Annotated in this window: 57 protein-coding genes and 1 riboswitch (2 of these 58 running past the window's edge); of the genes, 47 read left to right on the top strand and 10 right to left on the bottom strand. The window is 30.6% G+C overall.

The genetic code is table 11. From position 1 onward, the window contains the following. The 4 genes from mutS to hfq form a co-directional block, all read left to right on the top strand. Positions 1 to 386 carry the final stretch of a DNA mismatch repair protein MutS gene (gene mutS, locus LGK97_RS00820; protein WP_226257835.1) on the top strand. Its footprint begins 2,320 nt before the window's first position, so only the last 386 of its 2,706 coding nucleotides appear in the window; its start codon lies off the left edge, out of view; the stop codon is at positions 384 to 386. Positions 387 to 410: 24 nt separating this feature from the next. Next, positions 411 to 2,339, top strand: a complete 1,929-nt coding sequence (mutL, locus tag LGK97_RS00815; protein ID WP_226257834.1) for a DNA mismatch repair endonuclease MutL — start codon at positions 411 to 413, stop codon at positions 2,337 to 2,339. Between the two features lie 14 nt (positions 2,340 to 2,353). Further along, complete coding sequence (gene miaA / locus LGK97_RS00810; protein ID WP_226257833.1) at positions 2,354 to 3,310, top strand: tRNA (adenosine(37)-N6)-dimethylallyltransferase MiaA; 957 nt, start codon at positions 2,354 to 2,356, stop codon at positions 3,308 to 3,310. A gap of 201 nt (positions 3,311 to 3,511) precedes the next feature. Beyond that, positions 3,512 to 3,745, top strand: a complete 234-nt coding sequence (hfq, locus tag LGK97_RS00805; RefSeq protein WP_226257832.1) for an RNA chaperone Hfq — start codon at positions 3,512 to 3,514, stop codon at positions 3,743 to 3,745. A gap of 75 nt (positions 3,746 to 3,820) precedes the next feature. On the opposite strand, the gene LGK97_RS00800 is transcribed toward hfq, so the two are convergent. After that, positions 3,821 to 4,510, bottom strand: coding sequence for a YjjG family noncanonical pyrimidine nucleotidase (locus LGK97_RS00800; RefSeq protein ID WP_226257831.1), 690 nt, complete (start codon positions 4,508 to 4,510; stop codon positions 3,821 to 3,823). A gap of 136 nt (positions 4,511 to 4,646) precedes the next feature. On the opposite strand from LGK97_RS00800, the gene LGK97_RS00795 reads away from it, so the two are divergent. From LGK97_RS00795 to LGK97_RS00730, 14 genes are all read left to right on the top strand, one after another. Beyond that, complete coding sequence (locus tag LGK97_RS00795) at positions 4,647 to 5,336, top strand: cyclic nucleotide-binding domain-containing protein (protein WP_226257830.1); 690 nt, start codon at positions 4,647 to 4,649, stop codon at positions 5,334 to 5,336. Positions 5,337 to 5,440: 104 nt separating this feature from the next. Further along, entirely contained in the window at positions 5,441 to 5,863 is a 423-nt protein-coding gene (locus LGK97_RS00790) for a GNAT family N-acetyltransferase (protein WP_226257829.1), read from the top strand. A 423-nt stretch (positions 5,864 to 6,286) separates the two neighbouring features. Next, positions 6,287 to 7,762: a protein adenylyltransferase SelO gene (locus tag LGK97_RS00785; RefSeq protein ID WP_226257997.1), complete on the top strand. Its 1,476-nt coding sequence runs from the start codon at positions 6,287 to 6,289 to the stop codon at positions 7,760 to 7,762. A gap of 522 nt (positions 7,763 to 8,284) precedes the next feature. Further along, the gene (locus LGK97_RS00780) at positions 8,285 to 8,446 is read left to right on the top strand and encodes a hypothetical protein (protein ID WP_226257828.1); all 162 of its coding nucleotides are present in this window, start codon (positions 8,285 to 8,287) and stop codon (positions 8,444 to 8,446) included. A gap of 278 nt (positions 8,447 to 8,724) precedes the next feature. Further along, entirely contained in the window at positions 8,725 to 9,288 is a 564-nt protein-coding gene (locus LGK97_RS00775; RefSeq protein WP_226257827.1) for an HD domain-containing protein, read from the top strand. Positions 9,289 to 9,529: 241 nt separating this feature from the next. Then, positions 9,530 to 10,033 (top strand): kinase, encoded by a 504-nt coding sequence (locus tag LGK97_RS00770; RefSeq protein WP_226257826.1) that lies wholly within the window; start codon positions 9,530 to 9,532, stop codon positions 10,031 to 10,033. A 33-nt stretch (positions 10,034 to 10,066) separates the two neighbouring features. Further along, positions 10,067 to 10,546: an NUDIX hydrolase gene (locus LGK97_RS00765; protein ID WP_226257825.1), complete on the top strand. Its 480-nt coding sequence runs from the start codon at positions 10,067 to 10,069 to the stop codon at positions 10,544 to 10,546. 411 nt (positions 10,547 to 10,957) lie between these two features. Beyond that, positions 10,958 to 11,227: a hypothetical protein gene (locus LGK97_RS00760; protein WP_226257824.1), complete on the top strand. Its 270-nt coding sequence runs from the start codon at positions 10,958 to 10,960 to the stop codon at positions 11,225 to 11,227. Between the two features lie 293 nt (positions 11,228 to 11,520). After that, the gene (locus LGK97_RS00755; protein ID WP_413228407.1) at positions 11,521 to 11,979 is read left to right on the top strand and encodes a GIY-YIG nuclease family protein; all 459 of its coding nucleotides are present in this window, start codon (positions 11,521 to 11,523) and stop codon (positions 11,977 to 11,979) included. A gap of 269 nt (positions 11,980 to 12,248) precedes the next feature. Next, complete coding sequence (locus LGK97_RS00750) at positions 12,249 to 12,419, top strand: hypothetical protein (RefSeq protein ID WP_226257822.1); 171 nt, start codon at positions 12,249 to 12,251, stop codon at positions 12,417 to 12,419. 107 nt (positions 12,420 to 12,526) lie between these two features. After that, positions 12,527 to 13,060 (top strand): CHAP domain-containing protein, encoded by a 534-nt coding sequence (locus tag LGK97_RS00745; RefSeq protein ID WP_226257821.1) that lies wholly within the window; start codon positions 12,527 to 12,529, stop codon positions 13,058 to 13,060. Positions 13,061 to 13,228: 168 nt separating this feature from the next. Then, the gene (locus LGK97_RS00740; protein ID WP_226257820.1) at positions 13,229 to 13,753 is read left to right on the top strand and encodes a GNAT family N-acetyltransferase; all 525 of its coding nucleotides are present in this window, start codon (positions 13,229 to 13,231) and stop codon (positions 13,751 to 13,753) included. Then, positions 13,738 to 14,550, top strand: coding sequence for an anti sigma factor C-terminal domain-containing protein (locus LGK97_RS00735; protein ID WP_226257819.1), 813 nt, complete (start codon positions 13,738 to 13,740; stop codon positions 14,548 to 14,550). The genes LGK97_RS00740 and LGK97_RS00735 overlap by 16 nt, the downstream gene beginning before the upstream one ends. A 349-nt stretch (positions 14,551 to 14,899) precedes the next feature. Beyond that, positions 14,900 to 15,712, top strand: a complete 813-nt coding sequence (locus tag LGK97_RS00730) for an alpha/beta fold hydrolase (RefSeq protein ID WP_226257818.1) — start codon at positions 14,900 to 14,902, stop codon at positions 15,710 to 15,712. A gap of 195 nt (positions 15,713 to 15,907) precedes the next feature. Here LGK97_RS00730 and LGK97_RS00725 read toward each other — a convergent pair whose 3' ends face one another. Then, positions 15,908 to 16,369 (bottom strand): HepT-like ribonuclease domain-containing protein, encoded by a 462-nt coding sequence (locus LGK97_RS00725; RefSeq protein ID WP_226257817.1) that lies wholly within the window; start codon positions 16,367 to 16,369, stop codon positions 15,908 to 15,910. Then, the gene (locus LGK97_RS00720) at positions 16,356 to 16,781 is read right to left on the bottom strand and encodes a nucleotidyltransferase domain-containing protein (protein WP_226257816.1); all 426 of its coding nucleotides are present in this window, start codon (positions 16,779 to 16,781) and stop codon (positions 16,356 to 16,358) included. The genes LGK97_RS00725 and LGK97_RS00720 overlap by 14 nt, the downstream gene beginning before the upstream one ends. A 278-nt stretch (positions 16,782 to 17,059) precedes the next feature. Here LGK97_RS00720 and LGK97_RS00715 point away from each other — a divergent pair, with 278 nt between their 5' ends. The 4 genes from LGK97_RS00715 (at position 17,060) to LGK97_RS00700 (ending at position 24,957) form a co-directional block, all read left to right on the top strand. Beyond that, on the top strand, positions 17,060 to 18,067 hold the full coding sequence (locus tag LGK97_RS00715) for a Wadjet anti-phage system protein JetD domain-containing protein (protein WP_226257815.1): 1,008 nt from the start codon (positions 17,060 to 17,062) through the stop codon (positions 18,065 to 18,067). A gap of 94 nt (positions 18,068 to 18,161) precedes the next feature. Next, positions 18,162 to 19,781: a hypothetical protein gene (locus LGK97_RS00710; RefSeq protein WP_226257814.1), complete on the top strand. Its 1,620-nt coding sequence runs from the start codon at positions 18,162 to 18,164 to the stop codon at positions 19,779 to 19,781. A 69-nt stretch (positions 19,782 to 19,850) separates the two neighbouring features. Further along, the gene (locus tag LGK97_RS00705) at positions 19,851 to 20,567 is read left to right on the top strand and encodes a DUF6063 family protein (RefSeq protein WP_226257813.1); all 717 of its coding nucleotides are present in this window, start codon (positions 19,851 to 19,853) and stop codon (positions 20,565 to 20,567) included. Next, positions 20,560 to 24,957 carry a hypothetical protein gene (locus LGK97_RS00700; protein WP_226257812.1) on the top strand — a complete coding sequence of 1,466 codons (4,398 nt, stop codon included), beginning with the start codon at positions 20,560 to 20,562 and terminating at the stop codon, positions 24,955 to 24,957. The genes LGK97_RS00705 and LGK97_RS00700 overlap by 8 nt, the downstream gene beginning before the upstream one ends. A gap of 93 nt (positions 24,958 to 25,050) precedes the next feature. On the opposite strand, the gene thiT is transcribed toward LGK97_RS00700, so the two are convergent. After that, positions 25,051 to 25,686: an energy-coupled thiamine transporter ThiT gene (gene thiT / locus LGK97_RS00695; protein WP_226257811.1), complete on the bottom strand. Its 636-nt coding sequence runs from the start codon at positions 25,684 to 25,686 to the stop codon at positions 25,051 to 25,053. Positions 25,687 to 25,770: 84 nt separating this feature from the next. Further along, positions 25,771 to 25,875, bottom strand: a riboswitch (TPP riboswitch). Between the two features lie 292 nt (positions 25,876 to 26,167). Here thiT and sigY point away from each other — a divergent pair. The 10 genes from sigY to LGK97_RS00645 all read left to right on the top strand — a co-directional run bounded on the left by sigY (position 26,168) and on the right by LGK97_RS00645 (position 33,482). Further along, the gene (gene sigY / locus LGK97_RS00690; RefSeq protein WP_226257810.1) at positions 26,168 to 26,698 is read left to right on the top strand and encodes an RNA polymerase sigma factor SigY; all 531 of its coding nucleotides are present in this window, start codon (positions 26,168 to 26,170) and stop codon (positions 26,696 to 26,698) included. Beyond that, positions 26,699 to 27,100: a DUF5345 family protein gene (locus LGK97_RS00685; protein WP_226257809.1), complete on the top strand. Its 402-nt coding sequence runs from the start codon at positions 26,699 to 26,701 to the stop codon at positions 27,098 to 27,100. Then, positions 27,100 to 27,318 (top strand): hypothetical protein, encoded by a 219-nt coding sequence (locus tag LGK97_RS00680; RefSeq protein ID WP_226257808.1) that lies wholly within the window; start codon positions 27,100 to 27,102, stop codon positions 27,316 to 27,318. The genes LGK97_RS00685 and LGK97_RS00680 overlap by 1 nt, the downstream gene beginning before the upstream one ends. A 201-nt stretch (positions 27,319 to 27,519) precedes the next feature. Then, a complete protein-coding gene (locus LGK97_RS00675) occupies positions 27,520 to 27,726 on the top strand; it encodes a PLDc N-terminal domain-containing protein (RefSeq protein ID WP_226257807.1) in 207 nt (68 codons plus the stop codon). Between the two features lies 1 nt (position 27,727). Further along, the gene (locus tag LGK97_RS00670; RefSeq protein ID WP_226257996.1) at positions 27,728 to 28,654 is read left to right on the top strand and encodes an ATP-binding cassette domain-containing protein; all 927 of its coding nucleotides are present in this window, start codon (positions 27,728 to 27,730) and stop codon (positions 28,652 to 28,654) included. Continuing rightward, positions 28,641 to 29,396, top strand: coding sequence for a hypothetical protein (locus LGK97_RS00665; protein WP_226257806.1), 756 nt, complete (start codon positions 28,641 to 28,643; stop codon positions 29,394 to 29,396). Before LGK97_RS00670 ends, LGK97_RS00665 begins: the two co-directional genes overlap by 14 nt. Positions 29,397 to 29,721: 325 nt before the next feature. Beyond that, a complete protein-coding gene (locus LGK97_RS00660; RefSeq protein WP_226257805.1) occupies positions 29,722 to 30,453 on the top strand; it encodes a TraX family protein in 732 nt (243 codons plus the stop codon). Positions 30,454 to 30,625: 172 nt separating this feature from the next. Beyond that, complete coding sequence (locus tag LGK97_RS00655; protein ID WP_226257804.1) at positions 30,626 to 31,072, top strand: GNAT family N-acetyltransferase; 447 nt, start codon at positions 30,626 to 30,628, stop codon at positions 31,070 to 31,072. 32 nt (positions 31,073 to 31,104) lie between these two features. Continuing rightward, a complete protein-coding gene (locus LGK97_RS00650; RefSeq protein WP_226257803.1) occupies positions 31,105 to 32,466 on the top strand; it encodes an MATE family efflux transporter in 1,362 nt (453 codons plus the stop codon). A gap of 17 nt (positions 32,467 to 32,483) precedes the next feature. Then, complete coding sequence (locus tag LGK97_RS00645) at positions 32,484 to 33,482, top strand: DUF4003 family protein (RefSeq protein ID WP_226257802.1); 999 nt, start codon at positions 32,484 to 32,486, stop codon at positions 33,480 to 33,482. A 59-nt stretch (positions 33,483 to 33,541) separates the two neighbouring features. Here the strand turns inward: LGK97_RS00645 and pdaA are convergent, their stop codons facing one another. Then, complete coding sequence (gene pdaA, locus LGK97_RS00640) at positions 33,542 to 34,318, bottom strand: delta-lactam-biosynthetic de-N-acetylase (protein ID WP_226257995.1); 777 nt, start codon at positions 34,316 to 34,318, stop codon at positions 33,542 to 33,544. A gap of 237 nt (positions 34,319 to 34,555) precedes the next feature. On the opposite strand from pdaA, the gene LGK97_RS00635 reads away from it, so the two are divergent. Next, the gene (locus LGK97_RS00635) at positions 34,556 to 36,058 is read left to right on the top strand and encodes a LexA family protein (protein ID WP_226257801.1); all 1,503 of its coding nucleotides are present in this window, start codon (positions 34,556 to 34,558) and stop codon (positions 36,056 to 36,058) included. 25 nt (positions 36,059 to 36,083) lie between these two features. Continuing rightward, the gene (yfcE, locus tag LGK97_RS00630) at positions 36,084 to 36,626 is read left to right on the top strand and encodes a phosphodiesterase (RefSeq protein ID WP_226257800.1); all 543 of its coding nucleotides are present in this window, start codon (positions 36,084 to 36,086) and stop codon (positions 36,624 to 36,626) included. A 45-nt stretch (positions 36,627 to 36,671) separates the two neighbouring features. Here the strand turns inward: yfcE and LGK97_RS00625 are convergent, their stop codons facing one another. Further along, positions 36,672 to 37,907 (bottom strand): MDR family MFS transporter, encoded by a 1,236-nt coding sequence (locus LGK97_RS00625; RefSeq protein ID WP_226257799.1) that lies wholly within the window; start codon positions 37,905 to 37,907, stop codon positions 36,672 to 36,674. A gap of 186 nt (positions 37,908 to 38,093) precedes the next feature. After that, complete coding sequence (locus LGK97_RS00620; protein WP_226257798.1) at positions 38,094 to 38,963, bottom strand: hypothetical protein; 870 nt, start codon at positions 38,961 to 38,963, stop codon at positions 38,094 to 38,096. Between the two features lie 316 nt (positions 38,964 to 39,279). Here LGK97_RS00620 and LGK97_RS00615 point away from each other — a divergent pair, with 316 nt between their 5' ends. Beyond that, a complete protein-coding gene (locus LGK97_RS00615) occupies positions 39,280 to 40,137 on the top strand; it encodes a DegV family protein (RefSeq protein WP_226257797.1) in 858 nt (285 codons plus the stop codon). Between the two features lie 27 nt (positions 40,138 to 40,164). Here LGK97_RS00615 and LGK97_RS00610 read toward each other — a convergent pair whose 3' ends face one another. Next, on the bottom strand, positions 40,165 to 41,058 hold the full coding sequence (locus tag LGK97_RS00610; protein WP_226257796.1) for an FUSC family protein: 894 nt from the start codon (positions 41,056 to 41,058) through the stop codon (positions 40,165 to 40,167). A gap of 436 nt (positions 41,059 to 41,494) precedes the next feature. Between LGK97_RS00610 and LGK97_RS00605 the strand changes: the two genes are divergently transcribed. From LGK97_RS00605 to LGK97_RS00570, 8 genes are all read left to right on the top strand, one after another. Further along, the gene (locus tag LGK97_RS00605; protein WP_226257795.1) at positions 41,495 to 42,544 is read left to right on the top strand and encodes a carbamoyl phosphate synthase small subunit; all 1,050 of its coding nucleotides are present in this window, start codon (positions 41,495 to 41,497) and stop codon (positions 42,542 to 42,544) included. A gap of 47 nt (positions 42,545 to 42,591) precedes the next feature. Further along, positions 42,592 to 45,798: a carbamoyl-phosphate synthase large subunit gene (gene carB, locus LGK97_RS00600; RefSeq protein WP_226257794.1), complete on the top strand. Its 3,207-nt coding sequence runs from the start codon at positions 42,592 to 42,594 to the stop codon at positions 45,796 to 45,798. A gap of 326 nt (positions 45,799 to 46,124) precedes the next feature. After that, positions 46,125 to 47,531, top strand: a complete 1,407-nt coding sequence (gene trkA, locus LGK97_RS00595; protein ID WP_226257793.1) for a Trk system potassium transporter TrkA — start codon at positions 46,125 to 46,127, stop codon at positions 47,529 to 47,531. Beyond that, complete coding sequence (locus LGK97_RS00590; RefSeq protein WP_226257792.1) at positions 47,482 to 48,924, top strand: TrkH family potassium uptake protein; 1,443 nt, start codon at positions 47,482 to 47,484, stop codon at positions 48,922 to 48,924. Before trkA ends, LGK97_RS00590 begins: the two co-directional genes overlap by 50 nt. Positions 48,925 to 49,011: 87 nt before the next feature. Then, on the top strand, positions 49,012 to 49,413 hold the full coding sequence (locus LGK97_RS00585; protein ID WP_226257791.1) for a hypothetical protein: 402 nt from the start codon (positions 49,012 to 49,014) through the stop codon (positions 49,411 to 49,413). A 296-nt stretch (positions 49,414 to 49,709) separates the two neighbouring features. After that, positions 49,710 to 50,771 (top strand): GerMN domain-containing protein, encoded by a 1,062-nt coding sequence (locus LGK97_RS00580; RefSeq protein ID WP_226257790.1) that lies wholly within the window; start codon positions 49,710 to 49,712, stop codon positions 50,769 to 50,771. A 122-nt stretch (positions 50,772 to 50,893) separates the two neighbouring features. Further along, complete coding sequence (locus tag LGK97_RS00575) at positions 50,894 to 51,658, top strand: histidinol phosphate phosphatase (protein WP_226257789.1); 765 nt, start codon at positions 50,894 to 50,896, stop codon at positions 51,656 to 51,658. 78 nt (positions 51,659 to 51,736) lie between these two features. Further along, complete coding sequence (locus LGK97_RS00570; RefSeq protein WP_226257788.1) at positions 51,737 to 52,645, top strand: AEC family transporter; 909 nt, start codon at positions 51,737 to 51,739, stop codon at positions 52,643 to 52,645. A gap of 165 nt (positions 52,646 to 52,810) precedes the next feature. Here LGK97_RS00570 and LGK97_RS00565 read toward each other — a convergent pair whose 3' ends face one another. Both LGK97_RS00565 and LGK97_RS00560 read right to left on the bottom strand, forming a co-directional pair. Then, a complete protein-coding gene (locus LGK97_RS00565; protein WP_226257787.1) occupies positions 52,811 to 54,160 on the bottom strand; it encodes an aminotransferase class V-fold PLP-dependent enzyme in 1,350 nt (449 codons plus the stop codon). A gap of 106 nt (positions 54,161 to 54,266) precedes the next feature. After that, positions 54,267 to 55,448 carry a S41 family peptidase gene (locus LGK97_RS00560; RefSeq protein ID WP_226257786.1) on the bottom strand — a complete coding sequence of 394 codons (1,182 nt, stop codon included), beginning with the start codon at positions 55,446 to 55,448 and terminating at the stop codon, positions 54,267 to 54,269. Positions 55,449 to 55,616: 168 nt separating this feature from the next. Between LGK97_RS00560 and LGK97_RS00555 the strand changes: the two genes are divergently transcribed. The 4 genes in view from LGK97_RS00555 to mnmA are tightly spaced (at most 9 nt apart) and all read left to right on the top strand, a layout consistent with a single transcriptional unit that may run on beyond the window. Further along, positions 55,617 to 56,057: an RrF2 family transcriptional regulator gene (locus LGK97_RS00555; protein ID WP_226257785.1), complete on the top strand. Its 441-nt coding sequence runs from the start codon at positions 55,617 to 55,619 to the stop codon at positions 56,055 to 56,057. Then, positions 56,050 to 57,231, top strand: coding sequence for a cysteine desulfurase NifS (gene nifS, locus LGK97_RS00550; protein WP_226257784.1), 1,182 nt, complete (start codon positions 56,050 to 56,052; stop codon positions 57,229 to 57,231). Before LGK97_RS00555 ends, nifS begins: the two co-directional genes overlap by 8 nt. Before the next feature lies 1 nt (position 57,232). Then, on the top strand, positions 57,233 to 57,658 hold the full coding sequence (gene nifU, locus LGK97_RS00545) for a Fe-S cluster assembly scaffold protein NifU (protein WP_226257783.1): 426 nt from the start codon (positions 57,233 to 57,235) through the stop codon (positions 57,656 to 57,658). Between the two features lie 9 nt (positions 57,659 to 57,667). Next, positions 57,668 to 57,671: the beginning of a tRNA 2-thiouridine(34) synthase MnmA gene (gene mnmA, locus LGK97_RS00540; RefSeq protein ID WP_226257782.1), read on the top strand. It continues 1,073 nt past the right edge of the window; only the first 4 of its 1,077 coding nucleotides appear in the window; its start codon is at positions 57,668 to 57,670; the stop codon falls past the right edge of the window.

Here is a 57,671-nt window from a genome sequence, read left to right as displayed (position 1 = left end):
CCTATGGAATCGAGGTTGCAAAGCTTGCAGGCCTACCTAAAGATGTAATAGAAAGAGCTAATGAAATCCTAGAGACACTAGAGAATTTTAATAATACTACAGAGCTGGATTTAGTTTATAATAAAGTTCCAAATAATAACATTACCAATAAAGAAAGCGTTAAAAATGATAAAAAGTCTATTGATTTTGTTCATGAAAAAGAAGTTGCTATAACTTGTACTTCTCAAACTAATATTGTAAAAGACGAAGTTATACAAATTAACTTTACAGACATAGAAAAGGATAATATGTTAAAGGAAATTAAAAATATAGATATTCTAAATCTTACGCCTATAGATGGGTTTAATAAACTATATGATTTAATTAAAAGAGCTAAATTGCTATAAAGGTAGCAAAGGATGTGAGTTATCATGAGAATCAATATGTTAGAAGTTGAAACTTCCAATAAGATTGCTGCAGGGGAGGTGGTAGAACGCCCTTCCTCAGTTGTAAAGGAGTTAGTGGAAAATAGCATAGATGCTGGTGCTAAAAATATTATTGTAGAGATTATTGATGGTGGTCAAAGTAGTATAAAGGTAATTGACGATGGCTATGGAATACATGAAGATGATATAGAAAAGGCATTTTTGCCTCATGCTACAAGCAAAATAAAATATGTTGAAGATATTTATAATATACATACTTTGGGCTTTAGGGGAGAAGCATTACCTAGTATTGCTTCAGTATCCCGCAGTACATTAAGTAGCAGAACTAAAGAATCACCTGTTGGCAAAGAGATATCTAAGTCTTCAGGAGATATACTGCATATTAAAGACGTAGGGTGCAATGTTGGCACAACAATAGAGGTTAAAGATCTGTTTTTTAATGTGCCTGCAAGACAAAAGTTCCTTAAAACACCTCAAAGGGAAGCCGCTTTAATATCAGATATTGTAGGTAGACTTGCTCTTGCTAACAATGAAATCTCTTTTAAACTATTAAGTAACGATAAGAAGGTTATATCTACATATAGCTCAACAAATCTTAGTGACACCATTAGATATATATATGGCAAAGAGGTTGTAGAGAATATTATAAACTTTGAGCGCTACAACGATGTAATGTCTGTTCATGGATATATTGGTAATGCACAGATAAGTAGGGGAAGTCGAAATAGGCAAAGCATCTTCGTTAATAAAAGGTATATTAAAAGTAGCTTAATTACCGCAGCAGTAGAAAATGCATTTAAATCTTTTCTTACTGTTAATAAGTTTCCCTTTTTTGTTATATTCTTAGATATTTTTCCGGAGTATATAGATATAAATGTTCATCCTCAAAAAACTGAAATTAAGTTTCAACAGGATAAAGCAGTATTTAAACTTGTGTTTGATGCCGTTCATACTGCAATCGGTGACAGTTTAAGAGGTAACTTTAATGTAACAGATGAAAATAACATGGATAAAGAAATTGAAAAGAATACTATAAAAAAAGAAATTTATGATTTTAATAGGATAGTAATAGATGAAAAAGATAAAGAAGAGTTAGAAAAAAGTATTCAGATTCCAATAGATTTTAACTATAAAACATTGAATAATGATAGGAAAGGTTTTACAAAGGAACAATATGCACCTGTGAATTACCATAAGTATACTAGCATTTCTAATAATGAAGATAATAATGAATTATCAGATGAAAGTGTGCCAATGCAGCTTAAAGAGAGCTATGAAATTAATTATGACATTGATAATCCTACATCATCAAAGGGAATACCTGTAATTTCAAAGTTTCCGGAGCTTAGACTTATAGGGCAATTTAATAAGACATATATCTTAGGTGAAGTAAACAATGAGCTTTATTTAATTGACCAACATGCAGCACATGAGAAGATACTATTTGAGAAGTATAAAAAAGAAATAAAAAATGCACAAGTATTGTCTCAGATTTTAGTGACATCCGTTGTGATTGAGCTATGCCAGGAGGATTATGCTTACTACACTGAAAATGAAGCAGTGTTTAAGAAGGTTGGTTTTGAAATTATTGAATTTGGAGAAAATACAATAAGTATAAGGGAAGTTCCTATCATACTTGGAAAACCAGATGTTAAAAATCTCTTCAATGAGATATTGGATAACTTAAAGAACATGGGGTCAGGTGAAACAGTAGAAATTAAGTATAATCGTATAGCTACCCTTGCCTGTAAAGCAGCTATAAAAGCAAATAATCAACTCTCAGAACTTGAGATGACTAGTTTGATTAATGAGTTAAGGCATATTGAGGAGCCTTTTACGTGTCCTCATGGAAGACCTACCATAGTAAAGATGACACTTAATGAATTAGAAAAGAGATTTAAAAGAATACAGTAAAAAAAGGTGGAAATATGAAAGATTTATTTATTTTAGCAGGTCCTACAGCAGTAGGTAAAACAGGAATTTCTATAAAACTAGCACAAAGGCTAAATGGAGAGATTATATCAGCAGATTCAATGCAAATATATAAATCCATGGATGTTGGCTCAGCTAAGATTTCAAAGGAAGAGATGAAGGGTATTCCTCATCATATGGTTGATATAATAGAGCCTAGTGAAGATTTTAGTGTGGCAGAATTTAAAGAAAGAGCTGAAACTGCTATAGATGCCATTACTCATAGAAATAAACTTCCAATGCTAGTTGGGGGAACTGGGTTTTACATAAATTCTTTAATATATAACTATAACTTTGCAACCACAAATAAAGATGAAGAGTATAGAGATGACCTTACAAAACTTGCAGATACAAAAGGAAAAGAGTATGTCCATGAATTACTTAAGGATATAGACCCAGAATCTTATAACAAACTATATCCCAATGATTTAAAAAGAGTTATTAGGGCTTTAGAAGTATATAAGGTCAGTGGTAGACCCATGAGTGAATTTGCGGCAGAGCAAGATATTTTAGATGTACCTTATAATGTATACTATTTTGTACTAAATATGGATAGACAAAAACTATATAATCAAATAAATACTCGTGTAGATATAATGATAAAAAATAATTTGATTGAGGAAGTTATAAAATTAAAAGAAATGGGCTATAATTCAGATATGCAGTCAATGAAGGGGATAGGGTATAAAGAGATACTATATTATTTAAATAATGAAATATCCTTAAATGAAGCTGTAGAGATGATAAAACAAGGGAGTAGAAATTACGCTAAAAGGCAACTTACTTGGTTCAGAAAAGATTCAAGGATAAATTGGATTAATAAAGATGAGTTTAGCAGTGAGGATGAAATAGTAGAACATATTATAAGTAAAATATCTTCAATAAAATCATCACCTGCGGTGCTGCAATATTAACGACTTCAGAAGGAGATTTAGACTCTCACTTAAGTTTTACTCTTGATAGGTTAGTTGCCCCACACATATAGAAGGTGGAGACTTTCCTTCTGAAATGTCGTTAAAAGGATTATAAATTAGAATATTTCGTTAAATTAAAAGGATTTTATAAATCTTTATAGAATATTCTTAAAATGCTAATTGAATCATGGAGGTGCACTTATGAGCAAAGCAACTAATAACTTACAGGATATAATTTTAAACGGCGCAAGGAAGGGTAGAATTCCAGTTACCATACATTTAACCAATGGTTTTCAATTAAAGGGTAATGTAACAGGATTTGATAGTTTCACAGTAGTATTAAACTGTGATGGAAAACAAATGATGATATATAAGCATGCAATTTCTACCATAACTCCATTTACTCCAATATCATTTAATAACGAAGAAGCTTAAAGTCATAAAACATACCTTTCATGTTAAGGTATGTTTTTGTATTTTGTAGACTTATTATTATAGTGGGGATTATAGCTACTTTTCAAGTATATCCTTAAGTTCCATTAAATTAGAAATTTCATAAGTAGGATTTATTCCTGTTTTGTTTATAATTTTATTGGGATTAAACCAACAGGTATCTATACCAAAGTTTATTCCACCTTGTATATCTGACGTTAAGCTATCTCCTACTATAATTACCTTGCCCTTGTCAGTATGCTTTATATTGTTCAAAGCATGTTCAAATATTTTAGGATCTGGCTTTGATACCAAAACTTCTTCAGATACTACTATATCTTCAAAGTACTTTGCGATAATAGATTTTCTTATTCTATTATCTTGAACATCCTTAAGGCCATTAGTAATTATAGTAAGCCTATAATCTTTATGTAGGCCTTCTACAAGGCTTATACTATCATCATATAAAAAGGATGCATTAGCTAAATGCTTCATATATGATTTTGAAAATTGGATTTCATCAAAATTAGTATCTAATTTGTCTGATAATCTTTTAAATCTTTCTACCTTTAATTTTTCTTGAGTAATAAGTCCATCCTCGAACTCTTTCCATATAGCCGTATTTATATCCTGGTATATTTTTAAATGATGATTTTCATCATATTCTATATCAAATTCAAGCACAGCATTTTTAAAAGCGTCTCTTTCAGACCTTTTAAAATCAAACAAAGTCTCATCTGCATCAAATATTATAATCTCGTACTTCATAATATACCTCCATTTAGTTAGTTTTTTTAATTATAGCATAAAAACTTTTTTATAAGAAAGTTTACAATAATTTATAAATAGATTACAATATTCATATAAAATTATATATGACATATGTCATGCTAAGGAGAAAATTATGAGAAGAATTTTAAGCGGTAATCTTTTAAAGCATTATATCGTTAAGCATAATATAGAAAATATATTTGATAAAGATATATTAAAATATGCGCAACTTCACTTTTATGAAAAAGAGGAATATATATTAGAAGCAGAATCGAAGCTTGAATATTACTATTTACTTGTAGATGGAAAAATCAAAGTTTCTTACCCTTTTGAAAATGGTAAATCAATGCTTTTAAAGTTTTATAAAGAATTTAATTCAGTTGGAGATTTAGAGCTTTTAAAAAACATTCCTATACTATGCGACATTGATGCAATTGAAGACACTTATTTAATAGCAATACCCTCAGATATACTTAGAAAAAATTATTTGGACAATCTAAAGTTCTTGCATCATTTAATAGATTCCTTAAGCGAAAAACTTTACGCAAACATTAATAATGGTTCATACAACTTTGTATATCCCCTTATAAACAGGTTATCTAGCTATATAGTTGAGCATATAACAGATAAAAACTATATTACTTTAAATTCATCATTTATAGAAATTGCTCAATTCTTAGGAATAACTTATAGGCACTTAAATAGAACCTTTAAAGAACTTGAATCAAAATCAATTATAAAATGTGATAACAAAACAATATATATATTAGATGAGGGGAGACTTCGGGAGCTTTCTAAAAACTTGAATATAAAGCCAATTTAATGTTGCACAACGCGAATATGAAAGTAGTTGCACATTACCTAACGTAATCATCTATAATTTATTCATACATTGAAATTCTATCACTATTTCAAGGAGGAGATAAGATGGATTTGAAAATTCAATACAATTGTTTAAATGTAGATTGGAATGATGTACCTAAGATATTAAAAGAGGTTGGAATGAGCTACTTTGAAGGAAAAGTACATAAGCAGGCTTTTGAGAATAGCCATACCGTTATATTTGCTTTTGACCATGATAAACTAATCGGTTTTGGCCGGGCAATCTCAGATGGAATTTGCCAAGCTGCAATTTATGATATAGCAGTATTGCCCGAATATCAAGGTGAAAAGATAGGATCAACAATTGTTGATAGCATATTAAAACAAATTCCAGAATGCAATTTTATACTATATGCTTCACCTGGCAAAGAAATTTTTTATAAAAAGCTGAACTTCAGAAAAATGAAAACAGGTATGGCACTATTTGTTAATGGAGAAAAAATGAAGATAAAAGGTTTTACTGATTGAACTATATAATTTTTACACCAATAAGTATTATATTAACGTTTAATATTTTCATAATCATTCATCTCCTAAATTTTAAATTCTTATTTTAATCCACTGTTAAAGTTAATATTAAAGTGAATATATTTTCTTGGAGATTTATCCAAACAGTGAAATCACTGTTTGCGAAAGGAATGATAATGTATCTTTTCTTTCTTTTGACATATATTTAAGTGTAATAGGTATAGTTAATAAATAGAAAAATTGTTTTATAATAATGTGGTGATAATATTAAGGAAAGGTATAAAAGTTTGGCAGAAGTAGACACTAAAAGGGGCTGTCTTGTGTCGCTATAGAAAGTAGATAACTAAAAATATCATAAAATGCCGTGATTTTTGTTTTAGATAAAAGAAAAAACTAGGATGAGAAAGGAGAAAAGAAGATATGATGACAAAGGAAAAATCAATAATAGAACAAGGCTGGAACTTAGATAACAGTTATGCCCGTTTGCCGAAATTATTTTTTACAAGGCAGAGCCCAGTGTCTGTATATTTACCGAAATTAATCATTCTTAATTATTCATTAGTAACATCACTAGGGCTTAGTGCCCAGGAGCTACAAAGTAATGATGGGCTAGCGGTACTTTCAGGGAACCGAATTCCGGAAGGTGCTTTGCCTATTGCGCAGGCTTATGCAGGGCATCAATTCGGGCATTTTACTATGCTTGGGGACGGCAGGGCTGTGCTACTAGGTGAGCAGATCACTCCAAGTGGTAAGAGGCTTGATATTCAGCTCAAAGGTTCAGGTGAAACTCCATACTCTAGAGGCGGTGATGGTCGAGCGGCACTTGGTCCCATGTTACGTGAATATATTATCAGCGAAGCAATGTATACTCTTGGTATTCCTACTACTCGTAGTCTTGCAGTGGTGGCAACTGGTGAGGAAGTAATACGCGAAATTCATCAGCCCGGGGCAGTCCTAACTCGGGTGGCTGATAGTCATCTGCGTGTTGGAACTTTTCAATATGTTTCAAAATGGGGAACTACTGAGGATCTCATGGCCCTTGCAGATTATACATTGCAACGACATTTTCCAGAGATTGAAGCTTCTGAGAACCGATATTTTAATCTGCTCAAGGAGGTTATCAAGCGTCAGGCTATACTAATTGCCAAGTGGCAACTGGTTGGTTTTATTCACGGGGTAATGAACACCGACAACATGACCATCAGTGGAGAAACTATTGACTACGGTCCTTGCGCTTTTATGGATAAATATGACCCGGAAACAGTATTCAGTTCTATTGACACTCAAGGACGCTATTCCTATGGCAATCAGCCGCATGCTGCTCAGTGGAATCTATCGCGATTTGCCGAAACTCTGTTGCCACTGCTACACAGCAATCAGGAGCAATCTTTAAAAATGGCCCAAGATGCCATTTCAGATTTTACTAAGGTGTACCACTATAATTGGTTGTCGGGAATGAGAAGTAAACTTGGAATATTTAACGAAGAGATACAGGATAAAGCCCTTATTGAAGATCTTCTCAGTATAATGAATAAGTATGGTGTGGACTATACCAATACCTTCCGCTCACTAACTTTTGACACCATGTCAGGTACTGTTATGTTTGAGAGTACAGAATTCGCTCAGTGGCATGAGCTATGGAAGTTGAGGCTAAGCAGGCAACAAGAGTCCAACGATTCTTCTAAGCAGTTGATGAGAAATTCCAATCCCGCAATAATCCCTCGAAATCATAGGGTAGAAGCCGCACTAGATGCTGCAGTAAAACAAGAGGACTACAGTGTGATGAAGCAGCTTCTTGAAGTTCTTTCAAATCCATATGCACATTCCCCAGAGCAGGATGATTACGTAGCACTGCCTTCGATATCAGCTAAGCCTTACCGAACTTTTTGTGGTACCTAATATACAAGCATTATACATTTGTGGTAGTACAATAGTTATATATTACAAAAAAATAAATGGACTTAGCCAGATGGGATTTAGGGCTAAGTCCATTTAATTGCGTACCTTGAGACATATTGTCAAAGCTCATAGAATCTCCTTTTAATGAATATAATTAAAAGATACATTATAGGTATAATTATTATATAATGCTAAAATTTGTAGTATAATGAAGGTAGACGAGCTTATAATAAGAAAGAATACTGAAGTTTATGGTTTTGATGAGAAAATATGTAACTAGTGTTTTATTTTATTTGAGTGTTCTGATAATGTCTAAAATGAGCAGCCCGAAAGGTGTGAAAATTTTATAGGTATTCGGCATATCAAGGATATCTGAAGACATTTCTAAGTTAAAGAGTTGTGTCAAACTTGTAAAAAATTCCTTATCAATCATAGATTGACGATTGATAAGGAGTAGTAATTTAAGGCGAATAATGCCATCCTTTTTAGAATAATAATAGAGTATAAAAACAGGGGGTGTTTATGTTGATTATAATTTGGTTTTTAATTGGGTTAATTGCGAGTATATGGGCTCTATCAGATGCATCTGATAGAGGTAAATCTGGATGTTTGGTATTCATTTTAGTTTTTTTTGGTGGACCTATTGGATTAGTAATATGGTTATTAATTAGACCAGAAAAATAATTTTTAATATTTAAAAATGAACAATATTCTTAAAAGACCTACTAAGTTAATTCCTTGGTTAGTAGGCATTTGTAAAAAGAGGTGAACTAATGGATATGTAGGATTTTTGTTTTGCTGTTGAAATTAGTAACGTATTAGATATTGAACTATCTGATGAACATGAAGAATATAAATGGTGTTCATCCCTGCTACCTCGTAGTGATAACGGAATGTTTGTAATTAGGAGATTGTTTGTATAATCTGACTAAGCGATAATCGTGAATAGGAGGAAATTGAAAATGGAAGCAAGGAAATTATTAGATGCTTTATTGGTTGCCGAAAGGTTAAAAGATACAACTCGTCATTGCTATACAGCAAAAGGTAGGCATGAAAGCGTAGCAGAACATAGTTGGATGATGACCTTGATGGCTTTCTTTATGCGGGACGAGTTCCCAGAAGTAGATATGTATAAGGTTATTAGAATGTGTATCATACATGATTTAGGCGAATGTTTTACTGGCGACATTCCAACCTTTGATAAAAACCAAACCCATGAAGAAACAGAAGAAAACCTGTTGTATAACTGGGTTCGTTCTCTGCCAAAAAAATACGTAGTAGAAATGAGAGAACTTTACGAAGAAATGGAAGAACGCAAAACCACCGAAGCAAAAATCTATAAGTCCATTGACAGCCTTGAAGCATTAATTCAGCACAATATTTCCGATTTGTCTACATGGATTCCGAAAGAATTTGACCTTAATCTAACCTATGCTGACGATAAAGTTGCTTTCTCCCATTATCTCAAAACATTAAGACAGGCTGTTCGTGAAGATACCATCAAGAAGATTAAAGCAGGAAAATAAATCTCTCTGAAAACCATCTTCGCACTTACTCTTACAAATTGCTATTTGTTGTTGAGGTTATAAGCAATACTGTGTAAAAGCGCAGATTATTGCTATACCCATTGGGCTAGTAATAAGTAGTTTAAATCTATAAAGATTTTATTAAAAAAATGTCGTCAATGTAAACAATCCTAAAGTGAGGACTGTACATATAATCTTTAGAAAAATAGTAATTTGATGAATTCGGAAGGATATATAATCGATGGATAAAGTGATAAAATTAATAATACTAAGAGGTAATTCAGGAAGTGGTAAAACTACAACAGGTAGAGTATTACAAAGGAAATTTGGGCATGGTACAATGCTAATTTCACAAGATGTCGTTAGGAGAGAATTGCTATTTGTGAAAGATGGACCTAATCCAGAAGCCAGTCAATTATTAAATGAACTTATACTATATGGAAAGAAACACTGCGACATTGTAATTTTAGAAGGCATTTTAAATTCAAAGTGGTATAAGAAACTATTTGAAAATTTATTTGATGAATTTAACAATCAAATTTTTGCATATTATTTTGACATACCTTTTGAAGAAACCTTAAATCGTCATAAGCAAAAGCCTAATGCTCACGAATTTGGAGAAAAAGAAATGAAAAGATGGTGGAATGAAAAAGATTTATTAGATATTATTCCTGAGGTATGCCTACATAAAGAATTAAGTTTAAATGAAATAGTGGATATGATTTATCAAGATGTTTTAAAGTAAACAATAAATTTTAAATTTATGAGGTGGATAAAAATGAAGTATGATTGTGGATTTACTAAAGACGATGGATGGTTCAGATATAAAGCAGCAGCAATAATTATTGAAGATGGAAGTGTATTATTTGCTAAAAACGATAGGGACGATTATTACTATCCAGTTGGAGGAGGCGTTCATATTGGTGAAAAGGCTGAAGATGCTGTTGTGAGAGAGGTATATGAAGAAACAGGAATACACTATGAAATTGACAGGTTAGCATTTATTCATGAAAATTTTTTTGTTGGTAGTGGTAGTCTTGAAGGTTATAATTGCCACGAAATTGCTTTTTATTTTTTGATGAAGCCAAGAGGAATACAAAAACTTAATAGTAATAGTTATTCATGTGGTGTTAAAGAGTATATGCATTGGCTACCAATAGATGATTTAACAAAGTACAAGGCATTTCCTACTTTTTTTATTGATAAACTGTCAAATATACAGGGTTACGTAGAACATATTGTTACAGATGAAAGGTAGATAGATAAACTCCAATTTATCTTAATGAACATAATGATTGTTAGTTGTATTGATGGAAGTATGAATCCTCTTAAATTATAATATACGTAGCTTAAGTGTAAATTGAATTAATAACTTATAGTTTAAATATTCATTAGGCTAATAATGTGCAGTTAAATTGTTGCTATATTTGGTACAAGTTATAATGTATAATGGACAGTTCAAAAAAATAAAATATAATTGATTAATAAGGGCGTAGAGATATGTAAAACTCGTAAGATTATACAAAGATTATTTATACCCGTTTAAGGAGGGTATCATTATGAAAAAAAAATTTCTTCAATCACATTTAGGTTTCCCAACACACGATATTAATAGAACATCAGAATATTATGAAAAAAATTGGGATTTAAGGCAGTGAAATATCTTGGAGTGATTGAGCCTCATATATGCTTGTATCGTGACGATACTGAAATCATTTTAACTGTGTCTGAAAAACAAAAGCTCGTACCTAATCGTGAATTATATGGTTATGGATATGATGCATATTTTATTACAAAGAATCAAGAGAAACTTCAGCAAGAATTTTTGGAGGCGGAGGCAAATATTGTTCGTCCGCTGTCTGTCACTGATTATCACAATAAAGAATTTGTTGTAGAGGATATTGATGGTAGATGGATTGCATTTGGCATTAAAGAATAATTACATATCGCGCAGTTCATCCTTAAGGAATAATTTTGATGAAATAACAAACTTCACAGAAATATAGGATGGGCAAATACAAAGATTTAATAATAAATAACATGATATAAAATAATTTAGTTTTAAATCTTTATAAGGGTTCAAGTAATCATAAATTTGTAATTACAAGAACCATGTAAATAACTGCGAAATAAAGACTAGTCATATAATCCTTAGATAAATAGTAATTTGTAGAGATTAAGAATAAATCGAAAAATATAGTTGTTAAAGAGTATTAGAATGGAGCAAATAACATTTTTGAAGGTACAGCATTAAGTGACATAAAAAAGGAATCTTGTATCTACGTGGGTATAGCAAAAGATGAAACACTTAATGAAAGGGTATTAAAATCTCATCTTAAGACCACGGGCAAATCAACATTAAGACGTGCTATAGGTGCAATACTGATAAAAAAATTAGGATTAGAACCAATAATGCGGGGTAAAACAGCAACAGAAAGTAATCTCAGAAATTTTACGCTTAGTAAAGAGAGCGAGCAAAGATTGACAGAATTTATGTTTGCTAATCTTGGGGTGGCATTTTGTTCGTATAACAGTATAGACGTAAAGCTTGAAGATATAGAAAAAGAAATTATAAAAGAGTTTAGGTATCCAGCTTTTAATGTAGAGTATGTAAAAGAGAGTAAGTATAAGAAGGTTATTCAAGATGCAAGAAAGAATTGTAGAGCTATAGTAAAGAGTAAAGTAGTATAAGTAAATAAAGTATACTTTCTAAATAATATGGAGGTCTTATAGTTACAAGTGGTTATAAAAAGAGTTCAGACCGCCCGAATAAATGCTTCATACAAAAGGCAATAGAACAGTATTTTGAAAGACTTGGGTATATAAAAAAGAAAGTAGCATACTTAGATTATGTTGGAATAAGCCCATCTACTAATGAAAAGTGGGTAGTAGAAGCTAAAGGAGAAACAACATCCATAGGTTTGGATTTTAGAACTTGCTTAGGTCAAGTGGTTCAAAGGATGGAAGAATCATCAACTAATTATGGAGTAGCTGTACCTTATTTAAAAACATATATAAATCAATGTAATCAAGTAAAGCCTTTGATAAGAGTGGTATTAAATTTACATTGTATATTTGTAAAACAGGACGGAAGCATTGTAATATTTAAGCCGATTGATGAGATTAACTAGGAGAAAATGCAACAAAATTAAAAAATATTGTATATAGAAAAATGTAAATTCCAATTTAATTAAGAAAATAGTAATTTGTAATGAAGATAAATTTATGGAGGTGCAAAATGAGCACAAAAAACACTTTGGCAAAAATAGCAAAAATGGAGGCTTTAAAATGTTTTCACGGATTTGTCATGCAGACAGAACCGAATATAGATTTAATAATATATGGGTTTCCAAACTGGTCGTTAGAAAAGGCTGATAGAAATTGGTGTGCTGCATTTATATATTATTGTTGCAAAAAAGCAGGTTATGATATTCCAATACATCCAAATGAATGTCGTTCATGTAATTTGGGAGGTTGTGGTGCTTGGGAGGAATGGGCTTTAGCAGATGACAGAATAGGATATGTTTTAGGTAATAATGATTCTTATGCACCTGAAATTGGAGATATTGTACTCTTTGACAAGGTTTTTAATGACTCGGAGCATGACCATATCGGAATTGTTATAGAAAATAAGTCCAATTCAATTGTTGTAGCAGAAGGAAATATCAATAATATTTCTGGAATAATTGAACGTAAGAAAAATTCACATATACGAGCATACATTCGAATTCCAGATAACTTCTCGTATAATGAAAATGAGCATACCTTGTAAGTGATAAATTCCAATTTTAGATGTATTGTATATTTATTGAAAGTAATTTTAGCTAAGAAGTTTTTTTAAGAACGGAAAATATAGGATAAGACAAAATAATTGAGTGGTGCTTATTAGAGGTTATTTATAAACCCTTCGCATATATTAATTTGAAAGAGAGTGACATATATGAGATTAGAAACTGTCAGAACAATTCTCCGCAATTTTGAAAAGAAAGACTTAAAGGACTTGAATGACTATTGTAGCCAAGATGGTGTTGGAGAAATGGCGGGGTGGAATCATCATAGCAGCTTGTTAAATTCAAAGGAAGTGTTGTATAGAAATATTCAAAATAAGAACATTTTTGCAATAGAAAATAAAGAAAATAGAAAAGTTATTGGCCATATAGCAATAAATAGTGATTCTGAGAATGGAAGGGAAGATACAAAAGAGTTAGGATTTGCACTTAATTGTAACTATCAAAATCAGGGGTTTATGACAGAGGTAATATGTAGAGTCCTGGAGTATATATTTTCTAATGAAATAGAATATGTGTATGCTTGCTGTTTTCAAAATAACAAGCCGTCTAAAAGATTAATAGAAAAATGTGGGTTTAGATTTGAACAAGAAGGTTCTTTTTATGCAGAATCACTTAATAAAAACTTTAAGTCATTTGAATATGTTTATAGTAAAAATGATTGGCAGGTGCAGTAGTTCAAGCTCCTAATAAATTTCCAGGTATGTTTCATAACTACAAAGGGTATTTAGGTGGCGAAATAGAGCACGAAACTTTTAAATATATAAATGGGAAAAGAGTATATACTGGAACACATGGGATTAAATACAACCTAATCAGAGAAAAATATCCTCAAGGAGATGGTGAGTTTATAAGTAATACAAAGATGACTGCAGAAGAATTGAATTTCATATCTAGATATAATGATATAGGACAAAAACTAATGGTATTTTACTATCCATATGTGAATTATGGTAATAGATATGAGAAGGACTTAAGTTTATTAGAAGATATAGGCGATAAAAAATATATGGAGATTGCTTTATCTTTTGACAAAGAATATAGTATGGATGAAGTTAGTAATATAATACCAAAGAATTTAAATTTAACATGGTATTGGGTTGATTCAGTAGACGATGAGCATAAAAAAACACAAATGCAATATATAAATAAGCAGGATGGAGAAGAAGGGAAAATAATAGAAGTAGAACAATATCCAGACTTATGTTACGAAAATTATGCTTATGGAATAAAAAATACAAATGAGTATGGAGAAAAGATAGAGAATCCAGAAGAAGGCTTTATTAGTGGTCTAAAAAAAGGCGGTATAACACATATTTATGATATTATAGCAGGTGCAGATGGGAAATTAACGAAAGAGGATATTAAGGTGCAAGGAGTGGTAGTTACAGGTGATGCAGAAAGTCTTAAGTCACTGAGGAAACTTCCATTCATAAGAGCATCATCAATTGGAGTTATTACAGATAAATACTAATTAAAAGATTCATATGATAATATAGTGTGATAAATCGTAGTATAAGTTATAGCATACCAAATAGAATGGTTAAATCATCTTCTTCGAAGCTGCAATATTAGCAACTTTGAAAGCAGATTTACACTGCAACCTGTATAATCTTCCTAGGATGAGCAGCTGCCACTTATAGAAGATGGCAGGCTTGAACATTATCTCAATTAAAGAATATTGCTTATCCAGGAAGAGAAATTAGTTGAAATGAGTGGGAAACTGAATAATGATATATTTAAGAGCCAGATAAATCAATCACAAATTTATGCCCAAGTGAATAACCTATTAAGATAGCTATTTAATTATTGGAGGGTTTTAAGTGGGATACTACGTTAGGGTAGAACCAAATGTAAAGATTTATGTAGAGGATCTTAATCCAGAGGGAAAGAAAACAATTTTGTTCATACACGGTTGGCCTGGAAGTCATAAGTTGTTTGAATATCAGTTTGACCAGCTTCCAAAGATGGGATACAGATGCATCGGAATAGATACTAGGGGATTTGGTAATTCAGATAAGCCTTATGAAGGTTATGACTATAATAGGTTGGCAGATGATGTTAAATGCGTGGTTGATGCTCTAAAATTAAATGATTTCACACTGGCAGGACATTCAACTGGGGGAGCTATAGCTATTAGATACATGGCTCGTCATAGAGGACAAGGAGTATCTAAACTTGCTCTTTTTGCGGCAGCAGCGCCTAGTCTTATCAAACGCCCCAATTTCCCATATGGGTTAGAAAAAGAGGATGTAATCAAAATTATTCAGGGAACATATACTGATCGTCCTAAAATGCTTAGGGATTTCGGAGATATATTTTTCTTTCAGCATATAACTAACGCCTTCTCTGATTGGTTCTTCCAATTGGGATTACAGGCAGCAGGGTGGTCAACTGCTGCTATTGCAAATACTTGGATTGATGAAGTACTATTTTCTGATCTTGGAACAGTAAATGTTCCAACTTTAATTATTCATGGTATCCATGACAAAGTTGTTCCATTTAAACTAGCTGAGGTGCAAAAACAGGGTATTAAAAATTCAAAGCTTATACCATTTATATATAGTGGTCATGCATCGTTCTATGACCAGCGTGACGAATTCAACGATGAATTGGTGAAACTTATTGAAGAATGACGTTTGAAGTAATTAAGTATAGAGAGGTAATATTATTATATCAGTTATAAGCATTTTATGGGTAAAAGTGAAATAATCACAGGGAAAATAATATTCCGGTTTTTTTGAAGCAGTTGCGAGGTGATGACATAAGTTGGGAACCCAAGGGACAATTTATGTTTGCTATTTGCTATCAAAGACCAATAGTATTAAAATCTATTGGTCTTTCTTATTTTCATTTAGTACTAGAGTTATTTTTTCAGTAGATACTTCTAAAAACATATCTAAAGTATTCATTTCAGTTTTACATATCTCTAAAATTCTGTTTCTTGCTAATTTCCTTTGATAATAATCATGTGTATATCTATTTCTTAACTTAATAATATTTTGCAGTTTTTTAGAATCCTTTGTAGATATAAAACCAAAGGTACTTGATAAATCTAATATTTCTGGACCGGATTTATTTGGAATGAAATTATCAGTAGAAACTAAATATGTTTCACACATATCAATTATAAACTCACAAAAAGAATTAAAGTATGAAATCATTGCTTCATCAATAATCTCATCCTCGCTATTGGGACTTCTTTTTAAACATTCTCTAATTCTAACTAAAAAAACTTTACTTTCAGAAAATTTTTCTTCTAACTTTTCCTTTTTATATTTATAGTAAACCATTTTTATATTCCTCCATAGATTTCAAATTCAATTCTTTAATTGTTTCTAAATATTCTCTATCTCTCTTAAAGCAAGAATATCCGAGCATATAATCTAAATAAGCTTCTTCTAGGATAATTATTTTATCTTCACTTTCTATAAAAATTTCACTAAAAGGATAGATAAAATCGTTAACGAAGGTGTAGTGTATATCCTTATGATTGAAGTAATGCGGAAGAATAGTTTGAAGAAAATCCTCAATTTCCATCTCTTCTTCCCATTGAAGTTCTCTGTTTAATAAAATCATAACATCTATATCACTTCTTATTTTATCAAAACATGCTTCATTGTAACTACCAAAGGTACAAATAGATATAATTGTATCAAATTTATTTAAGTTTAATTCGCAATCACTTAACTTAATATTACCCACACTTTCCCCTCATTTCTGCCATAAGTATTTACCATAATTATATCCATAAATAGCTACTTAAACAACTATTAGCTTATATTTATATTACCATATCTAAGATGAGAGGACTACGATCAAGGTTTGTTTGTGGTTGATGCTCTAAAATTAAATGATTTCACACTGTAAAGAGATTCAATTGGGAAAGGGGAAAGCAATGGACAACTTATGCTTGCTAATAGTTCATCTAATGATATATTTAATATAGATACTACAAACATATATTATATAAGGAGAAAACAATGAAGAATTTAAGAAATCTCAATAAAAAAAGACTGGATATTGATGAGTTGCAACAATATCTTAATATAAGTGACTATATGGAACTAGTAAATGTGATGACAAGTCTAGTTAATGAGGAGGTAATACTACCTATAAAAAGCAGCAAATTAAATGGTAAGAAGCCAGCTCTTTACAATAGATATAATATTGTAGACGCTAAAGAAGATAACTCTAAGTTTGCATTGGAATTATCTTATGGTATTAACATTCAGCTAGATAAAACTTATTATATGAAGAACATTGATAAATATAAAGAAGATATGGGTTTCATTCTTTCTTTGAGTAGATTTCTTGATGAAAAAGTAGAGTTACTTAATACACAGGTATCAGCAAATGAAAGAAGTTTTCAAATTTGGGGAAGAGAAAAATTTCTTAATAAAGAGGGCGGGAAAAGGATACTAAAAAATCTTAATTTATCGGAAGAATTTTTAAACATTTACGATACTACGCAACCTCTTGCTTACTATTCTTATAGCAAAAACTCACCACAAAAGATTTTAATACTTGAAAATAAAGACACTTTTTACAGTATGAGAAAACATCTTATAAACGGAGGTAGCAAAATTTTTGGTGAAGAAATATCTACATTAATATATGGTGGAGGAAAAAACATATACAAAACCTTTAAAGATTTTGAACTTTGCGTGGAGCCATATCTTTTGCATAAAGATAATGAAATTTTGTATCTTGGAGACTTAGATTATGAAGGAATAATAATTTATGAAGGACTACATGAAGTTTTCAAAGGGGGTTTTAATATAAAAACTTTTGTTAAAGGATATGAATTTATGATAGATAAATTTATTAAAGAAAATATAAGTTTACCAAATACAAAAGAAGGTCAAAATAGAAATATAGGAGAAGTATTTTTAAGTGAATTTACGCAGGAGTATAGGGATGTTATAATAAATATGCTTAACTCAAATAAATATATTCCTCAGGAAATATTGAATATTGGGGACTTTTAAATTAGTGGGAAGTTTGGAATTGAAAGTGCAGGAAATTTTTCAGTAATATAAAGATTATAAATAAAGAAACATACAGTAGGGGGAAGTGAAAAAAATGCATATGGATTTTCTAAAAGATTTTGATATAAGAATGAAGAAAGTTGGTGCCTATGTTCTACTTTGTAAAAATAGTATGTTTAAGAATACATGGAAGAATTACGGCTTTGAAGAAACTCATGAATACATAAATTTAATATTTGCAGTTATGCTTTACATAATGGAGGAGTCTTTAAAGGATGAATACTGTACTATGGATAGTATAGGTAGTTTTATTGATGACATCAATATGAAATACTTTAAAAAATCTCTAAGTTATGAAGACTGCAAAGAACTAGGGGAATTCATAGTAAATGTAGTGCTGTGTGATGAAGGTAAGGCAATGTATTTTAAAGGTTTCGATTTTGAAGAAGTGGAATACACAGATATATACATAAGCTTTGTTTCTAATAAGATAGTTTATGTTGATGATGTGGTAAAGAGAACTTCTTATTATTTAACAGATGATGGTTATTCACTTCTTTTATCTACTTTAGAAATTGAAAGCAATATGAAGCTTACCATACATGAGATGATATTTAAGCTTCATCTTGAAAAAGCTAGTTATGATAAAGCTGTAGATGATGTAAAAAACATATTTAATCTTCTAAGAATACAGCTTCAAAAAATGCATGATGCTACACGGAGAATTAGGCAAAATGCCCTTAACTATTCAGTAGAAGAATATAGACAATTATTAGAAGGTAATATGGATTCTTTAAATGCAACAAGAAAGAAATTTAATGAATATAGAAATATGGTTAACTTTAAAATACAAGAAATTAAAGAGCAGGACATAAATGTTAAAAAACTTAGTGGCAAGGAGCTTGAAAATCTAAAATTCTTAGGAATAATTGAGCAGTATCTTGGTCGTGCCATTGAAGAGCAGCAAAAGATACTAAATACTCATTTTGATTTCAAAACTGTTTATTCAAAAGAATTAGAGGAAATGTCTTCCATGTCCCTTATAAAAAGATTTAATATAGCAACGGATATATATGACAAGGTTATTTCCGATAGTTCAAAGCTGGATACTATAGATTATATATTAAGGTCGTTATATAGAGCACCTGTTAATAAAACATATAACATTAATAAGTGTATTCAGTATCAGAAAAACATAAAGGAAAAAGAAATTAAAGAAGATGAAGTGGTATCCTTTGAAGAATTTCACTTCCTTTTGGAAAAAAAAGAAAAAGCAAGGTTGCAGCTAGAGAAATATAAAAGTTCCTTGAAAATGATTTTAGAATTTGCCAGTGAAAAAGGAGAAATATCTCTTAAAGAAATATCAGAAAAAATTAAAGAGAATAATAGCAATAAAGAAGTATTAATACCAACAGTTGAGATATTTAGGGAAATAATAATTGAACTATTAAAGTATAAACATATTGATATAGAAGAGCTAAAGAAAGAAAAAGAAGAAACAATATCAGAAAAAGAAAAGCTTGAATTTGAGTTAAACGAAACTATACTAAACTTAGTAGAAGAGCAAATTAAGCTTAGCGATATTAAAAATATTTATATTTCTAAAATACTGGATAGCAAGGAGAAGATTAAGTTTTATGGGCTCCCGAGTGATAAAGGTATAGTTAAAACTGTTATATGCTCAGATGTGTGTTTTAGGGTGAATAAAAAATAATTTTCACATAGTCTAATAATAAGTTTTGTTTCAGTAAGGATTAAATTTAAAGATAACGAGGGGAACTTTATGTATAATATTGAAGAGATAAATGCAAGTAATAAAATATTTTATTATTTAATTCAAAATGGAGAACTTTCAGAGGAAAAGGAAAAAGAACTTTTTAGAACATATTCTGAAAGTGAGCAGGTAATGAATTTAGTGAAAAGACAAGGGGAAAACTGTGGATGCAAAGTAGAAAAGTACAGTGGAGTTATATATCTTATACCTAATGAGGATAATGATTTTTTAGGATATTCTAAGGGAGAACTTAAAAAAGAACTTTGCAAGTCTAATTGCAATGATAAGGATTATTATCTATCACAGTTTGTGATACTTACTATGTTAGTTGAGTTTTATGGTTCTCAAGGTAGAACAAGTAAAGCTAGGGATTTTTTAAAGGGCGGGGAACTTCTAAACATAATAAGTACTAGATTAAAAGAAAGCGTAGAAAAAGAGAATTTAGAAGAGGAACAAGCAAAAACGGGAATTGCATATACTAATATTTTAGAGCGTTTTGAAGCACTTAAAAGCTCAGATAAGCAAACTACTTCTAGAACTACTAAAGAGGGTTTTATATATACTATACTTAATTTTTTAGAAAATCAAGGACTTATAAATTATATACAGGTAGATGATATGATAACTACAACCTCAAAACTAGATAACTTTATGGATTGGAATATATTAAATAAAAACAACTACCATAGGGTAGTTCAAGCTTTTGGAGGTGAAATTGATGAGTAAAATTAATGCTCTTAGGATTGTAAACTTTAGTTATAACAACAACTCAATGAAGATAGATGATGAAACATTTGAATTAGGTGGAGAAAGTACCCTTTTGAGTCTTAGAAATGGTGGGGGTAAATCTGTAATGGTTCAGCTAATGATGGCACCATTTGTGAATAAGAGATATAGGGATTTAAAAGATAGAACATTTAAAAGTTATTTTAATTCTACATCACCGAGCTACATTTTAACAGAATGGGCACTAGATGGTGGTGTGGGGTATGTACTTGTTGGTATGATGATTAGAAAAAGATTAATTTCTTCAGATGATGATTCAGGTGAGGATTTAGATATATTAACTTTTATACATGAGTATAGAGGAAATAGTAAATATGATATTTATAATTTTCCAGCAGTTCAGGTTGAAAAGAATATAAAAAAGATCAAGAGTTTTACAACTACAAAAGGGTTACTTGAGGAACTGAAAAAAGATAAGAACATAAACTTTAATTACTTTGATATGACAATGCCATCGCAAACTAAAAATTATTTTGATAATTTAAGACAGTATAAAATAAATAATAAAGAATGGGAAAGCATAATAAAAAAGATTAACATGAAAGAATCAGGGTTATCAGAGCTTTTTCAAGAAGCAAAAAATGTATCAGGTCTTGTGGAGAAATGGTTTATTAAAGCTGTAGAAGATAAGATAAATAGAGATGAGGATAAAATAAAAAACTTCAGTGAAATAGTCAAAAAGTACATATATCAGTATAGATATAACCAGTCTAAAATAGAAAAAAAGCAGGCTATAGAAGAGTTTAGAAACTGCGCAAGGGAAATATTAGCTGTGGCAGAAGTTTTTATGGAGCATAGAAATAACAGTGAAAGTTTAAAAAATAAAATAGCTAATCTTATGAAATATTTAGAGAATAGTTTAAATCATGCAGATAATAAAAAACAGGAACTAGAATTTAAGATATCAGAAATAGAAGCATACATTAGGGATATTAAATATGAAAAGATATCTTCAGAAGTTTATGAACTTTCAAGTAAAGCTAAGGAAATAAATGCAGATAAAGAAACAGCTAAGGAAGAAGCCTTAAATATTAATGAGAAAACAAAGGAACTTGAAAAACAGCAACAGGTACTGGAATGTTCAAAGATATATGAGGAATATGTTAAAGCCTCAAGGGATGTTCAAAAATATGAAAATCAAATAGATATTGCAAAGGAAAAGAATAAGGATTTACAACCAGAAAGGGAAAACACAGGATTTACTTTAAAAAAATATTATGAAAGCAAGGACAAGGAAACCTCAAAGTTAGTACAGGAAAATGAGGAGAATATAAAGATTACAAGAATTAGCATAGATGAAGCTAAAAAGGAAATAGATGAAATTAATAAGGCACTTCAACAAAAGAGTATATTAAAGGGTGGACTTCAAAGTAATATAAATTCATTTTCAAAGGAAGAAGAGAATTTCAATAATAGATATAAAAAAACTTTTATAAGAAATATGATGGGATATTTTAATGAAGATTTTATAAACGAACAAACTTTAGAATATAACCAAAGTGCAACTAAAAAAGAAGAAGTCATTACTAAGAGCAAAAAGTTATATGAAGATAAACTTATTGAGGCTAAGGTAAGGGAAAGAGAAAAAGAAGATATTTCAAAAGAAATAAGTAATATAAGTAATGAAATATCCAATATGCAAGATGATAAAAATAAGCTACTTAAAGAAATAGAAAATAGAAAGAATATAATAAGATACATAGATGTAGATGAGAGTAAGCTTTTTGACAAAGAGTATATAATAAATGAGTTTAATAGTAAGATTAGAATTTTAAAAGAAGAAGAAAATAAATTTATTATTAAATTAAATAAGTTGCAAGAAGAAGAGAAAAAACTTCAAACAGGAAGAACACTAGAAATACCTAGGGATATGGAGGAAAAGCTCCGTAAGCGGGATATAAATATAATCTATGGTATGGATTGGCTTAAGAAAAATAATTACAGTGAAAAAGAAAATATAAAGTTCATAGAGAATAATCCATTTTTGCCATATTCTCTAATTATGGACCCAGAAGATTTAATAAAATTCCAAAAAGAAGATCTAGGTGTTTTTACCTCTTACCCAATTCCTATAGTGAAAAGAGAAAGCTTAATGAGTAAATCTAGTGAAAAAGTTAATAGTTTATGTAACTTGGATGATATTACATTCTATGTGTCTTTTAACAATGGACTTATAAATGAGGAAGAACTAAAAAAATTATTAAGTAAAAAACAAGAGGAGATAACTTCATTAAAAGAAGCTTTAGCCAGGAAGATAAGTGATACTCAGTTTTATGAAAAAAATAGAAGTGAAATTCAATTTTCTGTTTTAGACAAAGAAACTTATGAAAACTTAGAAAAACAGTTAGGTTTAAAGGAAGAGGAATTAATATCAAAGGAAAACATATTTAGTATTATTAGAGGTATTATAACAGATATAAATAAAACTTTAGAAAATACAAACAAAACCATAAGAACAGAAGAAATTGAATTACAAAAGTTAAAAAGGGAAATAGAAGATTTTAATTCACTTTTAAAAAGCTATGAGAGATATACCTTTGATAAGAAAAAACTGGATGATCTTTCTGAAAATATAACGCAGCTTACTAATGATAAAAATACTAAAGAAAAGAATAAAAGCAGCTTAGAAGGTTTACTGTCAAATATTCAAGATAGATTTAGAGATTTAAAAGGTAAACTTAAAAAAATTCAAGATAATTTCAACAAATATAACCAATATAATCAAGGGGAAATTTTGCAAAAGGATATAGAAGATCTAGAAGCTAGATATGATAGCTTAACTAAGGAAATCTCAACAGATATTCAACTTTTAGAAGATAGTTTGCGAGATGCAAATGAAAGGTTTAAGGCAAAAGAGGAAGATTTAATAGCTAAAGGAAAAGAGTACTCTATAAATGAAAGTGAATATAGAGAAGTAACCTATGATAGATTTAAAGAAGAAGAGATAAAAGAGGATTTAAAGAACCTTAGAGAAGCTATAAATAAAATCAATAAGACTATAAATCAGTTGGAAATAGCTTTTACTAAAATTGATACCAATATAGAAAACCTTTATAAAAGAATAAAAGATGATTTTAATAAAGAGGAGCCAAAGCCAAGAGAAGAAATATTAGATAGAGATTTTAATAAAAGAACCTTTGAAAAAAATCATGAGTTAGAACAAGTTAAAGCTGAAAAATCAGCGTCACTAAAAACTATAGAAAAACTTGAAAGTAATTTATCTAATTTAGAAGAGTTTAAAGAGTTTTCTATAACTCAGGAAATTATAATAGATGTTGAAATTCAAGGCATTGATAAATATAGCGGAGAACTAAGACGAGATTATAGAAATTCCTTAGAAGAAGAAGGAAAGAAAAGTCTTGCTCTAAGTAATGAAATAAATAGGGTGTCAAGAAAGCCATTATTTTTAAATGATGATTTCTTTAAAAAATCTTTAGAAACTATTGAGCGAAGTATAGATAAGCCAGATATGGTAATAGAAAACTTAAATATAACACTAGATGCACATAGGGCTTTGATGGCAAAACTTCAAGCAGATATTGATTTAATAACTAGAGAAAAAGATAATGTAGCTCAAAGCATTTATGAATATGTGTTAGAGGTGCATAGTAATATAGGGAAAATTGATAACAATTCTTCCATAAAAATAAGAGATAAATATGTAAAGATGCTTAGTATAAAGCTGCCAGAATGGGAAATCAATAGTGAACTTTATAGATTAAGAGTCAATGATTTTTTAGACGGACTTACTACAAAGGCACTTGAAAGACTTCAAAACAATGAAAATATAGAAGACTTAATATCTAAGAGCATTAATACCCGTGACCTTTACAATGAAGTTGTATCCATAAGTAATATAGATGTTAAAATGTATAAAGTAGAAGAGGATAGGCAAATACTGCTAGGTTGGAATGAAATCGCACTAAACTCAGGTGGAGAAGGCTTCCTTTCAGCTTTTGTAATATTATCAAGTCTGCTTTCTTATATGAGGAGAGATGAAACAGATATATTTGCAAGCAACGAAGATGGGAAAGTTATAATAATGGATAACCCCTTTGCTCAAACTAATGCAGATCATTTGTTAAAACCTCTTATGGACATAGCTAAAAAAAGTAATACGCAACTTATTTGCTTGTCTGGGCTTGGTGGAGAATCTGTATTAAATAGATTTGACAATATATATGTGCTGGACTTAATACCATCAAAGCTTAAAAGTGGGTTAAAGTATTTAAAATCAGAACATATAAAAGGTGAAGAGTATATGGAAACTATAGTTGCTTCAAGATTTAAATTGGAAGAAGTGGCAGTTGATCAGATGGAGCTTTTTTAAAGTTTATATATGAAATATATCACATCAAGAATATCTACAGCAAAGTTCCTCTATAAGAATTGAAAGGGCATCCAAGAATGGATGCCCTTATTTTTAAGATTCATTCAAAGCTTGCTTTGATAAGCGTTTTATAGGCAAAAGTGCAATAATTACACAGGAAATAATGGTTTCTAAACCCATATATGATCCATTATACAAAAGTGAGTACAAATACACAGAGGTTCCTTCCGGGGCATAGCTTCCGAAGAATACTACTCCAGATATAAAGTGGCATGCAAATCTTGCAAACATAGCAAAAGTTACACCAATAAGAATACCTTTAATATTAAATGATCTAAAATACCCAACGATTCCAATTGCCATAAAAGGAAGTGGATAATCAAAAAGAACTTGTACAGGATGCATTGCAAAAGGACTTACTATAAGATTGATGATTCCAAAGAGAAACCCTGTTAAAAATCCTACCTCTGGACCGTAAAAAAGAGAAATTAGTATTATTGGAATCATGCTACCAGCAGTAACACTGCCACCTTGGGGTAACTTTACTATAGTAATAAACTGTAAAACTGTAGCAGCTGCAATAGATATACCAATTAAAGTAATCATTCGTGTAGTAATTTTAATTTTTCTGATTTTTAAAACACCATAAATTAATAAGAGAACCCCCAATAGTGCAAAAATGGCAATGGGATTTTTGGTGATTTCAGTAATTCTTTCATTAAAACTCATTTTAATAACCTCCCTATTGTGCTACAGAATTATTATGACAAAAATAAAAACCTATATTCCAAAAAGGAATATAGGTAATGTATTTAAAAACCATAACCGCTTTCCTCCGCTGGTATTATCCAGATCAGGTATAAGGGTTAATGAATCCAATATTCATATCTCAGCCACAAGGCACCCCTAGCACATATTATATTATTATTTCCTCTTAAGTATATATCATAATGTAACACTTCACAACCGATTTTGAATATTTAGAAGGTTATGTTGTTATTGTTGTTATTGGAAAATTAATTTAAAGATTAAGAACATTAAATTCCTACGCTAATTCAACATGAATTTTAATAATAAAACTATAAATAAGAAAAATAAGTATATAATGAATATGAGATTAGTCATTAATGAAGATAGATTTATAAAAATTATAATACAGTGAACTTTTTGAAGAATTCTTTCGTTAAAGAACGATTGGGAGTGATAATTATTGGAAGAAGTAGAGCTTGTTAATAAGGCCAAAAATGGGAATAAAAGCGCACTAAATTCACTTTTTAAAGATAATTTTAATATTTTAAAAGGTTATACTTTTAAAATGGTAGGAGACCCATATTTAGCACAGGATATTATTCAGGATACAATGCTTAAGGCAGTAATTAATATAGATAAGTTTGAGCCTAGAGCAAAATTTTCTACTTGGTTAATAAAAATAGCTACTAATGTTTACAGAGATTATTTGAGAAAGAATAAATACTCTCAGTTAGTAGATGAAAGTTTCATTGATAAAGGACAACAAGTAGAAGAATTTGTAATTTCCAATTACGAGTATAAAGAGATAATGAAAATAATTCTAAAGTTACCCTATGAGAAAAGGGCTGTGTTTATTTTAAAACACTATTATGGATATAAGTATGAGGAGATATCAGAAATAATGGATTGTCCTCTTGGAACAGTTCGGTCGAGACTTCATAATGCAGTGAAGTATTTAATAAAAGAAATTGATAGAAAGGGGATTATGTAAATGAAAAATTTAGATAAGATTAAAAACTCCTTGATTGATGAATTTTACAATGAAGGTGAAGGGGATAAAAACCTAATGCATAATGAGATAGCTTCTGAATTTAAAAGTAAACTAAACTCTACATCGAATAAAATGGATTTATTAAATGAAGATATGTTTGATTTTAGTATAGATACACTAAGCATAATTGAGAAAGGTCAGAATATAAGAGAGAAGGGGAAGGCAAAAAAAGAATTTATGTTGTTTATATTAACTTCTATTATAATTCTTTCTATATTTTCTATGGCAATTATAAGAATAGGGCCTAAGATCTTTATTATTTCACAGATTGTTATAATTACTCTTGCTCCATGGATAGTAATACCTGCTTTGCTAATCAAAAAAAGAGGAAGTGAAGCTTAATGGAAATCTCAAAGATAAGACTTATGATAATACTTGCAATAGCAATTCCAGTTTTATTAATTCAAGGAGCTTGGGTGTTCTATGATGCAAGAAAGCGTAAAGAAAAATATTATTGGCTTTGGGGAGTATTTGCACTGATAAATACGCCAGGCAATCTAATTATTTATCTATTAGTAACACGAGTAATATTAAATAGTAAAAACAAAGGTAGCAGCTAAACTTAAGCGGCTACCTTTGTTTTGTTTTACGGCTAAGTAAATACTATTTATAATTAAAAAATATATGTTAATTCCGACAAAAAATATATTTCAAAATAAAATGAACCTTTTTCCCCTACCTTCGTTAAAGCATTAAGAGAGCAAAAAAAAGAATGTAAGATTAGTAATTGTTGTAATTAAAAAATCAAAAGGGGGAAATATATGTTTAATGAAATGGAACTACTAGAGATAATTAAATTATTTGCACCTATAATTATCTTGGAGGTAATACTTGTAGGTTTTTGTTTGTATAGGTTAACAAAAGACAGGGTAAAATTTTTGCCCAAATGGGCATGGGCTTTAATTGTAATTTGTGTTCAATTAATAGGAGGCATAGCTTTTTTATTAATAGGAAGAGAGCGTGAATAAGATGCTTAAGGTGTTTAATTTAAATAAAAAATATGGCGACTTTGAGGTTTTAAAGAATATCTCCTTTGAAATAAAAAAAGGAACTATATATGGATTTTTAGGCCCTAATGGAGCAGGAAAAACTACAACTATGAATATACTTTCAGGATTAATTGATTTTAATGGTGGAGAAGTTTATTTAGATGGAGAAAACTTTAAGAAAAATAAAAGACAATTATTAAAAAAGGTAGGATACCTTCCACAAAATCCGATTTTTTATAATTACATGAATGCTATGGAATATTTGAATTTTATTGGTGAGATATCTAATATGTCAGAGAAAAATATAAGAGAGAGAACCATAGAGATTTTAGATGTTGTAAAGCTTACGGATGCATCAAAGAGGAGAATAGGACAGTATTCAGGTGGAATGAAGCAGCGACTGGGAATTGCCGTGGCTTTATTTAATAAACCAGAAATAGTTTTTTTAGATGAGCCCACATCTGCACTAGACCCCGAGGGGAGAATGGAAATATTAGAGTATATAAAAGAATTAAAACATGAAGGAATCACAGTTTTTCTTTCTACACATATTTTAAGTGATATTGAGAGGATTTGTGACGAGGTAAGTATTTTAGATAAGGGACAGATACTCGTATCTGACAATTTAGATAATTTAAGAAACAAGTATATTCAACCTATATTTGATATCGAGTTTGAAAAAAACTGTTTAAACTTAGATAAGATTCTTTTAGGTTTTAAATGGATAGAAAAAGTTATAACAAATGAAAATAGGGCATCTATCTATGTAAATAACTTAGATATTGCAAAAGTGGAACTTTTAAAACTTCTTGTGCAGGGCGAAAATGTAATATTAACTTTTAATTTGAGAAAAAGTAATCTTGAAGATATTTTTATAAGGCTGGTGAATAAAAATGATAACCTTTAAGGCGTATTTTAAGAAAGAAATAATGGAATCAAAAAGACAATATAAATATTTAATACTTGCTGTAGGAATAATTGCATTTGCTATTTTAGATCCAGTTATGGTAAAGCTACTTCCAAGTATTTTAGAAAAACAATTGCAAGGAGATTTAAGTTTGCTCATTGTTTCTTCTCCTAAGGCTGCTGTTAACAATTATATTAAAAGCCTTTTTCAAATTGGGAGTTTATTCATTATATTCAGCTTTGCAAGTACATTAAACGAGGAAACAAATGAAGAGAAATTTGTGTTCCCTTATTCTAAAGGTAGTAAACCAATTGGCATAGTGCTAGCTAAAATAGTCCATAGTACTATTGCAGTAACCATTTTAACTTTTATAGGTTTTTTAACTTGCTCCTATTATTCAGGTATTTTGATTCAGGGGGAAAAGGTTTCTATGGCAGGCATTATAAACGCAGCTTTTTTGATGTCTGTATATTACTTTTTTAGTATTACATTGGTAACACTTTTTAGTAGCTTTGTAAACAAAGGTATAATAGCAGGTTTTGTAACCGTTATGATAATTTTCTTAAGTGCTACATTTGTAAATTTAAGCATCATTGGAAAGTTTGTACCATACAAATTAGTAGAAGGAGCAAATCTATTTATGCTGAAAGGATATTTAGATACTATAGTATTTTTAATTATATGTAGTATGGTTTTTATAATAGCAACTGTTTTTAATATGAATAAAGTTGAAGTTATTTAAAGAATTAATATTTTTAAATTTGATTGAATATATTGACATTAATGTAAAAGTTAATTATAATACTTGTATACTACATGTCTTACTAGAAAAAAAGGACTACCTATTCATAATTGGTATGCTGACTAAAGCAAAGAAAAAAGGATATCAAAATAAGGGGGTATAACATTATGCCGGATAAGGGTAAAAGTAAGAGTGCTTCAACTAAAAATAATGGTAAGAAAACTGATAAAAAGAATGAAAAAAACAAAGGGCCTAAAAAATAAAAAAGATTCCTGAACTCAAAGAGTTCAGGTTTTTTAAATTAATATTCATTGGGGGGATATACATGACAACCAGCATGTTAAAAGTAATTGCATGTTTATTAATGTTAATAGATCATTTGGGAGCAGCACTTTTTCCAAGGATTACAATTTTAAGAGTCATAGGAAGATTATCATTTCCTATATTTGCTTATCTAATAGCTATAGGGTATAGCAAAACAAATTCATTTTCCAAGTATTTAAATAGACTTCTTATATTTGGACTTATATCACAGATACCATTTTCATTAGCCTTTGGTGGAAATATAAACATACATAGCTACTCTGATTTTCTAGGATTTATTATGGGGACGCCATATCCGCATTTGAATATTTTCTTTACTTTAACTATTGGATTAATAGCAATACATATATGGAACCAAGAAGAGTCAAAGCTTGCTAAGATAATAATTGTAGTAACACTGGGAATGGCAGCTGAAGCTTTTCATACTGATTATGGTATATATGGGGTTGCCATGATGCTAGGGTTCTACATTTTTAGGGATAGCAAAATTAAAACAATTATTGCACAAACTAGTGTATATATATTATTCAGCGCATCACAAGCTTTACTTTACATAAGCAGATATCCAGGTATATCAATAGAATTAAGATGGTTTAATCAAGGATTGTCATTACTTGCGTTGATTTTTATATTTTATTATAATGGCGAGAAGGGTAAAAACTTAAAATACTTTTTTTATGCTTTCTACCCAGTTCATCTATTAATAATAGGATTAATAAAGATGTTTATGTAAGCGGTTATTGTAATATCAATAGCATTACAGTATAATGTAGATAATATTTAAGATTTTAAACAGAATAAAAAGGTCCGTATAGAAATAAAGATACTTTATTTTTTTGCGGACTTTATTTATTAGAGAATTATAAAATCGTAGAGAGTAACTTGGAAAGGGAGGGGTATGTGCCATGAATTGGGAAGTAAAAAAGTTTAATGAGCTAACTGGACAAGAAGTTTATGAAATTTTAAAACTTAGAAATGAAGTCTTTGTTGTAGAGCAGCAATGTATTTATCAAGATTGTGACGATAAAGATAAAAAAGCCTATCATCTATTTGGAGAAGAAAATGGAGAGATTGTTGCTTATTTAAGAATCTTAAAAAAGAATATTTCATATAATGAGATATCTATAGGAAGGGTGTTAACTAATAAAACTCATCGTGGGAGAGGATTAGGCAAGGAAATGATGCTAAATGCAATGGAGTTTATTGAAAAGCACTTAGGTGAAAAAACAATTAGAATTTCTGCACAACAATACTTATTTAAATTTTATTCAAACTTAGGGTTTGTAAAGGTTTCAGAGGAGTATTTAGAAGATGAGATACCGCACATAGAAATGTTATATAAAAAACTTTAATATTTATGTATATGAAGAAATGAGGAATAAACATGATAAATACACTTACGGAAGAGAAAAGGTTTTATAAAAGTATATTAACTATTGCACTACCTATAGCCCTGCAAAATTTAATTTCTAATTCGTTAAATATGGTAGATACTATGATGATTGGAAAACTTGGTGTTACAGAGATTGCAGCAGTAGGACTAGCAAATCAATACTTTTTCTTTTTTGCGTTAATATTGTTTGGTATAAATAGTGGAGCTGGAATTTTTATTGCACAATTTTGGGGTCAGAAGGATGTATTAAATATTAGGAGAATGCTTGGACTTGCCCTAATTACAGGTATCTCTGTGGCATTGATATTTACAATTGGTGGATTTTTTATTCCAGAAAGGATATTAAGATTATTTCTAAAGAATCCAGATGTAATAAAGCTAGGAAGCGATTATTTAAGAATTGTCTGCTTAAGCTATATACTTAATACTATAAGTTTTGGATATGCTTTTGCTTGTAGGAGTATTGGAAAAGCAAGAATTCCTATGTATGTTAGTATTGTTGCTTTATTAAGTAATACACTTTTAAACTATTTATTAATTTTTGGTAATTTTGGATTCCCGCAAATGGGAGTAAAAGGTGCTGCAATAGCCACATTAATTGCTAGAGTTATAGAGATTATTTTAATTTTAGGGATAATTTATAATGAAAAAGGAGTACTTGCAGCAAAAATATCTGAGTTAACAGATCTATCTGCAAATTTTATTAAAAGATATTTTAAAACTGCTACACCTGTAATCTTGAATGAAGGATTTTGGGCATTAGGAATGGTTATGTATTCCGTAGCTTACGCGAGTATTGGGAAAAACGAACTTGCATCCGCACAAATTGCAAATACAATACAAGGCATTTTCTTAGTAGTCTCTATGGGATTAGCTAATGCAACAGCTATTATGATAGGGAATAAAATTGGAGCAAAGGAAGAAAAACTAGGTATTACTTATGCAAAAAGATTTTGCATAATTGGACCAGTAGCAGGCATTATTATGGGAATGGGATTATTTTTAGCATCACCACTAATACTATCTATTTTTAAATTGCCAATGAATGCTTATAAAGATACAAGAGGAATATTAATAGTAATGTCAATTTATATGGCCATAAAGGTTTTTAACACCACAATGATTGTAGGAATCTTAAGGAGTGGTGGAGATACAAAATTTGCGCTGTTTTTAGAAGTAGGAGCTGTGTGGCTAGTGGGAGTTCCATTAGCGTTTCTAGGTGCAATTGTATGGAAGTTACCAATTTATTATGTAGTTGCAATAGTTTCATTGGAGGAAGTAGTAAAAATGGCAATTGGTGTACCACGAATTGTTTCAAAGAAATGGATGAAAAATGTAATTTCTAGTATTTAAATGAGGGAGTTGTTTTTATGGAGATATTAGTAAAAGAAAAGTTAGATAAACTAATAAATTTATTTCAGGAAGTATCTAGTCAATATAAGTGGGAACAATCCCTAACTAACCACTTTACTGCACTGACTTATACGTTAAACAATAAAGATTTTGATAAAGAAAAAATTGAAAATGTCAGAAAGCATATGAAGAAGACTACGGGAATGTTTTCTTATTATAGAGGTACTTCAATGATAATCTTATCATCATTGCTTTCATGTAAGTATGATAATCCTCAGCAGGAATTTAATAAAATGCTCCAATATGATGAAAAGCTCAAAACGGCAGGCTTTAAAAACAGTATGTATCTACCAATGGCTAATTATGCTCTTTTGTCTACATGTACAGAAGAATGGGCAGATAATAGAATTACTAAAGCAATAGAAATATATAAAGAAATGAAAAAAAACCACCCATGGTTAACTAGTGGAGATGATTATCCACTTTCTATACTTTTAGCAGAGTCTGATATGCCTGTTAATAATATTATAGATAATATGGAAGAGTGTTACACGTTGCTAAATGAAATTGGTTTTTCGAAAAGCAATGGACTTCAATTTTTATCTCATATATTAGGATTTCGCAAAGAGGATAGCAAGGTTAAGGTTTTAAGATGTAAAGAAATATTTGATAAGTTAAAAGAAAACAAAATGAAAGTGTATTCTGGAGGCTATGCCATAGTTGGTTTTTTGTCCTTACTTGGAGAGGAAGGAAATGCCGCTGTGGAACAAGTGATTGAAATTGTAAAGGTACTCAAGTCTACTAAAAAGTATAAATGGTTAACTAAAGAAACACATTTATTTACTGCAGCTGCGTTGGTTAGTGATCTGTATATTAATAACATGAAAAACCAAAAAGAGCTTATGCAAACTGTTATTGGAATTTCTATAGAAGCTTTAATTGCAGCACAAACTGTAGCTGTAATAGCAGCAGCATCTTCAGTATCCGCGTCAGCGGGAGCCTCTGGTTCATCTTAACAGATTCAATGCATTTAGATTATATAAAACAATCCTAGCTACGAGTAGCTAGGATTGTTTTAATTTTTAGATGGTAATTCATCTAGTGTTTTTAGCTCATATCCTTCTGCTTTCCACTGGGTTATTATGTCATCTAATATTTCCGCATTAGTTTTTGATACTGCATGTAGTAACATAATGCCACCATTGTGGGTTCTTTGTAAAATGCGTTTTTTTGCAGATTGATGAGATGGCTGCTTATTAAGTATCCAATCCATATAAGCGAAACTCCAGAATATAGTCTTGTATCCATACTTTTGAGTATATTGTAGGGATAACTCACTGTATTTTCCCATTGGAGGCCTGAAATATTTAGCAATTTTCTTTCCCGTAATACTTTCAAAGGCTTCTTCTACATCAGATAATTCTTTGTTAAAACTTGTTTCATCTGTTATTGAAGCCATTGAAGGGTGCCTAGCACTATGGTTACATACTAGGTGACCTTCGTCTACCATTCTTTTAATTAATTCAGGATTTGAAGTGATATAGGGCTTTACAACGAAAAATGCTGCTTTTACATTATGCTTTCTAAGAACATCTAATATTGGTGCAGTATATCCAGCTTCATAGCCTTCATCAAAGGTGAGGTATAACACTTTTTTTGTTGTATCTCCTAAATAATAGCACTGATATTTTGATACAAGTTCCTGAGTTTCTTTTGCCCCCTCAGGTGGAGTATTGTCATTGCGAGGCTGAAAATACCAATTATATTCCTTAGTACTAACTCCACTGGGAGATTCAGTAGTTGTCACTTCTTTGCTATAAACAACATTTGAAAGGCAACTAATGCATAGCATTGAAGAAATAATGACATTCAATATCTTTCTTTTCACATTGACCACCTCTAATTTACTTTATTTATATAAGTTGATATGATTAATCTACAACTTATTATGCTCAGTAGAAGGGTGAATATATTCAAGAATCAAATATTATGCTCTTGGTAATTTTTATTGTGCTAGATATAATAAAAATCTTACTTTGTAATACATATTAAGGTATACTATTAGTATGTACACACTGGAGGTGACGAAATGGAATTAACTTTGAAGCAACAAAAAATGGTTCATAGCAAACCCTCAAGATATAGCGTAATTACAGGTATTTTAGGGTCAGGTAAAACAACGGCAGCAATTTATAGAAGTCTTTATTTAAAAAATCACTATTGTTTATATGAGGAAGATAAAATATTAATGTTAACTTCGCAAGATGAAGATGTAGATTACATTAAAAACATACATAAAGTGGCAGAGGATGAAACTAAGTTAGATTATTTAAGCCTATTTTCTACTAAAGAAAGTAAGTTTCACGTAGTTGCATTAGAAAGTATATTGCATAGGTATTTTTTAGAATATGAAAGCAAATACAAATTAAAGTATGAATTACTTATAGATGATGATAAAAAAAATAGTATTATGAAAGCTTGTATATTAGAGATTAAAGCTGCTTATCCAAAGCTAAGAATATTACATAGTGATTACTTGGAGTTTTTTATTGAAGAAATAAAGTGGATAAAAAGTTGTAATTATTTAAAAATGGATTTATACCTACAGGCAAATAGAACAGGTAGAAAGTGCGAAAAAGGTAAAGGACCGCAAAGGATTCTTAAAGACTCTAATGCAAGAAAAGCAATATTTCAGCTTATGGTTATGTATAATGAAAAACTTAGAGCTAAGAATTTTGTGGACAATGAAGATATCAATATATTTGCCCTGCAAATGGCAGGAGTGGATAAAGGGGACAAGTATTCTCATATTATAATTGATAAAAGTAATGATTTAACAAAGGTGCAGCTAGATTTTATTAGTACATTGTTTAATGAAAAATCTTATTCTAGCATGATGTTTCTTGTGGATTCTAATAAGCCCCACAATAGTAATTCATGGATGGTAAAAGGAAAAAGAGTTAATACTAAACCTCTAGGTGAAAAAGTGAAAACTTTTTCATTCAAAAGTAATTATAATGCCGAAGAAAAGATAGTGAAAAGTAATAAGGCTATAACAAGTAATAAGTTGAACATTGATTCCTTTGAAAATTTTCAGTACTGTGATATAAGGCATAACAGAGCATATGATTTTATGAGAGATTATAGTAGGATATCAGATATTTTAGTAAACGATGAAAAAGGCGATTATGAGTATATTGATGAAGAGCTACTTATAATACCAGTGTACAGTGATATAGCAGCAGGGGAACCAATACTTATTAATTCAGAAATAGAAGGTAACTTTTATATTCCAAAATATTGGTTAAAGGGAGTAAAAAACTCCTTTATTTTAAAAGTTAAGGGCGATAGTATGATTGGTGCGAATATTCATCATGGGGATTATGTTGTAATAAAGCAGGAACATGCTGCAAATAACAATGATATTGTAGCAGTTGATATCGGTGGAAATGCTACTTTAAAGAGGCTTTCAATAAAAAAAGACAAGATATTACTCATGCCAGAAAATGAAAATTACCAGCCAATTGTAATAGATAGTGAGGACACGTATATAATAGGCACCGCTGTAGGTATTATAAAACATAGGAATTAATGATTGTGAAAGGAGTGACACTAACATGAAGATATTTTTTATGTCTGACATCCATGGTTCTTTATATTATTTAGAAAAGGCAATACAGCTCTATAAAGAAGAAAATGCTAATTATATTGTTATTTTAGGCGATGAATTATACCATGGGCCAAGAAATCCATTACCAGAGGGCTACAATCCACAGTTAGTGGCTAACTTATTAAATCAACATAAAGACAAAATAATAGCCATTAGAGGGAACTGCGATAGTGAGGTAGACCAAATGCTTATAGATTATCCTATAATGGCTGATTACTCTATAATATTACACAATGATAGAAGATTATTTTTGACACATGGACACATATATAATGAGAGCAATTTGCCAAATTTAAGTGAAAATGATGTTTTGATAATGGGGCACACTCATATTCCAGTAGCTAAAAAGTATAATAATATATTTATATTAAACCCAGGATCTATATCATTGCCAAAAGAAAATAACCCTAATTCTTATGGAATACTTGAAGAGGATTTATTTCAAATAAAAGATTTAGAAGGCAATGTTATAAAGGAAATAAGAATGTAAAATTATAAAAATTAATCCTCCAGGATATCATGGAGGATTAATTTTTTAAGCTTCTTTTCTTTTTTCATTTAAATACAATAAGTGCATGCAAATAGAAGCTATGATGCCAAAGGCAAATACAACAAGCCATGCTGAGTGTACTGCTCTATCTCTAATAAAGAAACCCATCATAAAGGGACCAACTGCAAAGCCTGTACCAGTAATTAGTGGTATAACTGCATTAAATCTACCTCTATGAGACTTTGGTGTATGATCAGCGATATATACTCCTGAATTAGTGGCATTAAGTATTTCACCAATTGTCCATACTATTGTAGAAAAAATAAAAAATGTTAATGTTTTTGCAAAGAATAACATTCCAAAACCAAATGAGAAGAATAAACCAGCTAAAGTAATATTAAATATAGGTCTGAGTTTTCTTGTTATAGTAGTTATAATTGTGGTCATAGTAATTACTACCAGCCCATTAATAGACATTATAGTTCCATAAAGTTTAGGACCATTGGGGCTAAAAAGTTTGTCCATTTGCATTGGTGTAATAAATCCAAATTGAGAATACATAAATGAATAAATAGTTGAAACTGTTGCAAAGGCTATAAGATACGGCCTTTTTAAGAGCACGCTTATCAGGCCACCTTTTACTGCGTTTTCATTTTCGTTGTGGTCAGCATTAAGATTATGATCTTGATTATCTTTGTTAGGAAGGGTCTCCTCTACAAATACTGCAACTAGTACTAGTGACAATATAGTTGTAGCAGCATCTCCTAAAAATAAGACTCTCAAGTGATTATTGTATAAAAAGCCAGCAATAAGTGGTCCAAGAGAAAAACCAACATTAATACCTAAATATAAAAGTGAGTATGCAGCCTTTCTATTTTTGCTGTTAGTTAAGTCTGCCAGCATGGCGCTATTTGGCGGTTGCGCAGCTCCCCCAAAGAAGGACGAGAGGATAAGAAGATAGGGTATTATTATAGATTTACCAAGGAAAGCACAAGGAATAAGGCATAGTGCAGCTAAACCTTGAAAGATAATAATAATTTTTTTCCTACCAACATGGTCTGCTAGCTTACCACCGATTAATGAACCGGGCACAGAAGAGAAGGCTGCCATCATTAAAAATAAACCCACAGTCTCAATTCCAAGACCTAAGTTTTTAGTAAGAAACAGTGTTAAAAAGGGATGTACGAAACTACCCATACTGTTAATGATTCTAGCGAAAAATATAACATAAATGCTTTTAGGAAGTCCAGAATAAGTTTTAAAAATATTTGTATTTTTCATAAATTCCTCCTCATTGTGCTCCGTTTATAAGTCAATGCAAGTTTAAAAATAAAGCTATTTATAGTTTACTAAATATTATTAAGAATTTCCAGTTTTAATAACAAATTAGTAAAAGATAAAAAAAGATAGCCAATTGGCTATCTATAGTTAATTTATTTAATATTTAAATATTTTTCAATTAAAAATCTATTTTTCGAGGAAAAAACTAAATTTATCCTTTTGTGCTGTTTCAATAGATAGATTCCGTTTGTGTAGTATATTTCCAAATTCCTCAACTTGGCCATCACAAATGTTGGCATAATCAGTCTTGTCATCTTCAACCCAACCCATAAATATATATGCGTGAGAAGGAGTGCCGGGGCTATCTGGCATGTCGATTGTAAAACATATATCACCTTTTTCCAATTGAGTGAAATCTGTATTCTTTTTAAACCCCATAGAAGTTAATTCAGTTAATAATTCTTTAACTGAAGATGTTTTCTCAGGAATATCATAGGTGTTAGCTCTTAAAATTTCCGATAAGAGATATACAGTAATACCCTTTTGACTCCCGCCATTTAACTCAACTGCTTTTTTTAAGACAGATACTCTATTTTCTTCTATGTTTAAATATTCATAAAGCTTACTTGGGGTTTGACTTAAAACATCAGGTGAAGTTTCAGAAGGAGTATTAACATTACCTTCAGTGGAGGTAGTATCATTAGGAGTTTTTGTAACCACATCATTTTTAGCTGTATCCGTTATGTTTTTTGCAAAAGAGGTATTCATTATTATAGAAAAAGCAACTATAACTATTACAAATATAGCTAGTCCTGTAACAACTAGAGTGTTTTTAAACTCATTTTTGTCTGCTAGATCATGCATTTCTTTTATGTACTTTTCACTTTCCTCAATATCTTTAAATTTAGTTACTCCAACATACTCAGGTGTTGGGTTTTGTTTTTTAGGAATGTTTACATTTGAATATAATTTATTTATAATCTTATTATTTTCAGCATTATCGTCTTTTTCAATGTTATCCGTATTTTCATTATTTTCTAGTTTATGTTTATCCATACTTCCTTGCATATAAATATAGGTAGTATAGTGATATTTAACCTATATTTTAGCGGCACCTCCCTTTGATTTTATATTGATCCTAATAAAATAGTGCTCTAAACTATACATAACATACCTTTTTACAACATAATTATAACATAGTAAGATGTTTTTGAGTACTATTTGTAGAAGTTTTAAGTAATTTAATACTTTATGAAATATATTACAGTTAGTTTATTAAAGATGTAATAAAGTTGAGCAAGCGCACTAGAGTATTATTTAACATAAGACTGTAGTATAATATATTTAACAAATAATAAGTGAGGGATGGAAAATGTCTATAAAAATAGTAACTGATAGTACCTCATACATAAGTGATGAGCTTAAGAAAAAATATGATATTTCAATAGCTTCATTAAGTGTTATTTTTGATAGCGAGGAATTTAAGGAAATACATATTGATAATGAAAGTTTTTATGAGAAATTAGATAAGAGTTTAAGTATTCCTACATCGTCACAACCATCTTTAGATGAAATGTATAATATCTTAGAAATGCATGTAAAAGAGAATAATGAAGTCGTTGGTATTTTTCTATCTTCAGATATGAGTGGAACTTATTCAAATGCATGTCTTGCAAAAAGTATGATTCTTGAAAATTATCCGAAGGCATTGATTGAGATTATAGATTCTAGATCTAATTGTATGCAACTTGGATTTGCGGTATTAACAGCTGCTATTGCAGCCGATCAAGGAAAATCAATTGACGAAGTAGTTAGTGTAGTAAAAGATAATATAAGAAGAAGTAAATTTTTGTTTATACCTGATACATTAGAGTATCTAAAAAAAGGTGGTAGAATAGGTGGTGCAAGCGCACTGTTAGGGACTATATTTCAGATAAAACCAATTCTTACTGTTTCACATGGCAAAACGGAGATGTTTAATAAAGTTAGGACTAAAAAACGTGCAGTCCAAACTATGATTGATAAGTTCGTTGAAGATATAACAAAACATGGATTGGGGGAGGTAATGATACATCACATAAATGACGTAGACGGTGCACTGGCTTTTGCAAGCTCAGTTGAAGAAATCATAGGAAAAAAGGTGGAAATAGGGCCAATTGGACCAGTAATAGGAACTCATGTAGGTCCTGGCGCGTTGGGCATAGCTTATTATACACAGACTGATTTATAGAATAACTTCAAAAGGAAAATCCTCCACTTATATAAGAGGAGGATTTTCCTTTTGAAGGGTGGTTAATAGTTCAAGTAAACTTTCAACATGAAAGTTAAAAACTATATTTGGATTATTGCTTATATTATCGCAAAAAATTATATTTTCAGTAAGTAATTCATTTATTCTAATACAATTGTTTTTATTTAAATGGCAATTAGAGTCAGTGGAAGATAGTATTAGGGAATTTAATATAATCAAATGGCAACAGGCAATTTTCGAGGTTTCTATAAGTTTATTAATTTTAAGCATATGTTGATCTTTAGTGACACCACCGCGAATCTCACTGGAGTATGAATCAAGTGACTTTTGTAATTTAGTTATTTGTTTGGTTATTATTGAAATATTAATATCAGTATTAAAGTTAAACATCTCCTTGGATATTACAAAAATATTGTAAGTTAAGGTCTTACTATGCTGTTGCAACTTATCTAAATATTTAGGTGGGAATATAAGATAATTTACGAAAACAGCTACTGTAATTCCTATAAAGGTTTCTACAACCCTTTTAAAACTATAAATTAGAGCATTGCCTTGGTTAACATTAATCATTATTGCTAAAAATACTACACAGGCAATACTAATAGAGTCTTTTTTATCTGCAAAACTCAAGAAATAAATTATGAATATTATACCTATGCTGGTAAGAAGTATATTGACTGGACTTATAAGTGCAAAAATCAATCCAAAGGTTGCACCTATTATAGTTCCAATCAACCTGTTCTTGCCAGCAGTAAATGAACCATGGACTGTACCCTGCATTGTTATTACAGCGGCTATGCATGCATAAAAGGGAGATGTGTTTTTAAAAAGTTTTAATATGAGCATACATAAAAAAACTGAAATTGCAGTTTTTATATTTCGCATACCTATCTTTTGCATATTAATGCCTCCTAATTATTGTCTGTGATAAACATATTATGATTAATTATAAATACTAGATATAAGTAATATGTTATCAAATATAAATTAATTTGCAACTGAAAGTTATATTTATACATTGACAAGATATAAAATCTAAATTAAAATAAATAGAAATTAAGAAAAAGTACACTTTTAATTTAGCTCTGTGAGGCTAGGAAGGAGTATCGATGATTATGTCATGTGTTTTTTGTTTTGCAAATTTTAAGTCTAGCTCTATTAAATATAATACAGTTGTTAATTTTAAAAATAAAACTGTAGGTGTATTTTCTATTTCGTTAATAAATATGATTAATATATTAAGAAGGATAACTAAGAGATTATTTTAAATGATCTCTTGGTTATCCTTTGTTTTTTTTAAAAAAAGTATTTCTAGTTTTACTAAGGAGGATTTTATATGAGAGGTAAGTTGATTTTAGAAAATGGAATAATATTTGAAGGTAATATATTTGGTTATTTGGAGGAAAGTGTGGGTGAAGTAGTTTTTAACACTGGTATGACGGGATATCAAGAAATTTTAACTGATCCATCCTATTATGGGCAAATAGTGACCATGACATATCCACTGATTGGAAATTACGGGATTAATTTAGAGGATGTAGAGTCGAGGTCTCCTAAGGTAAAGGGATTCATTGTTAGAGAAAAATGTGATAACCCAAATAACTTTAGATGTGAAATGGAACTTGAAGGATATTTTAAGCAAAATAAAATAATAGGGATTGAAGGTATTGATACACGAGCATTAACAAAAATACTTAGAAATAATGGCACGATGAAAGGGATTATTGCTACAAAGGAATTATCAGAAAGTCAAATAAAGCAAAAGTTTAAAAATTTTAATAATAGTGATGCAGTGATGAGGGTTACAACAGAGGAACCCTACACCGTTGAAGGTGAAGGAATACATGTAGCTGTTATGGATTTTGGGATAAAAGAAAATATACTGCGTTCGTTTAAGGAAAGAAATTGTAAGCTAACAATATTTCCTGCTAGTGCAAAATCAGAAGAAATATTAAAAGTTAATCCAGATTTGATATTTTTATCAAATGGACCTGGGGACCCAGAGGATTTGCAAGAGGTAATTAAGACATTAGATGAGCTTGTAGAAAAAAAGCCTATAGTGGGAATTTGCCTTGGGCATCAACTTTTAGCACTAGCCCTTGGAGGAAAAACAGAAAAACTTAAATTTGGTCATAGGGGTTGTAATCACCCAGTTAAAGATATAGAAAAGAATAAGGTATATATAACATCACAAAACCACGGATATTATGTTAGTGCACTGCCAAAGGACATGGAGGTAACTCACATAAGTGTAAATGATGGAACCATAGAAGGTATGAGACATAAAAAGTTACCTATATTTAGCGTGCAATTTCATCCAGAGGCTTGCCCAGGACCCAAGGATATAAATGGGATCTTTGATGAATTCCTTTCACTGGTATTGTAGTGTCGAATATAGCAATTTAACAAAGGATAATATAGAGGAGGGTTCATATGTCATTGGATAAAAGCATTAAAAAAGTACTAGTAGTTGGGTCGGGACCAATAATAATAGGCCAGGCAGCAGAATTCGATTATTCTGGAACACAAGCTTGCCAAGCATTAAAAGAAGAGGGAGTAGAAGTTGTACTTGTAAATAGTAATCCAGCAACAATAATGACAGATAAAGAGGTTGCGGACATTGTTTATATTGAGCCTTTGACTATAGAATTTTTAGAAAAGATTATTAAAAAGGAAAGGCCAGATAGTTTACTTGCGGGTATGGGAGGGCAAACAGGGTTAAATTTAGCTGTTGAACTATCAGATAGTGGTATTTTAGATAAATACAATGTTAGAGTGATAGGAACTTCTATAGAAGCAATAAAAAAAGGTGAGGATAGAGAGATTTTTAGAAGTCTCATGATGAAGATTAATCAACCAGTTGTAGAAAGTGAAATTGTTACGGATATAGAAGGAGGATTAACCTTTGCAAGTGAAAAAGGCTATCCGGTAGTGGTAAGACCAGCCTATACTATGGGTGGAAGTGGAGGTGGGATTGCTGAAACGAAGGAAGAACTAGTTGAAATTTTAGAATCAGGATTACAATTAAGTTCTATCGGACAGGTTCTTTTAGAGAAGAGTATTAAAGGTTGGAAAGAGATAGAGTATGAAGTTATGAGGGATAGCTATGGGAATTGTATTACCATATGTAATATGGAAAATATAGATCCAGTAGGGATACATACTGGAGATAGCATTGTAGTAGCACCCAGCCAAACTCTTTCTGATAAAGAATATCAAATGCTTAGAAGTGCGTCAATTGATATTATAAACAATGTAGGGATAGAGGGTGGTTGTAATGTTCAACTTGCCCTCCATCCTAAAAGTTTTGAATATGCAGTTATAGAAATTAATCCAAGAGTAAGTAGATCATCGGCACTAGCTTCAAAGGCTACAGGATATCCTATTGCAAAAGTAGCGGCGAAAATAGCGCTGGGATATGGATTAGATGAGATAAAAAATGCAGTAACGCAGAAAACTTATGCTTGTTTTGAACCTTCCTTAGATTATGTGGTAGTTAAAATTCCCAAGTGGCCTTTTGATAAATTTCAGGGAGCAAATAGAGTTCTAGGAACAAAGATGATGGCTACAGGTGAAGTAATGGCAATAGGAAGCAACTTTGAAGCAGCTCTATTAAAAGGAATTCGTTCTTTAGAAATTGGAAGATATTCATTGCAGTGCGATTCTTTAGCAGAAAAAAGTATGCAAGAGTTAAAGGAGAGCGTAATGGCTCCTGATGATGAGAGGATATTTTATTTAGCTGAAATGCTCAGACGTGATTATATGGTGGAAAAGGTTTCAGAAATTACAGGTATGGATAAATTCTTTGTAAATAAAATTAAGTGGATAGTAGGTGAAGAGGAAAAGATAAAAAGATCTTCTCTTGGAGACATGAATAAAGATTGGCTACAATTATTAAAGAAAAAAGGATTTTCAGATAAGGGAATTTCAGATCTATTGCAGGTTAACCCAAATGCCATTTGCGAACTAAGGAACATATGGAAAGTCAAACCTGTTTATAAGATGGTGGATACTTGTGGAGGTGAATTTGAAGCTTTATCGCCATATTATTACTCCACTTATGATGAATATGATGAAGTTTTAGTAAGTGATAGAAAGAAGGTTATAGTAATAGGTTCAGGTCCTATAAGGATAGGTCAGGGTATTGAATTTGATTACGCATCTGTCCATAGTGTAATTGCCCTTAGAAAGCTTGGAATTGAAACTATAATAATAAACAATAACCCAGAGACTGTAAGCACAGATTTTAATATTTCGGATAAGCTATATTTTGAACCTTTAACAGAAGAAGAAGTATTAAATATTATTGAAAAAGAAAAACCAGATGGAGTTATACTTCAATTTGGAGGGCAAACTGCTATAAAGCTTGCTAAGTTCCTAAGAGAGAAAAATATATCTATATATGGAACTAAGCCTGAGCAAATAGATGAAGCAGAGGATAGAGAGAAATTTGATACGCTTTTAGAGAAATTAAATATAAATAGACCAAAAGGAAGATCAGTTTGGAATTTAAAAGAAGGGTTAGAAGAGGCTGAAAATATTGGCTATCCAGTGTTAGTTAGACCTTCTTATGTATTAGGTGGACAGGGGATGGAAATAACTTATTCAAAGGTAGAACTTAAATACTATTTAAATAATGCCTTTGAGAAGGATAAGAAAAATCCTGTTTTAATAGATAGATATTTGTTAGGCAGAGAAATAGAAGTTGATGCTATTTGTGATGGTGAGGAAGTATTAATACCTGGTATTATGGAGCATTTAGAAAGAGCAGGAGTTCACTCAGGAGATAGTATTACAATATATCCAAGTCAAAATATATCAAATGCTATAAAAGAAAAAATACTAGAATATACTAAAAAAATAGCATTAGGATTAAAAGTAATGGGTATGATAAATATTCAGTTTATAGAATTTAAAGATGAATTATATATAATAGAGGTTAATCCAAGGGCTAGTCGTACAGTTCCATACATTAGTAAGGTTAGTAAAGTTCCAATCGTAGAACTGGCAACAAGGGTAATGATGGGAGAAAAATTAAAGAATTTAGGTTATGGTAGTGGAGTTTACAAGGAGCCAAAATTGGTATCAGTTAAGGTTCCGGTATTCTCAACTCAAAAGCTTCCAGAAGTTGAGGTGTGTCTGGGACCAGAAATGAGATCCACAGGAGAAGTTCTAGGAATTGGAAGAAACTTTGAGGAGGCTTTATATAAAGGCTTTGTAGCATCAGGAATGAAGATTAAAAAAGAAAAAGGAGTTATATTAACAACAATAAATCCACAGGATAAAGAGGAGTTTTTGAATATAGCCAAGGTGTTTAGTGAACTTAATTATAAATTTATAGCAACTGGCGGTACGGCTAAACTATTAAAAGACATTGGTATTGATGCCTTAGAGGTTAAAAAAATTACAGAGGGCGCTCCGAGCGTTATTGATGTAATAAAAAATAGACAGGTTGATTTAGTAATAAATACGCCAACTAAGGGCAATGATTCGAAAACAGATGGCTTTAGAATTAGAAGAGCTGCTATAGAAAATAACACTTTAGTTATTACTTCATTAGACACTGCCAAGGCAGTTGTGGAGCTTATGAAGAAAAATACTATTAGCGAAAATTTAGAAGTGTTTAATATTGTAGAGTAAGATTTTTTTTAGATTATGCTATAACTAAAAGTATAGATTGCTGGAATAAATTCTGAGCAATCTATATACATCTTAATATAATTTATTGTTTTTCTGTATGTATTATTGAATTCATATAGAAAAACAATTATTTTTTTGAGATAATTTATTAAGCTGTTTTCTTAAGATATTTCTATAAAATAAATAGGGATATAATGTAAAATATAGAGAATCTTAAAAGGCTCTTGAAAATATGCACAAGATAGCTGTATAATAGCAAGACACTGATTTAATATTTATAGTGGAGATACTTACAATAATATCTTTAAAAGGCCTAGGAGGAAAACATGAAAATAATAATTATTGGAGCAGGTAAAGTTGGATATACACTTGCAGAAAATCTTGTGGTAGAAGACAACGATGTTACAATTATAGATAAAAATATCTTTGCTATTGAAAAAATAGAAGATGAACTTGACGTTATGTCTTTAAAAGGTAATGGAGTAAGTGCTAATGTATTGCTAGAAGCTGGTATAGAAAATACAGATTTACTTATTGCAGTTACCGGTAGTGATGAGGTTAATATGGTATGTTGTCTTACTGCTAAGAAGTTGGGGGTTAGGCAAACTGTTGCAAGAGTAAGAGATCCTGAGTATTCCTATGAGCTTTCATTAATTAAGGAACAATTGGGTTTGGATTTTGTAATTAACCCAGAATTTGCGGCAGCGGAAGAAATAGCGAGAACCTTGGGATTTTCATCCGCCATTAATGTTGAACGCTTTGCTAGTGGAAGAGTGAGGATGGTTGAGTTAAAGATAACTGCAGGACTTAATATTATTGGCAAAAGGGTAAGCAATATGGATAAGTATACCGATTACCCAGTAATTATTGGTATAATAATTAGGGGGGATGAGGTTATCGTTCCTAATGGTGAAGAAATAATTAAAGAGGATGATATCATATACGTTATAGGAAAGTCATCCAATATATATAGTTTTTGCAAGACATGTGGAAAGTATCCTGAAAAAATTAAAGATGTAATGATAATGGGGGGAGGAAGAATTGCTTATTATCTTTGCAAGCTTTTAGAAAGCATGAACATTAATGTTAAAATCATAGAAATTAATACAGAAAAATGTTATGAACTTTCAGATGTGCTGCCAGGTGCTCTTATAATAAACAGTGATGGAACAGAAGAACAGGTACTACTTTCTGAAAATGTAAGAAATATGGATGCATTTGTTGCAATTACAGGTATAGATGAACAAAACTTGATGTCATCGCTTATTGCAAAAAAAATGGGAGTGAAAAAAATAGTAACAAAGATAAGTCGTACAAACTACATAAATATTGTACGAGAACTTGGGATAGATTCTATTATAACTCCTAAGTTAATAACTACAAATCAAATACTTAAATATGCAAGAGGAAAGGCACTTGAATCATTACTTAAGATAGCTGAAGGTAGTGTTGAAATACTTGAATTTATAGTAGACGCAAACAGTGGGTTTGTGAATAAACCAATAAAAGGTATTGCAATAGTAGAGGACACCATAATTGCTACAATTGTAAGAAAAAATGAAGTAGTTATTCCTAACGGAAATGATGTAATAAAAAGTGGAGATAGAATAATTGTAATAACAAAGCAAAAAAATATATCACAGTTAAGAGAATTGGAAGCGACAATGACTGGAGGATTACAAAGTGAATTACTCAATGGTATTAAAAAATTTAGGGATACTACTAGTATGTGAAGCATTAGCTATGCTACCAGCAGTAGCAGTAGCATTAATATATGGTGAGGCGAATGTATGGGCATTTATTTATACAATTGTATTACTTTTAATAATTGGTATAGCTTCAAGTCTTATAAAACCCAAAAATAAAGGTATATACGTTAAAGATGGGTTTGCTATTGTAGCCGTTGGTTGGATTTTAATATCCTTTTTTGGAGCACTTCCGTTTTATTTTAGTGGAGCAATTCCATCTCTAGTTGATAGCTTTTTTGAGTCATGCTCGGGGTTTTCAACTACAGGCGCAAGTATTTTACAGCAGATAGAAGGATTACCTCAAGCCATATTATTTTGGAGGAGCTTTACTCATTGGATAGGAGGCATGGGGGTACTTATTTTAGCCATAGCAATACTTCCATCAGTTGGTACTGGAGCTGTTCAAATAATGAAGGCTGAAAGCCCAGGTCCAAATCCAGGTAAGTTGGTGCCTAAAGTCAAGCAAACCGCAAAAATACTTTATGGAATTTACATAATTATAACTGCGCTAGAGATTATTCTTTTGAAGATTGCTGGAATGCCATTGTTTGATTCATTTATTCATACATTTGGAACAGTAGGTACTGGTGGATTTTCAAATATGAATTTGAGCGTTGGTGCATATAACAATGTATATATAGACGTAATCATAACAGTTTTTATGTTTGTATGTGGAGCAAACTTTGCTCTGCATTATCAAGTTCTTAAAGGTAATGTAAAAGGAATGTTTAAAGATGGGGAACTTAAATTATATAGTTTTATTGTTATATTATCAACAATATTAATAGGACTAAATATACATGGAAAGATGTATTCTGGAATTGGACAATCTATTAGACATTCATCCTTTCAAGTTGTATCAGTAATAACAACTACAGGGTATGCTACAGCGGACTTTAATCTTTGGCCAGTATTTAGTAAGACTATATTGTTCTTTCTAATGTTTATTGGTGGCTGTGCAGGTTCAACTACTGGAGGAATAAAAAATATTAGATTTCTTATATTATTTAAGGCTATAAAAAGAGACTTATTAAAGATAATACATCCAAAAGCAATTTATTCTGTAAGAGTAAACGGAAAAACTATTAATGATCAGACCTTGTCTGAAGTGCTTGGATTTTTCTTTATGTACATGATGGTTTTTTGTGGAGCTATCCTTATAATATCAATAGAAGGAAAAGACCTAGTGACAACAATTACGTCAGTTGCAACTACTATTGGTAATGTAGGTCCAGGACTTGGAATCGTGGGTCCAAGAGGTAACTTTTCAAGTTTTACTGATTTAAGTAAGATGGTTTTCTCGTTTTGTATGATTGTTGGTAGACTTGAAATATATCCTATACTGCTACTTATTTTTCCAAGCTTTTGGAGAAAGTAGTAACACACAGAACTTAACAAAAGGTTATTGCTATGTAATATTTTCTAATATATATGGGCACATTAATGTACAAGAAGAGGTGGTTTTATGAAAATTAACAAAGCATTCCTTTTGTTTTTAGGGCTTAGTATTATAGAATATGGTGGTGTAGCAGAGGCAAAGCCTATTGCACAAGCAGTAACTATTGCAAAAAATCAATTTGAAACAACAAATAACAACTTGAAGATCATAAATGCAATAACCACAGTTAAACGTGGAGGTACAGGTATTATAACAATTCAAGGAATACCCAATACTAAGTATAGTATAGAGACTTCTTATAAACTTTTAAATAAAACTATTCCTGTAATTCAATGGCGAAGGACAGACATTACAGGAGTAGCTACATTTAATTGGATTGTTAGCATGGAAACTAGTATTAGTACTCATGATGCAACAATCTCTGGGGGAGGAAGTATACTAAAGACAAGTCACAGAGTTATTAAATAATTCTTTTAAAACAATAGTTTAATGCAAGATTATTTGTAGGAAATTATTGTTTTTATTTTTGAAATATATTATTTTAATCAACATTTTTAAATAAAATGCAACTTTTTATATGATAAAATCGTTTTATATTAATATAAGTGAAATAAATAATCATAAATTATGGTATTATAGAAGAAAGGAATGAAAGCTTAAAAAGTTTTATTAGGGTTCATTCAATAATTAGCAGTAGCATTGAATTCCATTTTTCAAAAAGAATTTGAGGCAATATTGCAAGACAACAGGAGGGATATGATAATATGAAAAAGAATATTTGTGTTATATTGATAGTAAGTACGTTGCTTTTACTAATGGGTTGCAACAAGAGCCTAACATCCAATAATCCTCCCCCAAAAGTTATAGATAATTCTCAGACAGAGGGCAATGAAAGTAAATTAAAGATTGAGAATTATTATCCATTTCAAAAGGATGTAAAATATATGTATGTTGGGACTGGTAATGAATTTGCAACCTATTCTGTCCAAGTAGATTATTTAAAAGAGAATCACCAGCAAATTCGAGTTAATAATGGTGGGACAGAAATGGCAAAAGTCCTCGAAATCAAAGATGGGGAATTAAGACTGGTATTTTCAAAAGGGGAAAGTTATTACAGAGAAGATTTTACTACGAAAACCAATGATAAAGCAGAAGTTTTACTTAAGGAACCACTTACAAAAGGTAATTCATGGACATTGGCAGATGGTGGGGTACGAACTATAACTAATGTTAAAACTTCTATAACTACTCCAGCAGGTAGTTATGAATGTCTAGAAGTTACAACGGTAGGAAAAGATAGCACAATTAAGGATTATTATGCAGCAGATGTTGGATTAGCTAAAACAGTATTCATATCAAATGGTACAGAGGTAAGTTCTTCTTTAAGCAAGATAGAAAAAAATGTGCCTTTTGTTCAAACAGTTAAGTTTTATTATCCAAATGGAGATGATGGTTTTAATTATATTACAAATAAACAGATATCATTTAATACAAACGATATAACTAGAGAAACTTTAGAGAAAAGCTTCAAAGAAGTTACTGGTAATGAGCTTGGAAAGGTACTTAGTCCAAATGCAAAGATAAAAAGCCTTTACTTGAATCAAGATAATATTGTATATATAGACTTTTCAGGAGAATTTACTAAGGAAATGAATGCAGGCAGTGGTTATGAGTCCCAAATACTCCAATGTGTAACCAACACAATTGGAGATTATTACAAGGTACAAAAGGTCTATATAACTGTTGAAGGGGAGCCTTATAGTTCTGGACATATTGCAATGAAAAAAGGTGAAGCTTTTATGGTGGATTATACTAATAATAAATAGTAATATTAAATTCAATAGGATTACCCCTTGGTAATCCTATTTTTATGCTTTTTATGTGAAGTTTTGTTATAATAAAGTTATAAAAGTTACTATAATTATAAAGAAAGGTAAGGAGAATAATTATGATTGATACGCATATACACACAGAGTATTCTGGGGATTCACAGATGAAGATTAAGGACGCATTGGAATGTGCCCGAAAAAGCGGAATGGGAATGACTATAACAGAACATCTTGATTTTAAATTTCCAACAGGAACAGATTTCACTTTTGACATAGATAAATATTTTAATAACTATGAAAAATATAAAGATGGCAAATTTATGCTTGGAGTTGAAATCGGAATGCAACAGATTTGTTTGGAAGAGAATAGAGATGTTGCAAGTAGGTATCCCTTTGATTATATAATTGGATCTTTACATATAGCAGATGGAGAGGATGTGTACAATCCTAAATTTTACGAAGGTAAAAGTAAGAAAGAAGCTTTCGAGAAATACCTTTCTAGTATGGTGAATTGTATCAATAAATACACATTTATTGATAGTTTGGGTCATATTGACTATATATCTAGATATGCTACTTTTAACGATAAAGAAATACATTACAATGAGTTTAGTGAACATATAAATGAAGTTCTAAAGGGAATAGTAAATAGTGGGAAAGTAATAGAGATAAATACTAGAAGATTTAATAATAAAGAAGCATATAATAATTTAATGAATATTTATAAAGCATACAAACAAATAGGTGGTGAGTATGTAACTATAGGTTCAGATGCCCATAATGCAGGGGATATAGGCAAGAATTTTGAGTTAGCTAATGCAATGTGCAAGGAATGTAACTTAAAGGCCGTTTATTTTAGAAATAGAAAGATGGAATTTGCATAGTCCAGTTAATAGATTTCGTATATTATAGTATTAAATTAATAATATAACTTTTACTAAACAGAAGTAAGGAGAAGATAAATGCAAAATAGTCAGTTAATCAATCAAGTTATCGTATTATTCATAATTATGGTTGTCGGATTTTATGCTAAAAAAAGAAGATTTCTTAATGTTGAAACTGACAAAGGGCTGTCGGAATTATTGATAAATATAACTCTACCCTTTATGATAGTAACATCTTTTAATATTAAGTATGAAGCGGAAATGATTGCAAATGCACAGCAGATTTTAATATATTCATTTTTAATACACATAAGCTTAATATTTATTAGTAAATTATTTTTCTTTAAGCTTCCCAAAAGCAAGCAACAAGTTTTTAGGTTTATAACAATTTTCTGCAATGTTGGGTTTATGGGTTACCCAGTGCTTGAAAGTATTTACGGTGGAATAGGTGTTTTTTATGCAGCGATATTCAATATCCCATTTAATATTTTAGTGTGGACAGTAGGGGTAATGCTATATACAGGGGAAAAGGATTTTAAATCCATAAGGAAGGCAATAACAAATCCAGCGCTTATTGCGGTAGTTATTGGTATGATTTTATTCATCTTTTCAATAAGATTACCTTTGCCTATTGAAACTTCGCTAAAACTAGTAGGATCTACCACCACACCAATATCTATGATAATTATTGGTTCAATGTTAGCTGGATTAAAATTCAAGGACATTTTCTCTGATTTTTCTATATACTATGCCACGGTAGTTAGGCTTTTAGTAGTTCCAATGATAGTTTATGTAGTGTTAAAACTGTTAAATGCAGATGAAATGCTACTAAATATATGTGTTGTATTACAAGCAATGCCAGCAGCGGTAACAACTGCAATAATCGCTGAAAAATATGGTGGGGATGGACTACTTGCTTCACAATGTGTATTTATAACTACAATAGTCTCTGTAATAACTATACCTATAGTGATACTATTTTTATAGAATAAGGTAAAACAATATTTGCATAAGCAAATACACAGGATGCAATGGAGAAATATTAGCAACTTATATGAAGTGAAATAGTGTTAATAAACCAATATAAAAATAGTACACTTAGTTAAAGCTCAGTGTACTATTTTTTTCGGAAAATAAAAATTTGCAAAGGAATTACACATCAAAAAGGGTTTTCTCCATATTTTCATATTTAGTAATATAATAATCTTTTTTTGACGAAATCTTTTTAAGTGCATAAACCAATATATCAATTTCGGAGCAACTATTATATAATCCAAAACTTACCCTAACCATTCCAGGGTGGTATAAATCAGGATATTCTATGCGATTGCTTATAAATTCACTAGAAATACCTAATAGTTTAACCAGGTAGGGATGAGCGCAAAAGCATCCACTTCTCACTGAAATACCCCATTCATAGGAAAGAATCTTTGCAACTATAGAATGATGGATTCCATTAATATTAAATGGGATTATACTAACTCTGTCAACATCTTTAGAGGTATCGCAATAAATTTTTAGGTTCGGGATATCTTTCATTTTTGATATTGCATAGGTAGTTAGCTTTTTTTCTATATGCTCAACATTATCCATGCCAATCTTGCTTAAGGTTTTAATAGCAGATGCTAGTGCTATAGTGCCTATAACGTTTGGTGAACCAGCTTCATGTCTCTCTGGAGAGGAGTTCCACTTTATATAATTATGAGTAACAATATCAACAGTACCTCCGCCTACCAAATTAGGCTCACATTTATCTAAAATACTTTTAGGGCCAATTAATACGCCAGTGCCAAAGGGAGCATACATTTTATGAGCGGAAAAGATTAAAAAGTCAATATTACATTCTGGATTTTTATTATTCATAGAAAAGGTTGCGTGGGGCACTAATTGCGCACCGTCTACAAGTAGTTTGCAGCCGAATTTATGAACTAATCTAGCTATATCATAAATAGGATTTTTATAACCTGTTATATTTGAAGCGCCTGTAATAGTAACTAGTTCTACATTATTCTTATATTTATTTAGCTTGCTTTCTAAATCCGTAATGGAAAACTTACCATCTGCATCTGTTGATATATAATCTATTATAAATTTATCTCTCCAAGGTAAGTCATTGGAGTGATGCTCCATATCTGTTGATAAAATAACACTTTTTTTATTTGGATCACATAATAAATTTGCAAGTGTATTAAAGGCTTCTGTAGAGTTTTTGACATAAATTATTGTGCTACTTTCATCAGCATTAATAAACTTCTTAACGATATTCCTAGAATCCTCATATAACTTAGTAGTTAGTTGAGATTTATAGCCTTCACCACGATGAATAGAGGAATACCAAGGGGCAAAGTAGAAAATATCTTTCATAACGGACTTAAAGGGTGGTGTGGTTGCTGCATTATCAAAGTTAATTGCAGTTACTTTTTTCCCGGATATCAGTGGTACTTTATTATTTATGCCAAGTATCAAGTCTCTGTAGCTTGGACTATTGCCCTTAAAGGACATAATACTCCTCCTATTAAAATTATTCACAGTATATACTATTAGTTTTAGCAGGGAAAGGTGACAAAAGGACTTATAAAATAAGAGCTAGATAACAGTAATTTTAGATTTAATAATTATTAATGATATAGTTTAAACATGGGTCTTCATTATTTACATAATCTTGTATTGTTAGAGTTAAATTTACATCAGGCATAAAGGATAGTATGGAATCATCTTCAATTATTTTATAATACTCAGTAGAATAGCAAATTGTAAGTCCAGAGTTTGTAAGTTTAAAGCGTTGTACTTCACCATAGCAGTTTGGTTTTCCACCAGTAGGTTCTCCTAAAAATATTGCAGAAGTAGTGTTTTTTAAGGATAAAGCATTTAATAGTGCAGAAGAAAAGGTTTCTCGTCCAATTATCACAAAAAGACTACCCTTTTTATTAATTTTACTGCAATGCTTAATATTTTCAATAAAGGGATCTAGAAGTGAAGAATTACCGCCAAAGTTATTTCGTAAATCAATTACTAGTTTTTCTACGTTATGATCTTTAATGAACTGAATTAATTCTACGCAAAAGGTAGCCACATCTTTAGATAGCATGTTTCTACAAGCATTATACTTAAAGAATACTGTTTTAAGGCTAGATATGTATTCGAACCAATAGTTTTGGTCACTGTATCTTCTATAAAGAGGTAAATTATTATTATGATTCAAAGCATTATTAATTAAACTGAGTTTTTCCCTTGATTCCATTAAGGGAAAAGATTTAATTTCTAAAGTTCTTAATTTCTTACTCTTATCCTCAAATGTTACTTCTAAACTATCAACAGCATTCACGAGCTCCAAGTCATATAGCAATTCAATTGCAGGTAAAAACTTAGGTAGTTGAGAGTTAAGATAAGTTTCATTTTCGTAGGAAATAATAGAGCTTAAGATATTAATAACTTCCTCTATGGGAATTTGATTTATTTTTGTTATTTTGCAATAGAGGATATGGTTATATTCTAAAGGAGCAGCTACAACATATATCCCATCAGAAAAGCAATAAAATTCTAAAGGGAGTAGAAGATTGACTTGTAGTGGTACAAATGTATGAGCATCTCCAATTGATGCAATAATTTTAGCAATTTGAAGTTTTATTTCATAATCGGTTAGCGCATCAATATCCGCTTTGATAGCAGCGATTTCTTTTAGAAATTCATTTTTGTTTTTCTGAAAAAATAAATTTTTGTGTTTTTTAGGAAGCTCTGAGGATAGGTAGTTTATGTCCTCTAACCATCGAAGGATTCTGCTTGAATTCATATTATAATCTCCTTTGTTTAAGTTTATAGTCTCAATTATCTCATAAAAGTGAGTGAAGTGGAAAAAATAATTAATAAATTGATTATTTATTGTTGACAAGTTTACTAGGAGTTGATATTATTATTTTAGAAAGTATAGTAAAACACTCTACTTTGAAGGAGTGATTATATGAAGTTGTCTACTAAGGGAAGATACGGAGTTAAGGCAATGGTAGATTTAGCAATAAATTATGGAGATGAACCTGTATCTATAAAAAGTATTTCCGAAAGACAAAGTATTTCTGAATATTATTTAGAACAATTATTTTCCACTCTTAGAAGGGCTGAACTTATAAAAAGTATAAGAGGGGCGCAAGGTGGGTATATACTTAATAGAGCACCACAAGAAATAAGTGTACATGAGGTTATTGAAGTGCTTGAAGGGCCAATTGAGGTATCAAATTGCTTGGAAGATGAAGCGTGCAATAATATTGATTGTTGTGCTACGAGATTGTTATGGAAAAAGATAAAAGATAGTATAGATAGTGTGACTTCTTCGATAACTTTAAAAGATATCGTAGATGATTACAATAAAATGACATTAATTAAAGGAGTGGAAGATAATGAATAGATCAATTTATATGGACCATGCTGCAACTACATACGTTAAACCAGAAGTTTTAGAAGAAATGATGCCTTATTTTACGACGCAATTTGGTAATCCTTCTTCAATTTACACTCTATCAAGAGGAACTAATAAGGCCATAGATATCGCTAGAGACAGAGTTGCTAAGGCCTTAAATGCAAGTTCAAATGAAATTTATTTTACTGGCGGAGGTTCAGAAGCAGATAACTGGGCAATAAAAGGAATAGCTTCTGCTCATAAGCAAAAGGGTAATCATATAATAACAACAACTATTGAGCATCATGCAGTACTTCATACTTGTGAATATTTAGCTAAGAATGGCTTTGAAATAACATACTTACCTGTAGATGAATTTGGCCTTATCAGCATCAAAGATTTGGAAAATGCAATTACAGACAAAACTATTTTAGTGTCAATAATGTTTGCTAATAATGAGATTGGAACAATAGAACCAATAAAAGAGATTGGAGCATTATGTAGAAGTAAAAAAATATTTTTCCATACAGATGCGGTTCAAGCGGTGGGGCATATTCCAGTAGATGTGAAAGAATTAAATATAGATTTATTATCTCTAGCTGCCCACAAGTTCTATGGACCTAAGGGAGTAGGAGCTTTATATGTAAGAAAAGGAATTAAAATAGATAATTTAATACACGGTGGCGGACAAGAAAGAAATAGAAGAGCTGGTACTGAAAATATAGCTGGCATTGTTGGGCTTGGTAAAGCAATTGAACTTGCTGTAGAGAATATGGAAGAGAACAATAAAAAATTAGTTTTTTTAAGAGATAAACTCATAAATGGATTATTAGAAATACCTCATACAAGATTAAATGGACCATCTGGTGATGGTAGACTTCCAGGTAACTCTAATATTATCTTTAAGTTCATAGAAGGTGAATCTATATTATTAATGCTCGATGCTGTAGGTATTGCAGGTTCTAGCGGAAGTGCCTGTACGTCTGGTTCATTAGATCCATCTCATGTTCTTTTGGCAATAGGACTTCCACATGAAATAGCTCATGGTTCACTAAGATTATCATTAGGTGATGCTACAACTGAAGAAGAAGTAGATTATGTATTACAAGAAGTACCAAAGATTATTGGAAGATTAAGAGATTTGTCACCATTATGGGATGACTACCTAAAGGGGGAAAAATAATATGTATAGTGATAAAGTTATGGACCATTTTACAAACCCAAGGAATGTTGGAGAAATTTTAGATGCCAGCGGAGTTGGTGAAGTTGGAAATGCTAAGTGTGGAGATATAATGAAAGTTTATTTGAAAATAGAAAATAATATGGTTATAGATGCTAAGTTTAAAACTTTTGGTTGCGGATCTGCTATAGCATCTTCAAGTATGGCAACTGAGCTTATTAAAGGTAAATCTGTAGATGAAGCATGGACATTAACAAATCAAGCAGTAGCTGAAGCGCTAGATGGACTTCCACCAATTAAAATGCATTGCTCAGTACTTGCTGAAGAAGCTATTCATAAAGCAATTAATGATTATAGAATTAAAGCTGGACTTGAGGTATGGGATTACGTAGAACACGACGATATACATGGTGAAGTACACGGAGAATAGGTGATATAAATGA

The sequence above is a fragment of the Clostridium sp. CS001 genome, assembly GCF_020443565.1.
GTDB lineage: Bacteria > Bacillota > Clostridia > Clostridiales > Clostridiaceae > Clostridium_AD.
This window is presented reverse-complemented; position numbering and strand designations above follow the sequence as displayed.

Bases quoted from the DNA above. Each gene is read 5' to 3' on its own strand.
- mutL (WP_226257834.1), top strand. From the start codon at position 411: ATGAGAATCAATATGTTAGAAGTTGAAACTTCCAATAAGATTGCTGCA.
- miaA (WP_226257833.1), top strand. From the start codon at position 2,354: ATGAAAGATTTATTTATTTTAGCAGGTCCTACAGCAGTAGGTAAAACA.
- hfq (WP_226257832.1), top strand. From the start codon at position 3,512: ATGAGCAAAGCAACTAATAACTTACAGGATATAATTTTAAACGGCGCA.
- LGK97_RS00800 (WP_226257831.1), bottom strand. From the start codon at position 4,510: ATGAAGTACGAGATTATAATATTTGATGCAGATGAGACTTTGTTTGAT.
- LGK97_RS00795 (WP_226257830.1), top strand. From the start codon at position 4,647: ATGAGAAGAATTTTAAGCGGTAATCTTTTAAAGCATTATATCGTTAAG.
- LGK97_RS00790 (WP_226257829.1), top strand. From the start codon at position 5,441: ATGGATTTGAAAATTCAATACAATTGTTTAAATGTAGATTGGAATGAT.
- LGK97_RS00785 (WP_226257997.1), top strand. From the start codon at position 6,287: ATGACAAAGGAAAAATCAATAATAGAACAAGGCTGGAACTTAGATAAC.
- LGK97_RS00780 (WP_226257828.1), top strand. From the start codon at position 8,285: ATGTTGATTATAATTTGGTTTTTAATTGGGTTAATTGCGAGTATATGG.
- LGK97_RS00775 (WP_226257827.1), top strand. From the start codon at position 8,725: ATGGAAGCAAGGAAATTATTAGATGCTTTATTGGTTGCCGAAAGGTTA.
- LGK97_RS00770 (WP_226257826.1), top strand. From the start codon at position 9,530: ATGGATAAAGTGATAAAATTAATAATACTAAGAGGTAATTCAGGAAGT.
- LGK97_RS00765 (WP_226257825.1), top strand. From the start codon at position 10,067: ATGAAGTATGATTGTGGATTTACTAAAGACGATGGATGGTTCAGATAT.
- LGK97_RS00750 (WP_226257822.1), top strand. From the start codon at position 12,249: ATGGAAGAATCATCAACTAATTATGGAGTAGCTGTACCTTATTTAAAA.
- LGK97_RS00745 (WP_226257821.1), top strand. From the start codon at position 12,527: ATGAGCACAAAAAACACTTTGGCAAAAATAGCAAAAATGGAGGCTTTA.
- LGK97_RS00740 (WP_226257820.1), top strand. From the start codon at position 13,229: ATGAGATTAGAAACTGTCAGAACAATTCTCCGCAATTTTGAAAAGAAA.
- LGK97_RS00725 (WP_226257817.1), bottom strand. From the start codon at position 16,369: ATGGTTTACTATAAATATAAAAAGGAAAAGTTAGAAGAAAAATTTTCT.
- LGK97_RS00715 (WP_226257815.1), top strand. From the start codon at position 17,060: ATGAAGAATTTAAGAAATCTCAATAAAAAAAGACTGGATATTGATGAG.
- LGK97_RS00710 (WP_226257814.1), top strand. From the start codon at position 18,162: ATGCATATGGATTTTCTAAAAGATTTTGATATAAGAATGAAGAAAGTT.
- LGK97_RS00705 (WP_226257813.1), top strand. From the start codon at position 19,851: ATGTATAATATTGAAGAGATAAATGCAAGTAATAAAATATTTTATTAT.
- LGK97_RS00700 (WP_226257812.1), top strand. From the start codon at position 20,560: ATGAGTAAAATTAATGCTCTTAGGATTGTAAACTTTAGTTATAACAAC.
- thiT (WP_226257811.1), bottom strand. From the start codon at position 25,686: ATGAGTTTTAATGAAAGAATTACTGAAATCACCAAAAATCCCATTGCC.
- LGK97_RS00685 (WP_226257809.1), top strand. From the start codon at position 26,699: ATGAAAAATTTAGATAAGATTAAAAACTCCTTGATTGATGAATTTTAC.
- LGK97_RS00680 (WP_226257808.1), top strand. From the start codon at position 27,100: ATGGAAATCTCAAAGATAAGACTTATGATAATACTTGCAATAGCAATT.
- LGK97_RS00675 (WP_226257807.1), top strand. From the start codon at position 27,520: ATGTTTAATGAAATGGAACTACTAGAGATAATTAAATTATTTGCACCT.
- LGK97_RS00670 (WP_226257996.1), top strand. From the start codon at position 27,728: ATGCTTAAGGTGTTTAATTTAAATAAAAAATATGGCGACTTTGAGGTT.
- LGK97_RS00665 (WP_226257806.1), top strand. From the start codon at position 28,641: ATGATAACCTTTAAGGCGTATTTTAAGAAAGAAATAATGGAATCAAAA.
- LGK97_RS00660 (WP_226257805.1), top strand. From the start codon at position 29,722: ATGACAACCAGCATGTTAAAAGTAATTGCATGTTTATTAATGTTAATA.
- LGK97_RS00655 (WP_226257804.1), top strand. From the start codon at position 30,626: ATGAATTGGGAAGTAAAAAAGTTTAATGAGCTAACTGGACAAGAAGTT.
- LGK97_RS00650 (WP_226257803.1), top strand. From the start codon at position 31,105: ATGATAAATACACTTACGGAAGAGAAAAGGTTTTATAAAAGTATATTA.
- LGK97_RS00645 (WP_226257802.1), top strand. From the start codon at position 32,484: ATGGAGATATTAGTAAAAGAAAAGTTAGATAAACTAATAAATTTATTT.
- pdaA (WP_226257995.1), bottom strand. From the start codon at position 34,318: ATGCTATGCATTAGTTGCCTTTCAAATGTTGTTTATAGCAAAGAAGTG.
- LGK97_RS00635 (WP_226257801.1), top strand. From the start codon at position 34,556: ATGGAATTAACTTTGAAGCAACAAAAAATGGTTCATAGCAAACCCTCA.
- yfcE (WP_226257800.1), top strand. From the start codon at position 36,084: ATGAAGATATTTTTTATGTCTGACATCCATGGTTCTTTATATTATTTA.
- LGK97_RS00625 (WP_226257799.1), bottom strand. From the start codon at position 37,907: ATGAAAAATACAAATATTTTTAAAACTTATTCTGGACTTCCTAAAAGC.
- LGK97_RS00620 (WP_226257798.1), bottom strand. From the start codon at position 38,963: ATGGATAAACATAAACTAGAAAATAATGAAAATACGGATAACATTGAA.
- LGK97_RS00615 (WP_226257797.1), top strand. From the start codon at position 39,280: ATGTCTATAAAAATAGTAACTGATAGTACCTCATACATAAGTGATGAG.
- LGK97_RS00610 (WP_226257796.1), bottom strand. From the start codon at position 41,058: ATGCAAAAGATAGGTATGCGAAATATAAAAACTGCAATTTCAGTTTTT.
- LGK97_RS00605 (WP_226257795.1), top strand. From the start codon at position 41,495: ATGAGAGGTAAGTTGATTTTAGAAAATGGAATAATATTTGAAGGTAAT.
- carB (WP_226257794.1), top strand. From the start codon at position 42,592: ATGTCATTGGATAAAAGCATTAAAAAAGTACTAGTAGTTGGGTCGGGA.
- trkA (WP_226257793.1), top strand. From the start codon at position 46,125: ATGAAAATAATAATTATTGGAGCAGGTAAAGTTGGATATACACTTGCA.
- LGK97_RS00585 (WP_226257791.1), top strand. From the start codon at position 49,012: ATGAAAATTAACAAAGCATTCCTTTTGTTTTTAGGGCTTAGTATTATA.
- LGK97_RS00580 (WP_226257790.1), top strand. From the start codon at position 49,710: ATGAAAAAGAATATTTGTGTTATATTGATAGTAAGTACGTTGCTTTTA.
- LGK97_RS00575 (WP_226257789.1), top strand. From the start codon at position 50,894: ATGATTGATACGCATATACACACAGAGTATTCTGGGGATTCACAGATG.
- LGK97_RS00570 (WP_226257788.1), top strand. From the start codon at position 51,737: ATGCAAAATAGTCAGTTAATCAATCAAGTTATCGTATTATTCATAATT.
- LGK97_RS00565 (WP_226257787.1), bottom strand. From the start codon at position 54,160: ATGTCCTTTAAGGGCAATAGTCCAAGCTACAGAGACTTGATACTTGGC.
- LGK97_RS00560 (WP_226257786.1), bottom strand. From the start codon at position 55,448: ATGAATTCAAGCAGAATCCTTCGATGGTTAGAGGACATAAACTACCTA.
- LGK97_RS00555 (WP_226257785.1), top strand. From the start codon at position 55,617: ATGAAGTTGTCTACTAAGGGAAGATACGGAGTTAAGGCAATGGTAGAT.
- nifS (WP_226257784.1), top strand. From the start codon at position 56,050: ATGAATAGATCAATTTATATGGACCATGCTGCAACTACATACGTTAAA.
- nifU (WP_226257783.1), top strand. From the start codon at position 57,233: ATGTATAGTGATAAAGTTATGGACCATTTTACAAACCCAAGGAATGTT.